At 62.0% G+C, this 48,502-nt stretch carries 46 protein-coding genes and 1 pseudogene (1 of these 47 running past the window's edge); 25 read left to right on the top strand and 22 right to left on the bottom strand.

Going from position 1 to position 48,502, the window contains the following annotated elements:
* The 12 genes from M5B98_RS15505 to M5B98_RS15450 all read left to right on the top strand — a co-directional run.
* A partial coding sequence (locus tag M5B98_RS15505) for an aromatic amino acid lyase (RefSeq protein ID WP_248743170.1) occupies window positions 1-489 on the top strand: 489 nt, incomplete at its 5' end.
* 100 nt (window positions 490-589) lie between these two features.
* Window positions 590-1,795, top strand: coding sequence for an imidazolonepropionase (gene hutI / locus M5B98_RS15500; protein ID WP_248743169.1), 1,206 nt, complete (start codon window positions 590-592; stop codon window positions 1,793-1,795).
* A 10-nt stretch (window positions 1,796-1,805) separates the two neighbouring features.
* Window positions 1,806-2,606 carry an N-formylglutamate deformylase gene (gene hutG, locus M5B98_RS15495; protein ID WP_134825198.1) on the top strand — a complete coding sequence of 267 codons (801 nt, stop codon included), beginning with the start codon at window positions 1,806-1,808 and terminating at the stop codon, window positions 2,604-2,606.
* 148 nt (window positions 2,607-2,754) lie between these two features.
* On the top strand, window positions 2,755-3,702 hold the full coding sequence (locus M5B98_RS15490; RefSeq protein WP_248743168.1) for a choline ABC transporter substrate-binding protein: 948 nt from the start codon (window positions 2,755-2,757) through the stop codon (window positions 3,700-3,702).
* Complete coding sequence (locus tag M5B98_RS15485; protein ID WP_248743167.1) at window positions 3,702-4,607, top strand: alpha/beta hydrolase; 906 nt, start codon at window positions 3,702-3,704, stop codon at window positions 4,605-4,607. The genes M5B98_RS15490 and M5B98_RS15485 overlap by 1 nt, the downstream gene beginning before the upstream one ends.
* Before the next feature lie 104 nt (window positions 4,608-4,711).
* On the top strand, window positions 4,712-5,683 hold the full coding sequence (gene pip, locus M5B98_RS15480) for a prolyl aminopeptidase (RefSeq protein ID WP_114881117.1): 972 nt from the start codon (window positions 4,712-4,714) through the stop codon (window positions 5,681-5,683).
* Complete coding sequence (dtd, locus tag M5B98_RS15475) at window positions 5,680-6,117, top strand: D-aminoacyl-tRNA deacylase (protein ID WP_248743166.1); 438 nt, start codon at window positions 5,680-5,682, stop codon at window positions 6,115-6,117. The genes pip and dtd overlap by 4 nt, the downstream gene beginning before the upstream one ends.
* A 321-nt stretch (window positions 6,118-6,438) precedes the next feature.
* Entirely contained in the window at window positions 6,439-8,253 is a 1,815-nt protein-coding gene (locus M5B98_RS15470) for a glucan biosynthesis protein G (RefSeq protein WP_085711291.1), read from the top strand.
* Entirely contained in the window at window positions 8,246-10,816 is a 2,571-nt protein-coding gene (mdoH, locus tag M5B98_RS15465) for a glucans biosynthesis glucosyltransferase MdoH (RefSeq protein WP_114881119.1), read from the top strand. Before M5B98_RS15470 ends, mdoH begins: the two co-directional genes overlap by 8 nt.
* A gap of 188 nt (window positions 10,817-11,004) precedes the next feature.
* A complete protein-coding gene (locus M5B98_RS15460) occupies window positions 11,005-11,802 on the top strand; it encodes a transporter substrate-binding domain-containing protein (protein ID WP_085711037.1) in 798 nt (265 codons plus the stop codon).
* 136 nt (window positions 11,803-11,938) lie between these two features.
* A complete protein-coding gene (locus M5B98_RS15455; protein WP_007952431.1) occupies window positions 11,939-12,898 on the top strand; it encodes an amino acid ABC transporter permease in 960 nt (319 codons plus the stop codon).
* The gene (locus tag M5B98_RS15450) at window positions 12,891-13,625 is read left to right on the top strand and encodes an amino acid ABC transporter ATP-binding protein (RefSeq protein ID WP_114881121.1); all 735 of its coding nucleotides are present in this window, start codon (window positions 12,891-12,893) and stop codon (window positions 13,623-13,625) included. Before M5B98_RS15455 ends, M5B98_RS15450 begins: the two co-directional genes overlap by 8 nt.
* Window positions 13,626-13,675: 50 nt before the next feature.
* Here M5B98_RS15450 and M5B98_RS28875 read toward each other — a convergent pair whose 3' ends face one another.
* The 11 genes and pseudogenes from M5B98_RS28875 to ubiE all read right to left on the bottom strand — a co-directional run bounded on the left by M5B98_RS28875 (window position 13,676) and on the right by ubiE (window position 21,767).
* Window positions 13,676-14,389, bottom strand: coding sequence for a methyl-accepting chemotaxis protein (locus M5B98_RS28875; RefSeq protein ID WP_371320914.1), 714 nt, complete (start codon window positions 14,387-14,389; stop codon window positions 13,676-13,678).
* A 141-nt stretch (window positions 14,390-14,530) separates the two neighbouring features.
* A pseudogene (locus tag M5B98_RS28870) lies at window positions 14,531-15,475 on the bottom strand (methyl-accepting chemotaxis protein); the annotation flags it as partial.
* A gap of 222 nt (window positions 15,476-15,697) precedes the next feature.
* Window positions 15,698-16,405, bottom strand: a complete 708-nt coding sequence (locus tag M5B98_RS15440) for a 16S rRNA (uracil(1498)-N(3))-methyltransferase (protein WP_085711040.1) — start codon at window positions 16,403-16,405, stop codon at window positions 15,698-15,700.
* Window positions 16,402-17,190: a twin-arginine translocase subunit TatC gene (gene tatC, locus M5B98_RS15435; protein ID WP_065261773.1), complete on the bottom strand. Its 789-nt coding sequence runs from the start codon at window positions 17,188-17,190 to the stop codon at window positions 16,402-16,404. Before tatC ends, M5B98_RS15440 begins: the two co-directional genes overlap by 4 nt.
* Entirely contained in the window at window positions 17,187-17,651 is a 465-nt protein-coding gene (gene tatB / locus M5B98_RS15430) for a Sec-independent protein translocase protein TatB (protein WP_248743164.1), read from the bottom strand. Before tatB ends, tatC begins: the two co-directional genes overlap by 4 nt.
* A gap of 10 nt (window positions 17,652-17,661) precedes the next feature.
* Entirely contained in the window at window positions 17,662-17,940 is a 279-nt protein-coding gene (locus tag M5B98_RS15425) for a twin-arginine translocase TatA/TatE family subunit (RefSeq protein ID WP_007952423.1), read from the bottom strand.
* A 25-nt stretch (window positions 17,941-17,965) separates the two neighbouring features.
* Window positions 17,966-18,298 carry a phosphoribosyl-ATP diphosphatase gene (locus tag M5B98_RS15420; protein WP_007952422.1) on the bottom strand — a complete coding sequence of 111 codons (333 nt, stop codon included), beginning with the start codon at window positions 18,296-18,298 and terminating at the stop codon, window positions 17,966-17,968.
* Window positions 18,291-18,692, bottom strand: a complete 402-nt coding sequence (gene hisI, locus M5B98_RS15415) for a phosphoribosyl-AMP cyclohydrolase (RefSeq protein ID WP_025110285.1) — start codon at window positions 18,690-18,692, stop codon at window positions 18,291-18,293. The genes M5B98_RS15420 and hisI overlap by 8 nt, the downstream gene beginning before the upstream one ends.
* Window positions 18,693-18,772: 80 nt before the next feature.
* A complete protein-coding gene (ubiB, locus tag M5B98_RS15410) occupies window positions 18,773-20,377 on the bottom strand; it encodes a ubiquinone biosynthesis regulatory protein kinase UbiB (RefSeq protein ID WP_085683997.1) in 1,605 nt (534 codons plus the stop codon).
* Entirely contained in the window at window positions 20,374-20,997 is a 624-nt protein-coding gene (locus M5B98_RS15405) for an SCP2 domain-containing protein (protein WP_039772453.1), read from the bottom strand. Before M5B98_RS15405 ends, ubiB begins: the two co-directional genes overlap by 4 nt.
* Entirely contained in the window at window positions 20,997-21,767 is a 771-nt protein-coding gene (gene ubiE, locus M5B98_RS15400; protein WP_007952418.1) for a bifunctional demethylmenaquinone methyltransferase/2-methoxy-6-polyprenyl-1,4-benzoquinol methylase UbiE, read from the bottom strand. The genes M5B98_RS15405 and ubiE overlap by 1 nt, the downstream gene beginning before the upstream one ends.
* A gap of 165 nt (window positions 21,768-21,932) precedes the next feature.
* On the opposite strand from ubiE, the gene M5B98_RS15395 reads away from it, so the two are divergent.
* From M5B98_RS15395 to M5B98_RS15385, 3 genes are all read left to right on the top strand, one after another.
* Window positions 21,933-22,208: a polyhydroxyalkanoic acid system family protein gene (locus tag M5B98_RS15395; protein ID WP_085711042.1), complete on the top strand. Its 276-nt coding sequence runs from the start codon at window positions 21,933-21,935 to the stop codon at window positions 22,206-22,208.
* 160 nt (window positions 22,209-22,368) lie between these two features.
* Complete coding sequence (locus tag M5B98_RS15390) at window positions 22,369-22,791, top strand: phasin family protein (RefSeq protein WP_248738603.1); 423 nt, start codon at window positions 22,369-22,371, stop codon at window positions 22,789-22,791.
* Window positions 22,792-22,801: 10 nt separating this feature from the next.
* A complete protein-coding gene (locus M5B98_RS15385; protein ID WP_248743163.1) occupies window positions 22,802-23,656 on the top strand; it encodes a phasin family protein in 855 nt (284 codons plus the stop codon).
* 58 nt (window positions 23,657-23,714) lie between these two features.
* Here M5B98_RS15385 and M5B98_RS15380 read toward each other — a convergent pair whose 3' ends face one another.
* From M5B98_RS15380 to M5B98_RS15335, 10 genes are all read right to left on the bottom strand, one after another.
* Entirely contained in the window at window positions 23,715-24,335 is a 621-nt protein-coding gene (locus M5B98_RS15380; protein ID WP_248743162.1) for a TetR/AcrR family transcriptional regulator, read from the bottom strand.
* A 30-nt stretch (window positions 24,336-24,365) separates the two neighbouring features.
* Window positions 24,366-26,048, bottom strand: coding sequence for a class II poly(R)-hydroxyalkanoic acid synthase (gene phaC / locus M5B98_RS15375; RefSeq protein WP_248743161.1), 1,683 nt, complete (start codon window positions 26,046-26,048; stop codon window positions 24,366-24,368).
* Between the two features lie 150 nt (window positions 26,049-26,198).
* On the bottom strand, window positions 26,199-27,053 hold the full coding sequence (phaZ, locus tag M5B98_RS15370; RefSeq protein ID WP_065259455.1) for a poly(3-hydroxyalkanoate) depolymerase: 855 nt from the start codon (window positions 27,051-27,053) through the stop codon (window positions 26,199-26,201).
* A gap of 68 nt (window positions 27,054-27,121) precedes the next feature.
* A complete protein-coding gene (phaC, locus tag M5B98_RS15365; protein ID WP_248743160.1) occupies window positions 27,122-28,801 on the bottom strand; it encodes a class II poly(R)-hydroxyalkanoic acid synthase in 1,680 nt (559 codons plus the stop codon).
* A 257-nt stretch (window positions 28,802-29,058) separates the two neighbouring features.
* On the bottom strand, window positions 29,059-29,436 hold the full coding sequence (locus M5B98_RS15360; RefSeq protein ID WP_085711048.1) for a gamma-butyrobetaine hydroxylase-like domain-containing protein: 378 nt from the start codon (window positions 29,434-29,436) through the stop codon (window positions 29,059-29,061).
* Window positions 29,437-29,512: 76 nt separating this feature from the next.
* Window positions 29,513-30,850: an ATP-dependent protease ATPase subunit HslU gene (hslU, locus tag M5B98_RS15355; RefSeq protein WP_065259458.1), complete on the bottom strand. Its 1,338-nt coding sequence runs from the start codon at window positions 30,848-30,850 to the stop codon at window positions 29,513-29,515.
* A gap of 54 nt (window positions 30,851-30,904) precedes the next feature.
* Entirely contained in the window at window positions 30,905-31,435 is a 531-nt protein-coding gene (gene hslV / locus M5B98_RS15350) for an ATP-dependent protease subunit HslV (RefSeq protein WP_007968352.1), read from the bottom strand.
* A 155-nt stretch (window positions 31,436-31,590) separates the two neighbouring features.
* Window positions 31,591-32,307, bottom strand: a complete 717-nt coding sequence (locus tag M5B98_RS15345) for an SPOR domain-containing protein (protein ID WP_085711050.1) — start codon at window positions 32,305-32,307, stop codon at window positions 31,591-31,593.
* Between the two features lies 1 nt (window position 32,308).
* Complete coding sequence (gene argS, locus M5B98_RS15340; RefSeq protein ID WP_248743159.1) at window positions 32,309-34,045, bottom strand: arginine--tRNA ligase; 1,737 nt, start codon at window positions 34,043-34,045, stop codon at window positions 32,309-32,311.
* Window positions 34,046-34,187: 142 nt separating this feature from the next.
* Entirely contained in the window at window positions 34,188-36,407 is a 2,220-nt protein-coding gene (locus M5B98_RS15335; RefSeq protein WP_248743158.1) for a primosomal protein N', read from the bottom strand.
* 168 nt (window positions 36,408-36,575) lie between these two features.
* On the opposite strand from M5B98_RS15335, the gene rpmE reads away from it, so the two are divergent.
* From rpmE to M5B98_RS15320, 3 genes are all read left to right on the top strand, one after another.
* Window positions 36,576-36,794 carry a 50S ribosomal protein L31 gene (gene rpmE, locus M5B98_RS15330; RefSeq protein WP_007952398.1) on the top strand — a complete coding sequence of 73 codons (219 nt, stop codon included), beginning with the start codon at window positions 36,576-36,578 and terminating at the stop codon, window positions 36,792-36,794.
* Window positions 36,795-36,835: 41 nt separating this feature from the next.
* Complete coding sequence (locus M5B98_RS15325; RefSeq protein ID WP_248743157.1) at window positions 36,836-37,618, top strand: thermonuclease family protein; 783 nt, start codon at window positions 36,836-36,838, stop codon at window positions 37,616-37,618.
* 184 nt (window positions 37,619-37,802) lie between these two features.
* On the top strand, window positions 37,803-39,071 hold the full coding sequence (locus tag M5B98_RS15320) for a malic enzyme-like NAD(P)-binding protein (RefSeq protein ID WP_085711053.1): 1,269 nt from the start codon (window positions 37,803-37,805) through the stop codon (window positions 39,069-39,071).
* A 162-nt stretch (window positions 39,072-39,233) separates the two neighbouring features.
* On the opposite strand, the gene M5B98_RS15315 is transcribed toward M5B98_RS15320, so the two are convergent.
* Entirely contained in the window at window positions 39,234-41,681 is a 2,448-nt protein-coding gene (locus M5B98_RS15315) for a penicillin-binding protein 1A (RefSeq protein ID WP_248743156.1), read from the bottom strand.
* Window positions 41,682-41,897: 216 nt separating this feature from the next.
* Here M5B98_RS15315 and M5B98_RS15310 point away from each other — a divergent pair, with 216 nt between their 5' ends.
* From M5B98_RS15310 to aroB, 7 genes are all read left to right on the top strand, one after another.
* Window positions 41,898-42,962 carry a pilus assembly protein PilM gene (locus M5B98_RS15310; protein ID WP_248743155.1) on the top strand — a complete coding sequence of 355 codons (1,065 nt, stop codon included), beginning with the start codon at window positions 41,898-41,900 and terminating at the stop codon, window positions 42,960-42,962.
* Complete coding sequence (locus M5B98_RS15305) at window positions 42,962-43,528, top strand: PilN domain-containing protein (protein WP_248743154.1); 567 nt, start codon at window positions 42,962-42,964, stop codon at window positions 43,526-43,528. The genes M5B98_RS15310 and M5B98_RS15305 overlap by 1 nt, the downstream gene beginning before the upstream one ends.
* A complete protein-coding gene (gene pilO / locus M5B98_RS15300) occupies window positions 43,525-44,148 on the top strand; it encodes a type 4a pilus biogenesis protein PilO (protein WP_248743153.1) in 624 nt (207 codons plus the stop codon). The genes M5B98_RS15305 and pilO overlap by 4 nt, the downstream gene beginning before the upstream one ends.
* Window positions 44,145-44,669, top strand: coding sequence for a pilus assembly protein PilP (locus tag M5B98_RS15295; RefSeq protein ID WP_114881131.1), 525 nt, complete (start codon window positions 44,145-44,147; stop codon window positions 44,667-44,669). The genes pilO and M5B98_RS15295 overlap by 4 nt, the downstream gene beginning before the upstream one ends.
* A gap of 13 nt (window positions 44,670-44,682) precedes the next feature.
* The gene (gene pilQ / locus M5B98_RS15290) at window positions 44,683-46,761 is read left to right on the top strand and encodes a type IV pilus secretin PilQ (RefSeq protein WP_248743152.1); all 2,079 of its coding nucleotides are present in this window, start codon (window positions 44,683-44,685) and stop codon (window positions 46,759-46,761) included.
* Window positions 46,762-46,765: 4 nt separating this feature from the next.
* A complete protein-coding gene (gene aroK, locus M5B98_RS15285) occupies window positions 46,766-47,284 on the top strand; it encodes a shikimate kinase AroK (protein ID WP_011332081.1) in 519 nt (172 codons plus the stop codon).
* Window positions 47,285-47,426: 142 nt separating this feature from the next.
* On the top strand, window positions 47,427-48,502 hold the 5' portion of the coding sequence (gene aroB, locus M5B98_RS15280; protein WP_119429530.1) for a 3-dehydroquinate synthase. 25 nt of this gene lie beyond the right edge of the window; the window shows 1,076 of its 1,101 coding nt (coding positions 1-1,076); the start codon lies at window positions 47,427-47,429; its stop codon lies beyond the right edge, outside the window.

Here is a 48,502-nt window from a genome sequence, read left to right as displayed (position 1 = left end):
GGTGGCACCCTGAGTGAGCGTCGCATCTCGCTGATGATGGACAAGCACATGTCGCAACTGCCGCCGTTCCTGGTGGCAAACGGCGGGGTGAACTCCGGTTTCATGATCGCTCAGGTAACTGCGGCGGCCCTCGCCAGCGAGAACAAGGCACTGGCCCATCCGCACTCGGTGGACAGCCTGCCGACCTCTGCCAACCAGGAAGACCACGTGTCGATGGCCCCGGCTGCCGGCAAGCGCCTGTGGGAAATGGCCGAGAACACTCGCGGCATTCTCGCGGTGGAATGGCTGGCGGCAGTGCAGGGCCTGGACCTGCGCAACGGCCTGAAGACCTCGGCCAAACTGGAAAAGGCTCGGGGAATTCTGCGTCGCGAAGTGCCGTTCTACGAGAAGGATCGCTTCTTTGCGCCGGACATCAATGCGGCGAGCGAACTGCTGGCTTCGCGCATTTTGACTGAACTGGTTCCGGCGAAGTTGCTGCCGAGCCTGTGATGCACTCATCGCCAGCAGGCTGGCTCCCACAAAAGCACCGCGCAACCTGTGGGAGCCAGCCTGCTGGCGATTCGATTTTGAATACTGTGGAGACTAAGGGATGAAAACCCTCTGGCAACACTGCCACGTCGCAACCATGGCGCAAGGCGTCTACTCGATCATCGAGGATGCGGCCATCGTGACGTCCGGTGCACACATCGAGTGGATCGGCCCGCGCACTCAATTGCCGTCGGGCGAATACCCGGCGGTCAACGATCTGCAAGGCGCGTGGGTCACCCCCGGCCTGATCGACTGCCACACCCACACCGTGTTCGGCGGCAACCGCAGCGGTGAGTTCGAGAAACGCCTGCAAGGCGTCAGCTACGCCGAGATTGCAGCGGCCGGCGGCGGCATCGCCAGCACCGTACGTGCCACTCGCGAAGCCTCGGAAGACGAACTGTTCGCCAGCGCCGCCAAACGCCTGAAAAGCCTGATGCGCGATGGCGTGACCACGGTCGAAATGAAGTCCGGCTACGGCCTCGATCTGGCCAGCGAACGCAAGATCCTGCGGGTCATCCGCCGTCTCGCCGCCGAGCTGCCGATCAGCGTGCGCAGCACCTGTCTGGCCGCCCACGCGTTGCCGCCGGAATACAAGGATCGCGCTGACGATTACATCGATCACATCTGCGCCGAGATGCTGCCCGCGCTGGCCGCCGAAGGGCTGGTGGACGCAGTGGATGCCTTCTGCGAATACCTGGCGTTCTCCCCGGAGCAGGTCGAGCGTGTGTTCATCACCGCGCAAAAACTGGGTCTGCCGGTGAAGCTGCACGCCGAGCAATTGTCGTCGCTGCACGGCTCCAGCCTCGCGGCGCGCTATCACGCGTTGTCCGCCGATCACCTGGAGTTCATGGATGAAGACGACGCCATCGCCATGGCCAGGTCCGATACCGTCGCGGTGTTGTTGCCGGGGGCGTTTTACTTCCTGCGTGAAACCCAATTGCCGCCAATGGAAGCCCTGCGCAAGCACAAGGTGAAGATCGCCATCGCCAGCGACCTCAACCCCGGCACTTCGCCGGCGCTGTCGTTGCGCCTGATGCTGAACATGGCCTGCACCTGTTTCCGCATGACCCCGGAAGAAGCCCTGGCCGGCGCCACCATTCATGCGGCGCAAGCCCTGGGTCTGGCCGAGACCCACGGTTCGCTGGAAGTCGGCAAGGTCGCGGATTTCGTCGCCTGGCAGATCGACCGGCCGGCGGATCTGGCTTACTGGCTGGGTGGTGAACTGGACAAACGCGTCGTGCGTCACGGCGTTGAATCAAGTCTGTAGGAGAGCGGTTGTGGATAAGGTTCTGAACTTCAAACAAGGTCGCGTGCCGCTGCTGATCAGCATGCCTCACGCGGGCGTGCGCCTGACCCCGGCGGTCGAGGCCGGGTTGATCCCGGACGCGAAAAGCCTGCCGGACACCGACTGGCATATTCCGCAGCTCTACGATTTCGCCGCCGAACTGGGCGCCAGCACCCTGGCGGCCGAGTATTCGCGGTTCGTCATCGACCTGAACCGGCCATCCGACGACAAGCCGTTGTATGCCGGCGCCACCACCGGGCTGTACCCGGCGACGCTGTTCGATGGCATTCCGTTGTTCAAGGAAGGCAAGGAACCGTCGAAAGAAGAACGCGCGACGTACCTGGAGCAGATCTGGACGCCGTACCACCGCACCTTGCAGGAAGAGCTGGCGCGGCTGAAGGCCGAGTTCGGCTACGCACTGTTGTTCGATGCGCACTCGATCCGTTCGATCATCCCGCACCTGTTCGACGGCAAGCTGCCGGACTTCAACCTCGGCACCTTCAACGGTGCCAGTTGCGATCCACAACTGGCCACGCAACTGGAAGCAATCTGCGCACGCCACGGCGATTACAGCCATGTGCTGAACGGGCGCTTCAAGGGCGGCCACATCACACGTCACTACGGTAACCCGGCCGAAAACATCCATGCCGTGCAACTGGAGCTGGGCCAGTGCACCTACATGGAAGAGTTCGAACCGTTCCGCTACCGCGCCGATCTGGCGGAGCCGACACGGGTGGTGTTGAAGGAGCTGCTGCAAGGGCTGCTCGCCTGGGGCGCAAAGCACTACAACTGAGTCTGTTTTGGAGAGCGCCTGTCGCCACCGTGCAAATCCCGGTCGCCACAGGTCGCTTTTCCGTCTCGCCTGCTGCGTAATGTTTCGGCCACGGTGCAAGAAGACACCGATCCGAACAATAAACCGCTGCCGCACGAGACGATCCCACATGAAAAAACTGTTCACTCGTTGTGCGTTAATCCTCACCGGCAGTGCGCTGCTCAGCGCCGGCGCCATGGCTTCCGACGATGCTTCCTGCAAAACCGTGCGCATGGGCGTGGTCAACTGGACCGACGTGATCGCCACCAGCGGCATGGCCGACGTGCTGCTCAACGGCCTCGGCTACGAAAGCAAGCAGACCAGCGCCGTGCAGCAAATCATCTTCGCCGGCATCCGCGATAAACGCCTGGATATCTTCCTCGGCTACTGGAAACCGGCGATGGACAAGAACATCGCGCCATTCCTCGCCGCCAATCAGGTCAAGGTCATGGACAAGCCAAGTCTGGCCGATGCCCAGGCAACCCTGGCAGTGCCGGACTACGTTGCGGCGGCGGGGCTGAAGACCTTCGGCGATATCGCAAAATTCAAGGATCAGCTCGGCGGCAAGATCTACGGCATCGAGCCCGGCAGCGGCGCCAACACCACGATCAAGACCATGATCGAAACCAACCATTTCGGCCTGAAGGATTTCAAGATCATCGAGTCCGGTGAGGCCGGCATGCTCGCCGCCGTGCAGCGGGCGGTGAATCGCAAGGAGTTCGTGGTGTTCGTTGGCTGGACGCCGCATCCGATGAACATCAACATGAAAATCACCTACCTGACCGGCAGCGAAGACGTCTACGGCCCGAACGAAGGCGCCGCCACCGTTTCCACGGTCACCGCGCCGGACTACGCCGAGCGTTGCCCGAATGTTAATCGACTACTGGAAAACCTGACTTTCAACGCCGCTCAGGAAAGCCAGTTGATGGTGCCGATCATGGAGCGCAAGACACCGCAGGAAGTGGCGAAGAACTGGCTGCGTGAGCACCCGGAAGATCTGCAGCGCTGGCTGGCGGGTGTCAGCAGTTTCGACGGCAAGGACGGCGTGGCCACGGTCCAGGCCAGCCTGAAAAACTGATGGGCACTTATCCACTTTCCCCGGCGATGGCGGCGTTTGTCGCCAGAACCGAAAGCTTCGCCAGCGATGACAGCAGCTTCGCCGGTTTGCGCCGTGGCTATGACGAAATGTGCCGGGCGTTCACCCCGCCGCGGCCGGCAGGGCTTGAGGTAGAGGACTTTCGGTTGGGCGCGGTGCCGGTTCGCGCCTATCGTCCCCCCGTGGTGTCACCGCCCTGTGTGGTTTACCTGCATGGCGGTGGCTGGGTGGTCGGCGGATTGGATTCTCACGACTTCATCTGCTGCGAACTGGCCATGGCGCTGGGGGCGATGGTGGTGGCGGTGGATTATCGGCTGGCGCCTGAGCATCCGTTTCCCGCCGGGTTCGACGATTGCCTGAGTGTCTGGCGTGCCCTGCGCAGCGGATCGTTCGGCTTCGACCCCAAGCGGATGCTGGTGGCCGGCGACAGCGCCGGCGGCAATCTCGCCGCCGCGTTGTGCCTGGCCTTGCGCGATGCCGGCGAAGCGCCGCCCAAAGCCCAGGTGCTGATCTATCCCGGACTGGGCGGTGACGAACAACTGCCGTCGCGCAGCGAGTGCAGTGATGCGCCGTTACTCTCCAGCAGCGACGTGGATTGTTATCACGCGTTGTACCTGCGCGGCACGCCACAACCGAATGCCCGGGCCATGCCGTTGCTCGCCGATGACTTCAGCGGATTGCCCCCGGCCTGGATCGGCGTGGCGCAGTTCGATCCGTTGCGCGACGACGGTGTGCGCTACGTCGAACGACTGTCCGCCGCCGGGGGCGAAGCCACGCTGTATTACGGCGAAGGGCTGGTGCACGGCTGCCTGCGGGCGCGACATCAGGTCGCCGAAGTCGATCGCCTCTACGAAAACCTGCTGGGGTTCATGGCTGACAAAATGTGACAGCGAACGGGCATGCTCATTGACGTAAATCGGGTTTATGATGCCGGACGGCAGAATAATAGAAGTCCCCCCAGGGATGACCTCGACCCCTTACGGAGCGCGCAATGCAGACTTTGTTTCCGCAGATCAAACCTCACGCACGGCACGATCTGGCCGTCGACGACACCCATACGCTGTACGTCGACGAAAGCGGTTCACCGGAAGGTTTGCCGGTGGTGTTCATCCATGGTGGCCCGGGCGCCGGGTGTGATGCCCAGAGCCGTCGCTACTTCGATCCGAACCTGTATCGCATCGTCACCTTCGACCAGCGCGGCTGCGGACGCTCCACCCCCCACGCCAGCCTGGAAAACAACACCACCTGGGATCTGGTCGAAGACCTCGAGCGAATCCGCAAACACCTGGGCATCGAAAAATGGGTGCTGTTCGGCGGCTCCTGGGGTTCGACCCTGGCGCTGGCTTACGCGCAGACCCACCCGGAGCGCGTACATGGTCTGATCCTGCGCGGGATCTTTCTCTGCCGCCCGCAGGAAATCGAATGGTTCTACCAGGCCGGGGCCAGCCGTCTGTTCCCCGATTATTGGCAGGACTACCTCGCGCCCATCCCGCTGGATGAGCGCGACGACCTGCTCAGCGCTTTCCACAAACGCCTGACCGGCAACGACCAGATCGCCCAGATGCACGCCGCCAAAGCCTGGTCGACCTGGGAAGGGCGCACCGCGACCCTGCGCCCGAACCCGCTGGTGGTTGACCGTTTCTCCGAGCCGCAGCGCGCCTTGTCGATTGCGCGGATCGAATGCCACTACTTCACCAATAACGCCTTCCTCGAACCGAACCAGCTGATTCGCGACATGGGCAAGATCGCTCATCTGCCGGGCGTGATCATCCACGGTCGCTACGACGTGATCTGCCCGCTCGACAATGCCTGGGAGCTGCATCAGGCCTGGCCGAACAGCGAGCTGCAGGTGATCCGCGATGCCGGTCACGCTGCGTCCGAACCGGGTATCACCGATGCACTGGTGCGCGCCGCCAGCAAAATGGCCCGGCGCCTGCTCGACCTGCCGCCCGAAGAAGCATGAAGGGGCTTTTGCAGCGCGTGAAAGGCGCGCGGGTCGAAGTGGCGGGGGAGGTGGTCGGCAGCGTCGATCAGGGTTTGCTGGTGCTGGTGGCGGTCGAACCCGACGACACGCAGGCCAGCGCCGACAAACTTCTGCATAAGCTGCTTAACTATCGAGTATTCAGTGACGCCGAGGGCAAGATGAATCTGTCCTTGGCGGATGTGGGCGGCGGGCTGCTGCTGGTCTCTCAGTTCACCCTGGCTGCCGACACCAAAAGCGGGCTGCGTCCGAGTTTTTCGACCGCCGCCCCTCCGGCGCTGGGCGAGGAATTGTTCGACTATCTATTCAGCAAAGCGAAACAGATGCATGGCACTGTGGCATCAGGTAGATTCGGCGCGGATATGCAGGTGCACCTGGTCAACGACGGCCCGGTAACCTTCCTGTTACAGACATGAAAGCGCTTGAAACAAGTTTTTAAGGGCTTTTCGACTGAAAACAGGGAATTTTCGCGATAAATACTTTGTTACCCCTGATGCGTTGTCACGCGGGCTACTAGATAATCGCGCGCTACGGGGATCAGCGTTCGTTGGTCCATTTTGACTTAGGTAGAGACTTGTCCGGATCCGATTGGGGAATCATTTTGCCCCAGCGGAGTCGGAACAATGCTCGCCAACTTGGCAAGGGTGCCCTGCAAGGCCGGTATTTTTGTACCGAAAACCTCACAGGCACTTCATCTGGCCGTTGGTTTATTGATCTGTTTTCGGCGAGGGTTGCTCGTGATTGTTAGTCCCTGTAATGCAGCAAAATTGTCTGCCAAACGCTTGCGCAGCGCTCTGGTAGCGGGCTCGGCAGTACTCTGCCTGCTCAGCGCCGGCCAGCTCTGGGCATTCAATCTTGACGATGTGTCGGCCAAGGCCAAAGAGCTGGCCGGGCAAAAATTCGAAGCCCCGCGCAGCAACCTGCCGAACGAATTCCGTGACATGAAGTTCGCGGACTATCAGAAGATTCGTTTCCGCACCGAAAAAGCCGAATGGGCCGACCAGAAGAACCCGTTCAAGCTGTCCTTCTATCATCAGGGCATGCACTTCGATACGCCGGTGAAAATCAACGAAATCACCGCGAACACCGTCGAAGAAATCAAATACGATCCGAGCCGTTTCGATTTCGGCGATCTGCAGTTCGATCCAAAGGCCACCGAACAACTGGGCTATGCCGGTTTCCGTGTGCTGTACCCGATCAACAAGGCTGACAAGCAAGACGAAATCATGACCATGCTGGGCGCGAGCTACTTCCGCGTCGTCGGCAAGGGTCACACCTACGGTCTGTCGGCCCGTGGCCTGGCCATCGATACCGCTTTGCCGTCCGGCGAAGAATTCCCGCGTTTTCGCGAGTTCTGGATTCAGCAGCCGAAGCCGGGCGACAAGCACCTGGTGATCTTCGCCCTGCTGGACTCGCCTCGCGCGACCGGCGCCTACCGCCTGATCCTGCGCCCGGGCAGCGACACCATTGTCGACGTCAAAGGCCAGATGTTCCTGCGTGACAAGGTCGGCAAACTCGGCATTGCGCCGCTGACCAGCATGTTCCTGTTCGGCGCCAACCAGCCGTCGAAAGTGCTCAACTACCGTCGCGAACTGCACGACTCCAGCGGTCTGTCGATCCATGCCGGTAATGGCGAGTGGATCTGGCGCCCTCTGAACAACCCTAAACACCTGGCCGTGAGCCAGTTCAGCGTCGAAAACCCGCGCGGTTTCGGTCTTCTGCAGCGTGGCCGTGACTTCAGCCACTACGAAGACCTCGACGACCGCTACGACAAGCGTCCAAGCGCCTGGATCGAGCCGAAGGGTGACTGGGGCAAAGGCACCGTGGATCTGGTCGAGATCCCGACCGCCGACGAAACCAACGACAACATCGTTGCGTTCTGGAACCCGGAAAAACTGCCGGAGCCAGGCCAGCCGCTGGACTTCGCCTACCGCATGCACTGGACCATGGACGAAGCGGCGATTCACGCGCCGGACAGCGCCTGGGTCAAGCAGACCCTGCGTTCCACCGGTGACGTCAAGCAATCGAACCTGATCCGTCAGCCGGATGGCAGCGTTGCCTATCTGGTCGACTTCGAAGGCCCGTCCCTGGCGGCCCTGGCCCCGGATGCGGACGTTCGCAGCCAGGTCAGCGTCGGCGACAACGCCGAACTGGTCGAGAACAGCGTGCGCTACAACCCTGAAACCAAGGGCTGGCGCCTGACCCTGCGGATGAAGATCAAGGACGCGAGCAAGTCGACCGAGATGCGTGCCGCGCTGGTGCAGAACATCGTTCCGGCCGATCTGGCCAAGACCTCGCTGCCGGCTTCCAACTCCTCGGTTGCCAAGGCCGACAAGATCGCCGCCAAGCAACAAGAGAAAGCCGACAAGGAAGCCAAGGCCGCCGAAGCCAAACAGGCCGACGCCAAGCCAGCGGCAGATGCCAAGGACAAGGCCAACAAAGACGCCAAGCAGCCAGCGGCTGCGGACGCGGCCCCAGCCACACCGGAACCGGCCTCGACTGAAGAAGTCCTGACCGAGACCTGGAGCTATCAGTTGCCTGCCGATGAGTAATTCTCAAGTACAGCCAGAGACTCTGTCCGAGTATCTGGCGCATCTGCCGATGACCGACGAGCAGCGCGCGGAACTCGCGGGCTGCCAGTCCTTCAGCGAATTGCATCAACGCCTGTCGTCCTCGACGTTCGACGCGCCCACCGAAGCCGCCCAGGCTTCGGTGGGCAAGCGCCTGACCCTGAGCACCGCCGAAGAGCTGGAAGACGCGGAAATGCTGGTGCTCGACGCCAGTGGCCGGGTCAGCCTCAAGGCTACGCCGCCGATCCGTCGGACCAAGGTCGTGCCGGAGCCGTGGCGCACCAACATTCTGGTGCGTGGCTGGCGTCGCCTGACCGGCCGGACCAATCCGCCGCAGCCACCGAAAGACCAGAACGTGCTGCCGGCCGCCCGCTGGCGCACCGTCGGTTCGATCCGTCGCTACATCCTGCTGATCCTGATGCTCGGCCAGACCATCGTCGCCGGCTGGTACATGAAAGGCATCATGCCGTACCAGGGCTGGTCGTTCGTCGATCTGGAAGAAGTCCTGCATCAACCGCTGCTGCAAACCGCCACGCAAGTGCTGCCGTATGCACTGCAGACCAGCATCCTGATCATGTTCGGGATTTTGTTCTGCTGGGTGTCGGCCGGTTTCTGGACCGCGCTGATGGGCTTCCTCGAGTTGCTCACCGGTCACGATAAATACCGGATCTCCGGTAAAAGTGCCGGCAACGAGCCGATTCCGAAAGACGCGCGCACCGCACTGGTGATGCCGATCTGCAACGAAGACGTGCCTCGGGTGTTCGCCGGTCTGCGCGCGACCTTCGAGTCCGTCGCGGCCACCGGTGACCTGGACCGTTTCGACTTCTTCGTGCTCAGCGACAGTAACGACACCGATATCTGCGTCGCCGAACAGCAGGCCTGGCTGGACGTCTGCCGTGAAGCCAAGGGCTTCGGCAAGATCTTCTATCGCCGCCGCCGTCGTCGCGTCAAACGCAAGAGCGGCAACCTCGACGACTTCTGCCGTCGCTGGGGCGGTGACTACAAGTACATGGTCGTGCTCGACGCCGACTCGGTGATGAGCGGCGAGTGCCTGACCAGTCTGGTGCGCCTGATGGAGGCGACTCCGGACGCCGGCATCATCCAGACCGCGCCGCGCGCTTCGGGCATGGACACGTTGTATGCACGCATGCAGCAGTTCGCCACTCGCGTTTACGGTCCGCTGTTCACTGCCGGCCTGCACTTCTGGCAGTTGGGTGAATCCCACTACTGGGGTCACAACGCGATCATCCGCATGAAGCCGTTCATCGACCACTGCGCCCTGGCGCCGTTGCCGGGCAAAGGTGCGTTCTCCGGTGCGATTCTCTCTCACGACTTCGTCGAAGCCGCGCTGATGCGCCGTGCCGGCTGGGGCGTGTGGATTGCCTACGACCTGCCGGGCAGCTACGAAGAACTGCCGCCGAACCTGCTCGACGAGCTCAAGCGTGACCGTCGCTGGTGCCACGGCAACCTGATGAACTTCCGCCTGTTCCTGGTAAAAGGCATGCACCCGGTGCACCGCGCGGTGTTCCTGACCGGCGTGATGTCTTACCTGTCGGCGCCGCTGTGGTTCTTCTTCCTGGTGTTGTCGACGGCGCTGCTGGCGGTGAACACGCTGATGGAACCGCAGTATTTCATGGAGCCACGCCAGCTCTATCCGCTGTGGCCGCAATGGCATCCGGATAAAGCGGTCGCGCTGTTCTCGACGACCATCGTGCTGCTGTTCCTGCCGAAGCTGTTGAGCATCATCCTGATCTGGGCCAAGGGCGCGAAAGAGTTCGGCGGCAAGTTCAAGGTGACCTTGTCGATGCTGCTGGAGATGCTGTTCTCCATGCTGCTGGCGCCGGTGCGGATGATTTTCCACACCCGTTTCGTTCTGGCCGCGTTCCTCGGCTGGGCCGCGACCTGGAACTCGCCGCAGCGTGACGACGACTCCACGCCATGGAGCGAGGCGGTCAAGCGCCACGGTCCGCAGACCCTGCTGGGCTTCCTCTGGGCGCTGCTGGTGATCTGGCTGAACCCGAGCTTCCTGTGGTGGCTGGTGCCGATCGTCGGTTCGCTGATGCTGTCGATTCCGGTGTCGGTGATTTCCAGCCGTGTGGGCCTGGGCCTCAAATCCCGTGACGAGAGCCTGTTCCTCATCCCCGAGGAATACAATCCGCCACAGGCACTGCTGGCCACCGATCAGTACACCCACGAAAACCGCTGGCACGCGCTGAACGACGGCTTTGTCCGCGCCGTGGTCGATCCGCAGCAGAACGCCCTGGCGTGCTCGCTGGCGACCTCGCGTCACGGCCAGGCCGAGCCGATCGAGTGGCTGCGTCAGGAGCGTGTACGTCACGCGATCAAGGTCGGCCCGGCCGGGCTGAACAACCATGATCGCCTGCAACTGCTGAGCGACCCGGTGGCCCTGGCCCGTCTGCACGAGCAGGTGTGGGCCGAAGGTCACGCCGAGTGGCTGGACGCGTGGCGGGCTTCGGTGAAAGCCGATCCCCATGCGCCGCTGCTGCCGCTCAAGCCTGTGAGCCTGCAGGCACAACCGGCCTGATGAAGAACCCCGCGAAAGCGGGGTTTTTTTTGCCTGCCGAATGCTGGCATCGGTCAGCCATTCATGAAAAAACCTTGTGCAAACGGACGAGTGCGTTAGCATCCGTCCCCGAATTGGCGCACCCGGACGCTTTTGTCCATCTCTGTCGGTTTTCGCGCCGCAAACGCAATGGTTTTGGGGACTTGAAGATGAAGAAGTATCTGTCGATGCTGCTGGTCGGCGTCACGGCACTGGTTGCAGTCAATGCGGCGCAGGCCGGCGCAATCGATGACGCGGTCAAGCGCGGCACCTTGAAAGTCGGCATGGACCCGACCTACATGCCGTTCGAAATGACCAACAAGCGCGGCGAGATCATCGGTTTCGAAGTCGACATCCTCAAAGCAATGTCCAAGGCCATGGGCGTCAAGCTGGAGCTGGTTTCGACCGGTTACGACGGCATCATCCCGGCGCTGATGACCGACAAGTTCGACATGATCGGCAGCGGCATGACCCTGACCCAGGAACGCAACCTGCGCCTGAACTTCAGCGAACCGTTCATCGTGGTCGGCCAGACCCTGCTGATCCGCAAGGAGCTGGAAGGCACCATCAAGTCCTACAAAGACCTGAACACCGCCGATTACCGCATCACCTCCAAGCTCGGCACTACTGGCGAAATGGTTGCCAAAAAGCTGATCGCCAAGGCCAAGTACCACGGCTACGACAACGAGCAGGAAGCCGTGCTCGACGTGGTCAACGGCAAGGCTGACGCCTTCATCTACGACGCGCCGTACAACGTGGTGGCGGTGAACAAGGTCGGCGCCGGCAAGCTGGTGTTCCTCGACAAGCCGTTCACCTACGAGCCACTGGCCTTCGGTTTGAAGAAGGGTGATTACGACAGCATCAACTTCATCAACAACTTCCTGCACCAGATCCACGAAGACGGCACCTACGATCGCATCCATGACAAGTGGTTCAAGAGCACCGAGTGGCTCAAGGACATGGAATAAGCGCTGGTCAGACTGACCGCGCCGCGCCCATCGCCAGCAGGCTGGCTCCCACATTGGAATGCGTTTCCCTGTGGGAGCGAGCCTGCTCGCGATAGCGGCCTCCCCGGCGACACAACTTTCGGATTTCGCTAAACCCATGAAACAGAAAAAAGCCCAATGGCCCTGGCACGTCCTGACCGTGCTGGTGCTGGTCGGCCTGGCTGGCGCGCTGTATTACGCCACGTCGCTGATGTCCTACGAATGGCGCTGGAACCGCGTGCCGCAGTACTTCGCCTATCAGGCCGAGGAAACCCAGCGCGCCACCGACATCTCCACCGTCAGCGAACTGGTGCGCAAGGGCGGCAGCGCGCAAGTCACCCTGCGCAACGATGCCGGTGACGAGCAGCACCTGACCGTCGACGAAAACAGCCTGCAATTCGCCCAGGGCGACGATGTGGCCGAAGGCGACGTCGTGGGCGTGACCCGGCATTGGGCGGCGGGGCCGCTGCTGTGGGGCCTGTGGACGACGCTTTGGCTGTCGGTGGTGTCCGGAGTGCTGGGCCTGCTGATCGGTCTGGCGACCGGGCTGTGCCGCTTGTCGAGCAACCCGACCCTGCGCGACCTGTCGACGATCTATGTCGAACTGGTACGCGGCACGCCGCTGCTGGTGCAGATCTTCATTTTCTACTTCTTCATCGGCACGGTGATGAACCTGTCCCGGGAGTTCGCCGGGATCGCTGCGCTGTCGCTGTTCACCGGCGCCTATGTGGCGGAAATCATCCGTTCCGGCGTGCAGTCGATTGCCCGTGGGCAGAACGAAGCGGCCCGCTCGCTGGGTTTGAGCGCCGGCCAGTCGATGCGTCATGTGGTGCTGCCGCAAGCGTTCAAACGTGTGCTGCCACCGCTGGCCGGGCAGTTCATCAGTCTGGTGAAAGACACCTCGCTGGTGTCGGTGATCGCGATTACCGAGCTGCTGAAAAGCGGTCGTGAAGTGATCACCACCTCGTTTTCGCCGTTCGAAATCCTGTTCTGCGTGGCCGGCCTGTACCTGTTGATCAACCTGCCGCTGTCGAAAATCGCCAGCCGGCTTGAGCGGAGGCTCGCGCAAAGTGATTGAAGTCCGCGATCTGGTAAAAGTCTTCGACACCCGTGGCCAGGTGGTGCGCGCCGTGGATCACGTCAGCACCAACGTGGCCAAGGGCGAGGTGCTGGTGGTGCTCGGCCCGTCCGGTTCCGGCAAGTCGACCTTCCTGCGTTGCCTCAATGGTCTGGAAGAGTTCGATTCCGGTTCGGTGAGCATCGACGGCCTGCAACTGGCCGACCCGAAAACCGACGTCAACGCCTACCGCCGCGAAGTCGGCATGGTGTTCCAGCATTTCAATCTGTTCCCGCACATGACCGTGCTGGAAAACCTGTGCCTGGCGCAGAAAGTCGTGCGCAAGCGCGGCCAAAAGGAAAGCGAGGCCAAGGCCCTGGCGTTGCTGGAGAAGGTCGGGATCGCCCAGAAGGCCCGTGAATACCCTTCGCGTCTGTCCGGCGGTCAGCAGCAGCGCGTGGCGATTGCCCGGGCGCTGGCGATGGACCCCAAAGTCATGCTGTTCGACGAGCCGACCTCGGCCCTCGACCCGGAAATGGTCGGTGAAGTGCTGGACGTGATGAAGAACCTGGCCGTGGAAGGCATGACCATGGTCTGCGTGACCCACGAAATGGGCTTTGCCCGGGAAGTGGCGGACCGGGTGCTGTTCTTCGATCACGGCAAACTGCTGGAAGATGCTTCGCCGACGGAATTCTTCGACGCGCCGAAGGATCCGCGAGCCCAGGCGTTCCTCCGGCAAGTCCTCTAAACGCAGGACAAAAAACGCAGCCATTGGCTGCGTTTTTTTGTTTGCGCGGTTTAAACCTTGAACCGCCCCACCAGCGTCTGCAGGTGAGTGCCCAGGCGCGCCAGCTCGACGCTGGATGCCGCCGTTTCTTCACTCGCTGCCGAGGTCTGGTCCGAGACATCCCGCACGTTCAGCACGCTGCGGTTGATCTCTTCGGCCACGGCGCTCTGCTGTTCGGCCGCCGCGGCGATCTGCTGGTTCATCGCCTGAATCGCCGAGACGGTGCGGGTGATGCTTTCCAGCGAACCACCGGCACGGCGGGTCAGTTCGACGCTGCTGTCGGTCAGGGTGCGGCTGTTGTCCATGATCGTCGCCACTTGCTGGGTGCCGTTCTGCAGGCCGACGATCAGCTCTTCGATCTCTTCGGTGGACTTCTGGGTGCGCTGGGCGAGGCTGCGCACTTCGTCGGCGACCACCGCAAAACCGCGACCGGCTTCACCGGCACGGGCCGCTTCGATGGCGGCGTTGAGGGCCAGCAGGTTGGTTTGCTGGGCCACGGATTTGATCACGTCGAGCACGCTGCCGATCTTGTCGCTTTCGCGCTTGAGCTCGCCCATGGCCTCGGTGGAATGGCCGACTTCAGTGGCCAGACGTTCGATCTGGGCAATGGCTTCACCAACCACCTTGTCGCCTTCACGGGCCTGCTGGTCAGCGGCGACAGCGGCTTCCGACGCTTCCTCGGCGTTGCGCGCGACTTCCTGCACGGTGGCGGCCATTTCGTTCATGGCGGTGGCGACCTGATCGGTCTCGACTTTCTGATTGTTCACGCCGGCGCTGGTCTGCTCGGTCACGGCGGACAGTTCTTCAGCGGCGCTGGCGATCTGGGTGACGCCGTCGCTGATGCCGCCGATCAGTTCGCGCAGCCCCTGGGTCATGCTCTGCATCGAACGCTGCAGCTGGCCGAGTTCGTCGCGGCGCTGGGAGATCAGGTTGTGGGTCAGGTCGCCGGAAGCTACGCGCTCGGCGACTTTCAGGGTCTGGTTCAGCGGAATGATGATCTGCCGGGTGATCGCCCAGGCGGCCAGTAGGCCGAAAGCCACGGCCAGCAGGGTGGCGATCAGCAGCTGGTTCTTGGCGCTGGCGGCGTCGGTGTCGCGAACGACGGTCTGGGATTCGGTGAGCTGCTTGCTGACATCGAGCAGGATGTCGCCCTGCACCGACATACGGGCCAGAGCCTTGGCGCTGGCCACCTGGGAGTCGCGGAACTGGCTGACGGCAGCGCGATAAGCCTTGAGCGAATCGGTGGCCTGTTGCAGGTTGGCGATGTGTTGCTCAGGCAACTTGGCCGGCAGGGTCTCGAGGTTTTTCAGGGCGTTGTCGATGGCGTCGAGGGCCGGTTGCTCGGCTTCGGTCTTGCCGCTGTAGGTGTAGCCACGGACCTGGAAGCGCGCCTGCTGGATCAGTTTGCTCAGGTCGATCACCGCGTTGAACTGAGCAACGCTGTCGCTCTGCAGCATGGATTTCTCGACTTCGGCGACCTTGGCCACGGCGTTGTCGGCGGTGGCGCCCAGCTTGCTGCGGGCATCTTCGCGATTGGCGCCGGCTTGCACCATGTCGGCGAAAGCACGTTTGTACTCGGCGACGGCCGCCAGTTGCTGATCGACTTTCGTTGCGTCCGACGGTTGTTCGATCAGGCTGCGAGCGGTTTGCAGGCCGCTGTCGAGTTTGCCGAGCAGGTCATTGACCGCGCCCGGGCCTTGTTCGCCACGGCGCATTTCGTAGTCCAGACGTGCCAGACGCAGGTCCTTGGTCAGCTCGTTGAGGCTGGAGATGAAACCGAGTTTGTCACCGCGGCTGATGATGCCGCTCATGCCGGTCCAGCCGGTGAAGGTGATCAACAGCGTCAGCAGCAGCACCAGGCCGAAACCGATGCCCAGCTTGCGTTTGACGCTGACGTTTCCAAGATTCTCGGCTAACCAACGGTACATGCGACGACTCCCCTCGGACCACTAATTGGACTTATGGAGACTGTATCGGCTGGATGATGGCAATCTGTAACGCGATTTGTCCGGCGCCGAATGGCGCCGGCAGGTTCAGAACAGGCGGGCGAGCAGGGCGGTGACGGCGGTTTCGACCCGCAGGATGCGATCGCCGAGTTGCACCGGTTGCAGGCCGGATTTGCCCAGCAGGTCGATTTCGTAGGGAATCCAGCCACCTTCGGGGCCGATGGCCAGGGTCACCGGTTCGCTCAGGGCGCGGGGGCAGGGCGGGAAGTTGCCCGGATGGCCGACCAGGCCGAGGGTGCCGTCGGTGATGGCCGGCAGGCGATCTTCAACGAACGGCTTGAAGCGCTTCTCGATGATGATTTCCGGCAGCACGGTATCGCGGGCCTGTTCGAGGCCGAGGATCAGATTCTCGCGAATCGCTTCCGGCTCCAGGAACGGCGTCTGCCAGAAGCTTTTCTCGACGCGATAGCTGTTGACCAGAATCACCTTCGACACACCCATGGTCGCCACGGTCTGGAACACCCGGCGCAGCATCTTTGGGCGAGGCAGGGCGAGTACCAGGGTCAGCGGCAGTTTGGCCGGCGGTGGCTGATCGAGGGTGACTCGCAGCTCGGCTTCGCCCGCTTCCAGACGCAGCAGCTCGGCCGAGCCCATCAACCCGTTGATACGCCCGACCCGCAGGCTGTCGCCGACTTCCGAGCGATGGACTTCCTGCATGTGGGTCAGGCGCCGGTCGCGCAGCACGACGCGGTCGGCCGCAATGAAATCGGCCTCTTCGAGCAACAGCAGGTTCATGGCTGGGTCGCTGGCGGCTGGTCGTTGTGGTCGTCGACGGTTTCGTCCGGGCGCTCGCGCTTGCTGACCAGGCTGCCGAACAGGATACCGACTTCAAACAGCATCCACATCGGTACGGCCAGCAGGGTCTGGGAGAAGATGTCCGGCGGGGTCAGGATCATGCCGACCACGAAGCAGCCGATGATCACGTACGGGCGGATCTTCTTCAGGTATTTGACGTCGACCACGCCGATCCACACCAGCAGCACCACGGCCACCGGGATTTCGAACGCCACGCCGAAGGCGAAGAACAGCGTCATGACGAAATCGAGGTAGCTGGTGATGTCGGTCATCATTTCCACGCCGGCCGGGGTGGCCGAGGCGAAGAACTTGAAGATCAGCGGGAACACGAAGAAGTAGGCGAACGCCATGCCGGTGTAGAACAGCAGGATGCTGGAAATCAGCAACGGCACCGCGACACGCTTTTCGTGCTTGTACAGGCCCGGCGCGATGAAGCCCCAGATCTGGTGAAGGATCACCGGAATCGCGAGGAACAGCGAGACCATCATCGTCAGCTTCAGCGGCGTCAGGAACGGCGACGACACGTCGGTGGCGATCATCGTCGCGCCGGCCGGCAGGTACTGGCGCAGCGGCGTCGAGACGAAGGTGTAGATCTGCTGGGTGAAGGCGAACAGCCCGGCGAAGATGATGAAGATCGCCGCGACGCAACGCAGCAGGCGGGTGCGCAACTCGGTGAGGTGCGATACCAGCGGCATGTGCTGGTCGTTTTCGGGGAGATCGCTCATGGGGCTCGCGGCGGCAATATTGGGTCGTGAGGGGCCGGCGTGGTTGGCGCGGCGGCTGGAGCAACGGGTTCGATCGGTTTCATGACCGGGGCAGTTTCAGCAGCTGCGGCAGAGACGTGTTCGACGCTCGCTGGTGCATGAATCGTTTGCTCTGCGACAGGCGGCGTTGGCGTCTGCTCTGCCGCCGGCTGCGCCGGCGTCGGCTCCTGCTGAACCGGTGGCGTGAAGATCTTCCGCGCCTCCTGCTCCAGCGACAGGATGTGTTCGTTGTGCAGTTGCCGACGGATTTCGTCGGCACCGATTTCACGTTCAACTTCCTGTTTGATCGCGTTGAAGCTGCGCTTCAGCCGCCCGACCCACAGGCCGGCGGTGCGCGCGGCACCCGGCAAACGCTCGGGGCCCAGCACCAGCAGGGCAACGAGGCCGACGAGCAGCAGTTCAGAGAAGCTGATACCAAACATTAGTCAGTGCTCACACGTCTTTGCGGATCGGCTCTTCGACTTTCTGCGCCTGCACGTCGATGGTGTGCGGCGGGTTGGCCTGAGCGGTGGCTTGCGGCTGGACCGGTGGTACCGGCTGCGCAGGCGTGACGGTCGGATCGGCCGGTTTTTCGTCGTCGTTCATGGCTTTACGGAAGCCCTTGATCGATTCGCCGACGTCGGTGCCGAGGTTTTTCAGTTTCTTGGTGCCGAACACCAGCACCACGACAACCAGAATGACGATCCAGTGTTTCCAGTCAAAAATGCCCATGTTGCTGTTCCTCTCTAAAAGTTGTTCAGGCGGACGGACGCGAGGCTTTCTCGACGTGTCCGGACAGGCCGAAGCGACGATCCAGTTCGTCGAGTACAGCCTGCGGATGCTGCCCCAGCTGGGCGAGCATGACCATGCTGTGGAACCACAGGTCGGCGGTCTCGTAGATCACGTCGCTGCAGTCACCGCTGACGGCGGCGTCCTTGGCGGCAATGATCGTTTCGACCGACTCTTCGCCGACCTTCTCCAGAATCTTGTTCAGGCCCTTGTGATACAGACTAGCTACATATGAGCTGTCGGCAGCAGCGCCCTTGCGCTCTTCAAGCACCTGAGCGAGGCGGGTCAGGGTGTCACTCATGTTTGTGTCCTGCGGAATAGATGGCGTGCGGGTCTTTCAGGACCGGGTCGACCGTTTTCCAGTCGCCGTTTTCGAAGACGCGGTAGAAGCAGCTCTGACGGCCGGTATGGCAAGCGATGTCGCCAATCTGTTCGACCATCAGGATGATCACGTCGGCGTCGCAGTCCAGACGCATTTCATGCAGGGTCTGCACATGGCCGGACTCTTCGCCCTTGCGCCACAGCTTGCCACGGGAACGTGACCAGTAGATGGCACGGTTTTCGGATGCGGTCAGCTCCAGGGCTTCGCGGTTCATCCAGGCCATCATCAGCACGCGTCCGGTCTTGTGATCCTGGGCAATCGCCGGCACCAGGCCATCGGCGTCCCACTTGATCTCGTCCAGCCAGTTTTTCATCTTCGACTCCGACAGCGAACCCACACTTCAATAGTCGGGTTCAGGCGTTGAAACAGTGTGCCAGCCGATCACGCAACTGGCTATCGGCGAACGACCAGATACAAGCCGACTGCCACCATGATCCCGGCGGGCCAATGCCCCAGTTCATTCAGCGGGCCACCGGCGGCGAGGATCGTGCCGCCCGCCAGATGGGCGCTGCCGAGCAGGCGCAGGAACCAGTCGTCCTTGCGCTTTTTCCACGGTGGTGGCGGGTCGTTGGCGTGGGGTTGGGACATGCGTTCGAGCAGGTCGCGGGCCATGTTGGCCAGGTGCGGCAGCTGTTCGAACTGGCTCTGCACGTTGCCGATCAAGGCTTTCGGGCTCACGCGCTCGCGCATCCAGCGCTCGAGGAACGGCTGCGCGGTATTCCACAGATCGAGATCCGGGTACAACTGACGGCCCAGGCCTTCGATGTTCAGCAGGGTCTTTTGCAGCAGTACCAGTTGCGGCTGCACTTCCATGTTGAAGCGGCGCGCGGTCTGGAACAGGCGCATCAGCACCTGGCCAAATGAAATATCTTTTAACGGTTTTTCGAAGATCGGTTCGCACACGGTACGGATCGCCGCTTCGAATTCGTTGAGTTTGGTTTCCGCCGGCACCCAGCCCGAATCGATGTGCAACTGCGCCACGCGCCGGTAGTCGCGCTTGAAGAAGGCGAACAGGTTGCGCGCCAGATAATCCTGGTCTTCCGGGGTCAGGCTGCCGACGATGCCGCAGTCGATCGCGATGTACTGCGGGCTCCACGGGTTGACGGTGCTGACGAAGATGTTGCCCGGGTGCATGTCGGCGTGGAAGAAACTGTCGCGGAACACCTGGGTGAAGAAGATCTCCACGCCGCGTTCGGCAAGCATTTTCATGTCGGTGCGCTGGTCGGCGAGGGTCGCCAGATCCGTCACCTGAATCCCGTAGATACGCTCCATCACCAGCACTTTCGGCCGGCACCAGTCCCAATAGACTTGCGGCACGTAGAGCAGCGGCGAGCCTTCGAAGTTACGCTTCAACTGGCTGGCGTTGGCCGCCTCGCGCAACAGGTCGAGTTCGTCGTAGATGGTTTTTTCGTAGTCGCTGACCACGTCCACCGGGTGCAGCAGACGGGCGTCGGCGGAGACTTTTTCAGCGGCGCGGGCGAGGATGAACAGCCACGCCAGATCCTGGGCGATCACCGGTTTCAGGCCCGGGCGGATCACCTTGACCACCACTTCTTCACCGGTTTTCAGCTGTGCGGCATGCACTTGCGCGACCGAGGCCGAGGCCAGCGGTTCGACGTCGAAGCGGCTGAACACTTCGCTGATCTTTTTGCCCAGCTGTTCTTCGATCAGTTTGACCGACAGCTGCGAATCGAACGGCGGCACGCGGTCCTGCAACAGCATCAGCTCATCGGCGATGTCTTCCGGCAGCAGGTCGCGGCGGGTCGAGAGGATCTGCCCGAACTTGATGAAGATCGGCCCCAGGTCCTGCAAGGCCAGGCGCAGGCGTGCGCCACGGCTCAGGTCCAGCGGCTTGCGCGGGAACCAGCGCCACGGCAGGACATAGCGCAGCGCCAGCAGGAACCACGGCAAGGGCAGATCGAACAGCAGATCATCGAGGCGGTAGCGGATCACGACGCGCTGGATGCGCAACAGACGGCGGACGGCGAGCAGCTTCATGCGTTATCGCTTGGGTCGAGGGATCGGGAAAGGCGCTCGAAGCGCGCCTCGAGACGTTCCAGATCGAGTTTGATCCGGTCCAGTTCGCTGAAGCGGGCTTCGGCTTCGCGCTGCCCGACGAGGGTGCGCGATTCTTCGGCCAGGTATTCGGCGAGGTTCTGGTTGAGGCTGGCAAATCCTTGTTGGTACCAGCGGGCGCGGCTGCGCAGGTGACCGCCGACCAGTTGCGTGGCGACCGGGCCGAGCCAGCGCGAGAGTTCGTACTCCCAGTCCAGCTCGAGGTCCTGCAGCACGCCCGCCAGTTCCAGCAGCACGCCGCTGTCGCCGTCGAGTTCGACTTCCGGTGCGTGCAGCACCGCCGTCTTGTCCTTGCTCAGGGCCAGTTTCACCAGGCTCGAAGCCGGTGCGCGCAGGGTGCAGTCGACGCCGGTTTCCCAACGGGACGCCAGCATCAGACCTTCGTCGCTCGGCAGGATGAACAGCTGCAGCGCCGGGCTGCGGCAATCCACGGCAATCACTTTGCCGGTCAGATGCGCCAGCCTCGGCAGCGCCGTGCTGTCGAGACGCAGCACGCGATTCAGGCCGAGTTCGACGCTGGCCAGCAGCCCGGTCAGCAGCATCAGGGCTTGATGCCGCGGTGCAGGGCAACGATGCCTGCGGTCATGTTGTGATAGGTCACGCGATCAAAACCGGCATCGACCATCATCGACTTCAGGGTTTCCTGATTCGGGTGCATGCGGATCGATTCGGCCAGGTAGCGATAGCTTTCGGAGTCGTTGGTGATCAGCTTGCCCATCAACGGCATGAAGGCGAACGAGTAGGCGTCGTAGGCCTTGGACATCAGCGCGTTGGTCGGCTTGGAGAATTCCAGCACCAGCAGACGGCCGCCGGGCTTGAGTACGCGCAGCATGGAGCGCAGGGCGTCTTCCTTGTGCGTCACGTTGCGCAGACCGAAGGCGATGGTCACGCAGTCGAAATGGTTGTCCGGGAACGGCAGTTTTTCCGCGTCGGCCTGGACGAACTCGACGTTGCCCGACACGCCGACATCCAGCAGGCGGTCACGGCCGACCTTGAGCATGGATTCGTTGATGTCCGCGAGAACGACCTGACCGGTCGGGCCGACCAGGTGCGAGAATTTTTTGGTCAGATCGCCGGTGCCGCCGGCGATGTCCAGCACGCGGTTGCCGGCGCGCACGCCCGACAGCTCGATCGCGAAGCGCTTCCACAGACGGTGCATGCCGCCCGACAGAAGGTCGTTCATCAGGTCGTACTTGGCGGCCACGGAGTGGAACACCTCAGCGACTTTTTCCGCTTTCTGGCTTTCCGGAACGTTTTTGAAGCCGAAGTGAGTGGTGGGTTCGGCATCGCTGCCTTTGCGCTGATCAGTCATATCGCTGTCACCAAAAGAGAATGCGCGACATTCTAATCCCCAAGCCATGCTTTGTCTTGGAATGGCTAAAGGTAAGATGGGCAACCTTCGGGACGATTTGCCGCAGTGGCGGTCAAGATTCGTTGCAGGCATTCATAGCCCCATTCAAAAAGCAGGAGTCATTCAATGGCCCATATCAGTGTTGAGCGTGCCCACAGCCTGGGCAAGGAAGTTGCCCGCGAGAAAGCCGACAAACTGGCGCAGAAACTGTCCGATCAATATGGCCTGGAGCCGCAGTGGGCGGGAGACACCCTGAACCTCAAGCGTTCGGGCGTGAAGGGCGCGGTGCATGTGGCCGAGGATTCGATCCGGGTCGACGTGGAACTGGGCCTGATGATGTCGGCCATGAGCGGCATGATCAAAGCCGAGATCGAAAAGGCGCTGGATAAAGCGCTGGTCTGAACAGGACAAACGGGGAGCTTCGGGCTCCCCTTTCTTTTCTCGTGCACCTGCCTTTTATGTCAGTTGTTAGGGTGCCGTTTCTAATTTTTCTCCCTACTTTGTGCCTGAGCCCGACACTCGTCAGGGCAGTTCCTCAAACCTTCTGCGCGTGAGGTGCACCATGGCCAAAGCTATTTTGAAGAAAAAAATCGACGCCTCGACTTCTGCCCTGAGCGACGTCAAATCCTATGCCCGCAAGATCTGGCTGGCAGGCCTGGGTGCCTACACCAAGGTCGGTCAGGAGGGCAGCGAGTACTTTCAGGAATTGATCAAGGCTGGTCAAACTGTTGAAAAGAAAGGCAAAAAAGCAGTCACCGAAAAACTCGAAGCGGCCAACGCCGAGATCGATGAAGCAAAGAGCGAAGTCAGCTCTTTCAAAGGTCGCGTCGAAGTTCAGCTCGACAAGGTCGAGAAGGCGTTCGACACGCGTGTCGCCAGTGCCTTGAATCGTATCGGCATTCCGTCTAAACATGACGTTGAGGCACTCTCTGCTAAGCTCGATGAGCTGACGGCATTGCTCGAACGCGTCGCGCGTAAATCTTAAGGAGAACGGGATGGCTGGTAAAAAGAACACCGATAAAGAAGGCAGCTCGTGGATCGGAAAAGTCGAAGACTATTCCCGCAAGATCTGGCTGGCTGGTTTAGGCGTGTACTCGAAGATCGACACTGACGGCAGCAAGCTCTTCGATACATTGGTCAAAGACGGCGAGAAAGCCGAGAAGCTCACCAAGGCTGCAGTCGGCAAGAAAGTCGATGCTGCCAAGGACACCGCGAGCTCGGCCAAATCGCGCATCAGCGGCGTGAAAGATCGCGCGCTTGGCACCTGGGATCAGCTGGAAGGGGCTTTCGACAAGCGCCTGAACAGTGCGATTTCGCGCCTGGGCGTACCGAGCCGCAACGAGGTGAAGGATCTGCACAAGAAGGTCGATACCCTGACCAAGCAGATCGAAAAACTCACCGGCCTGAAAGCTCAGCCTGTCGCGGCCAAAACCGCAGCAGCCAAACCGGCGGCAAAACCTGCTGCCAAACCGTTGACTAAAGCTGCCGCCAAACCGGCAGCCAAGCCAGCAGCCAAAACCGCTGCGGCCAAGCCTGCAGTAAAAGCCGCAGCCAAACCGGTTGCCGCCAAGGCCGCCGCCAAACCTGCTGCAAAACCAGCGGCCAAGCCAGCAGCGAAAACCGCTGCCGCCAAACCCGCTGCCAAGCCTGCCGCCAAACCGGCTGCAGCGAAAAAACCTGCAGTGAAAAAACCGGCCGCGCCGAAAGCCGCTGCGCCGAAACCAGCTGCACCAAAACCGGTGACCACACCGCAAGCACTGGCCAGCACGTCGAACTCCGCCTCGGCTCCAACCCCGGCACCTGTTTCGACTGTTGCATCGACTCCGTCGACGCCGACCAGTCAGTCCTGATTTTCAGGGCACAAGAAAACGCCCGGCCTGTGAAGGTCGGGCGTTTTTGTTTGTGCGGTCAATCGTGATCTTCGAGGTATTGCAGCGCCATCCGCTCCGTCGCCACCTTCACCGGCGGCAACAGGTGCGGCGCCACCAGCATCATGATCTGGTACACCACCAGCCTCACTTCCCCCTCGCGATCAAGAATCCGCTGATAGTCCAGCGAGAACAGCAGCGTCATGGTGATCTGCTCCACCAGTTGCCCCAACGCCTGGGTATCACTGACCAGTTGCCCCGATGCCTTCAACCGCGCCAGCAATGAGGCCAGCGTGCGCTTCAGGACATTGAGAAAACTGCGAATGCCCTTGGCCAGTTTCGGCAGGCGTCCGGCCAGGTTCGACAGGTCCTGGAACAGGAACCGGTATTGCGCCAGGCGTTCAACGATCAGGTGCAGGAACAGCCAGTAATCCTCCGGTGCCAGCTCGACATCGGCGGGCGGGTCGAGCAGGGGCGCCAACTCGCTCTGAAAGCGCTCGAACAGCCCGAGGATCAGCGGCTCCTTGCCGTGGAAATGGTAGTAGAGGTTGCCGGGGCTGATCCCCATTTCATTGGCAACCTCCATGGTGGAGACGTTCGGCTCGCCCTTTTCATTGAACAACTGCAGGGCACATTCGAGGATCCGTTCGCTTGTTTTCATCCAGTCTTCTTAAAGGGCGGTTGGGGCCGGTCAGCGCACGCGCACGTAAGTGCCGGGCGCCGCCTCCATCGGTGGATAGTTCGCGTTGCCAAGGGCCATCTGGGTTTCGCGCAGGGTGCCGGAGCGCTGCTGGACCCATTCCAGCCACTGCGGCCACCAGCTGCCGTCGACTTTTTTCGCGTCGTAGTACCAGGCGCGCGGGTCACTGCTCATCTTGCCGTTTTCGACGTAGTTGGCCTTGGGGTTGCTCGGCGGGTTGAGAATGCTCTGGACGTGGCCGCTGTTGGACAGCACGAAGCGTCGCTCGCCGCCCAGCAGCAGGGTCGAGCGATACACCGCGTCCCAGGGCGTGATGTGGTCGTTCATGCCGGCCACGCTGAAACTGTCGACCGTGACTTTCTGCAGGTCGATCGGCGTGCCGCAGACTTCCAGGCCGCCCGAATGAATCAGCGGGTTGTGCTTGAAGAAGTCCAGCAGGTCGCCATGAAACGCGGCGGGCAGGCGGGTGCTGTCGTTGTTCCAGTAGAGGATGTCGAACGCCGGCGGCTCCTTGCCCAGCAGGTAGTTGTTGACGAAGTAGCTCCAGATCAGATCGTTGGGCCGCATCCAGGCGAACACCCTGGCCATGTCGCGACCGTCCAGCACGCCTTTCTGATAGGAGCGACGCTTGGCCGCTTCGAGGGTCTGTTCGTCGGCGAACAGCGTCGCCGGGGAGTCGATCTGACTGTCGAGCAGGCTCACCAGATAGGTCGCGCTGGAGACCCGCCGCAACTGTCGCTTGGCCTGCAAGTGCCCCTGCAGCGCAGCGATGGTCAGCCCGCCGGCGCAGGCACCCATCAGGTTGACCTCGCGGGCGCCAGTGATCGCCCGGCAGATGTTCATCGCTTCTTCCACGGCCTCGACGTAGGTCGACAGGCCCCATTCGCGATGACGCACGTCCGGATTGCGCCAACTGATCATGAAGGTCTGCAGGCTGTTCTTCAGGGCGTACTGGACGAAACTGTTGCTCGGGCTCAGGTCGAAAATGTAGTACTTGTTGATTTGCGGCGGCACCACCAGCAGCGGTTTCGAAAATTGTTTTTCGCTCATCGGCTTGTACTGGATCAGCTCGAGCAGCTCGTTGCGAAACACCACCGAACCGGTGGTGGTGGCGACAGTCTTGCCGACTTCGAAAGCCTGTTTGGTCACCTGACGCGGCAGTCCGTCGTTGTGCAGCAGGTCATCGAAAAGATGACTCAAACCGCGCACCAGACTGTGGCCGCCGGAGTTGAACAGCTCCTTGATCGCCAGTGGATTGAGCAGCGTGTTGGAGGGCGCCACGGCGTCGTTGATCAGGGAAAAAGCGAAGTGCGCACGGGCGCGATCGTCGTCGCTCATGCTGCTGTCGTCGATCCAGCTCTTCACCTGTTTCTGCCAACTCAGATAGGCCTGCAGGCTTCGGCGGTAGAAAGGGTTGAGGCTCCAGGCCGGATCCGTGAAGCGGCTGTCATTGGGGTTGGTCGGATGCAGGGTTTCACCGAGCAGCACGCGTCCGAGCGCGCCCCCCAGTTTCAATGCGTGTTTCGCACTGTGGATCGGGTTGCGCAGGCCATGGGCGGCGACGCTGCGCAACGTCGAAATCAGGTCGCGGCCTCGCAGGCCGGTCATTGCACTTTGTGCATTGATGAAAACGGCGGGACTGGGCACTACGCCCGTCGCTGGTTTGTCGCGCATGACTCAACACTCCTTCGTCTTCAGGTCAAAAACAAACACACCGAACCAGAACACCATAGACGCTGTTGCGGCTTGTTGCCTGCGCGGCGTCCTGCCACGCACGTTGAAAAAGCTCTGCAAGGAGCTGTCCAGAAAGCCGGACCGGGCCGGTTATCCGCCCAGCGGTGTCGGGTGGGGGTGCATCACTGCGCGAAGACGTTCCTCCTGGAGAAATTTCATGATGATCGGCGCCACGGCTTCGGCCCGGGTGATGAGGAACAGATGCCCGTCATCGATGATGTGCAATTGTGCGTTGGGGATGCGCCAGGCGAGCAGGCGCATGTTGATCAGCGGAATCAGTGGATCGTCATCACCGGCCAGCACCAGGGTCGGCTGGTGGATCTTGTGCAGCCAGTGAATGCTGGTCCAGCCAAGGCCCGCGAACAGTTGCCAGTAGTAGCCGAGCTTGCCCGCCGAACGCACCTTGGCCGCGTGACTGGCGGCGAGGGTCGGGTCGCGACGGAACGAGCCGCCGTAGATCATCGGGGCGATGCGGATCACATGGGACGGCTGGATGTAGCGGCGCGGGCTGGCCATCATCCACAGCACCTTCGGCTTGCCCGGCACCATCACCGCGCCTGCCGCCGTGGCGGCCAGTACCAGCTTCTTGCAGCGCTCGGGATAGTCATGGGCGAACTGCTGCGCCAGCGCGCCACCCCAGGACACACCGATCACATTGACCTGACCGTAGTCGAGGTAATCGAGCATCCGTGCCGTGAGTTTGGCCAGGCCCGGAAAGCGATACGGCCGGCTCGGCGTCGAAGAACCACCGACACCGGGCACGTCGAAGGCGATCACTTCCAGGTCCGGATCCAGCGCCGCGACAAAAGGAAACACCAGCTCCAGGTTGGCGCCGATGCCGTTGAAAATCAGCAAGGGCGTCAAGTGAGGCTTGCCGGGGCGTACGGCGGTCCGGAGGGTCTGGCCATCCAGCTCGACGGTACGGAAGATGAACGGTTGCGGCATGCTTCAGGGCCCTGTGGGTCGCAATCTCAGTGTTCACCTCACTCCCCGCAGGGAGTGAGGTGTATCGGTTACCGCTCGTGTACGTAAGTGCCCGGCGAGGCTTCGCCTGCCGGATATGCCTTGTTGCCCAGCTTCGTCGGTGCCTTTTTCAGTTCGCCCGAACGCGCCGCCTGCCAGGCCTGCCAGTGCAGCCACCAGGAGTCGGCGTGCTTGGTCGAGTTTTCCTGCCAGTCATCGGCATTGGCGGTCATTTCGTCGCTGGTCATGTAGCGCGATTTCGGGTTGCCCGGCGGGTTCAGAATGCTCTGGATATGCCCGCTGCTGGACAGCACGAATTCCACCTTGCCGCCAAACAGCTGCGCCGACTTGTAGCAGGACTTCCACGGAGTGATGTGGTCGTTGGTGCCGGCCAGCGAGAAGATGTCGGCCGTGACCTTCTTGAGGTCGATCGGCGTGCCGCACACTTCCAGTGCATTGGGGCGGATCAGTGGGTTGTTTTTGAACATCTCGATCAGGTCGCCGTGGAACGCCGCCGGCAACCGGGTGGTGTCGTTGTTCCAGAACAAGATGTCGAACACCGGCGGCTCGTTGCCCAGCAGGTAGTTGTTGACCCAGTAGTTCCAGATCAGGTCGTTGGGGCGCATCCAGGCGAAGACCTTGGCCATGTCTTTGCCTTCGAGCACGCCGGCCTGATACGAATGACGCTTGGCCATCTCCAGGGTCTGCTCGTCGACGAACAGGGCGACGTCACTGTCCAGGGTGGTGTCCAGCACGCTGACCAGCAGGGTCAGGGCATTGACCTTGTTTTCGCCGGTGGCGGCGTAGTGGCCGAGCAGGGCGGTGCAGGTGATGCCGCCGGAGCAGGCGCCCAGCATGTTGACGTCCTTGCTGCCGGTGATCGCGGTGACCACGTCGACCGCTTCCTTCAGGGCTTCGATGTAGGTCGAGAGGCCCCACTCGCGCTGTTCCTTGGTCGGGTTGCGCCAGCTGACGATAAAGGTCTGCACATTGTTGCGCAGGCAGAAGCGCGCCAGGCTCTTGTCCGGGCTCAGGTCGAATACGTAGAACTTGTTGATCTGCGGCGGCACTACCAGCAGCGGACGCTCGTGGACTTGCTCGGTGATCGGTTTGTACTGGATCAGCTCCAGCACGTCGTTGCGAAACACCACCGCGCCTTCGCTCACGCCCAGGGTCTTGCCGACCTCGAAGGCGCCCATGTTGACCTGGCTCGGCATGCCGCCGTTGTGCACCAGATCCTTGGCCAGATGCGAGAGGCCGTCGAGCAGACTCTTGCCACCGGTCTCGAAGAAACGTTTGACCGCCGCCGGGTTGGCCGCCGTGTTGGTCGGCGCCATGGCTTCGGTCATCAGATTGATCACGAAGTGGCCGCGCGCGATGTCCTTGGGCGAGAGGCTGCTGTCGTCGATCCAGGCATGGAGTTCCTTGCGCCACGCCAGGTAGGTTTGCAGGTAACGTTTGTACAGCGGGTTCTGACTCCACGCCGGGTCGACAAAGCGACGGTCATCGCCTGCCGGTTGCAGTTCTGATTTGCCGAACAGCACGTTCTTCAGTTCGATGCCGAAATGAGTGACGTGTTTGACGCTATGGATCGGTTGTTTGATGGCCTGGGTCAGCACCATTCGAGCAGAGGCCAGCAGATCCTTTCCGCGAAGCCCAACGACAGGATTCAGCCCCAGGGTGTTTTCCGAGGCTTGGTACTTCAAATCATCGTTATTCTTGTTACTCATCTACGACGCTCCATTGTCCTGAGACGAGTACCCGGTTTCTGCTGTGCAGTTCCACAGCCAATGCCAGGTACTACTGCTCGGGTGACCGTTGATTCTGCATAGCTGCTTTACAGTCGTAGAGCACTGCAGGGAACTTGCCAGCTCCATTGGTTACCCGAGTTTAATTTTTTTCGCAAGCAGCCGATCCCGGGCCGCTTTAGCGGAGCATTCAAACAGATGAATTTAGAAAATGCCCTCTAAACAGTCCGAGGCGCGGACTAGAGCATCAGCTTGACGACGGACTCGTCCGGGTCGCGGGTTTTGCCGGCGGCTTTGAGCTCGGCCAGATAATCCGCCCAGAGTGCGTCATAACGTCGCCCCAGTTCGTAGAGGTAATCCCAGGTGAACAGGCCGCTGTCATGACCGTCGTCGAAGGTCAGTTTCAGTGCGTACTGACCGGCCGGTTCTACCTTGGTCAGGCCGACGTGCAGCTTGCCGAATTGCAGGATCGGTTTGCCGTGGCCCTGGACCTCGGCGGAGGGGGAATGCACGCGCAGGAATTCGGCGGGCAGGGTGTATTCCTCGCCGGACGCGTATTTGAGCGACAGGGTTTTCGAGGCTTTGTGCAGTTTGATGTCGGTGGGGAGTTGGGTCATCGCGGGTGTTCCGTCAGGTGGAAAAAATTGTGGGAGCCGATGGCTCCCACAGTTTCACGACCACTGTAAGTATGGCTTACAGGATATAACGGGACAGATCTTCGTTCTGCGCCAATTCGCCCAGGTGGCTGTTGACGTACTCGGCATCGATCAGGATCGCCTTGTCGTCGTGGGCGCTGGCCAGGTCGCCGGCACTGAACGACACCTCTTCCAGCAGACGCTCGAGCAGCGTGTGCAGGCGACGGGCACCGATGTTCTCGGTCTTTTCGTTGACCTGCCAGGCGATCTCCGCCAGACGCTTGATGCCTTCAGGCTGGAACTGGATGTTCAGGCCTTCGGTCTTCAACAGTGCGCAGTACTGCTCGGTGAGCGAGGCGTGCGGTTCGCTGAGGATGCGCTCGAAGTCTTCCGGGCTCAGGGCCTTGAGTTCGACGCGGATCGGCAGACGGCCTTGCAGCTCCGGCACCAGATCGCTCGGCTTGCTCAGGTGGAACGCACCGGAGGCAATGAACAGGATGTGGTCGGTCTTGACCATGCCCAGCTTGGTGTTGACGGTGCAGCCTTCGATCAGCGGCAGCAGGTCGCGCTGTACGCCTTCACGGGACACATCGGCGCCGCCGACATTGCCGCGCTTGGCGACCTTGTCGATTTCGTCGATGAACACGATACCGTGCTGCTCGACCGCTTCCAGGGCCTTGGCCTTCAACTCTTCTTCGTTGACCAGGCGACCGGCTTCTTCATCGCGCACCAGCTTCAGCGCTTCCTTGACCTTGAGCTTGCGGGACTTCTTCTTGCCCTTGCCCATGTTGGCGAACAGGGACTGCAGCTGGTTGGTCATTTCTTCCATGCCCGGAGGCGTGGCGATCTCGATGCCGGCCATTTCGGCGACTTCGATCTCGATTTCCTTGTCGTCCAGCTGACCTTCGCGCAGGCGCTTGCGGAACAGCTGGCGAGTGTTGGAATCCTGGGTCGGCGCGTCTTCGTTGCCGAAGCCCATGCGTGCCGGCGGCAGCAGGGCGTCGAGGATGCGGTCCTCGGCGGCGTCTTCGGCGCGGTGGCGCACGCGGGTCATTTCCTGCTCGCGCAGCATCTTGATCGCGGCATCGGCCAGATCACGGATGATCGATTCGACGTCACGGCCGACGTAGCCGACTTCAGTGAACTTGGTCGCTTCGACCTTGATGAACGGCGCGTTGGCCAGCTTGGCCAGGCGACGGGCGATCTCGGTTTTACCGACACCGGTCGGGCCGATCATCAGGATGTTCTTCGGGGTCACTTCAACACGCAGCTCTTCAGGCAGCTGCATGCGGCGCCAGCGGTTGCGCAGGGCAATCGCGACGGCGCGCTTGGCATCGTCCTGGCCGATGATATGGCGGTTGAGTTCGTGGACGATTTCGCGGGGAGTCATGGACATAATAATTGACGGTCCTCAAGCAGAAACAAGCCGTGGCACAGGGCCGCGTCAGGCTTATTCAGCGAGATCCTGCTCCTCAATGGTCTGGGTGTGGTTGGTGAATACACAGATGTCGCCGGCGATGCCGAGAGCGGTCTCGACGATTTCGCGGGCCGACAGGTCGGTCTTCTTCAGCAGGGCGCTGGCGGCGGCTTGCGCATAGGCGCCACCGGAACCCATGGCGATCAGGCCGTCTTCGGGTTCGACCACGTCACCGTTGCCGGTAATGATCAGGGAGGCGTCCTTGTTGGCGACCGCGAGCATCGCTTCGAGGCGGCTCAGGGAGCGGTCGGTGCGCCATTCTTTGGCGAGTTCGACGGCGGCACGGATCAGGTGGCCCTGATGTTTCTCGAGCTGGCCTTCGAAACGCTCGAACAGGGTAAAGGCGTCGGCGGTGGCACCGGCGAAACCGGCGATGACCTGGCCGTGGTACAGGCGACGAACTTTCTTCGCGTTGCCTTTCATCACGGTGTTGCCGAGAGAAACCTGGCCGTCGCCGCCCATGACGACTTTGCCGTGGCGGCGGACTGAAACGATGGTGGTCAAGGGAAGAGTCTCCACACTGCGGGGCGAAAATGCCTTATGCCCATTCATATGGGGGTGGTGGAGAGGATTTCAACTGCGGGGAGGGAGAGGGGACGAGCGGTGGTGTTGCGCTGATCCTCCCCACGCAGAGCGGGGGAAGGATCATTCGCGGGGAATCAGCGGCTCTGGCGTTGTTGTAACAACAGGTTGCTGAAGCCGGCGCCCGCCAGTTGTTTCTGGGCGGTGGTCAGCTGTTCGCGGTTGCTGAACGGACCGACCAGTACGCGGTACCAGGTTTCATCCTTCACCGTCCCGGACTCTACCGCGACCGCCTGGCCGAGCAGAATGATCTGCGCGCGGACCTTGTCGGCATCTGTCTGCTTGCGGAACGAGCCGGCCTGCAGGAAGAACTTGGTCACCGGTGCAGCCTTGGTCACCGGTGGCGCTGGCGGCGGGGTGATCCCGGCCAGCGCAGCCTGGGCGCGTGCGGTGTCGATCTTCGCCGCTTCCGCCGGGGTCACCGGCGTGGTCGGGATCGCCGGCACCTGTGGCGTCGGCAGGGTTTTCTCCGGCACGGCGTCAGGCGGCACGATTACTTCCGATTCCGGCAGCAGGGTGTAGAAGTCGTACTTCGGCTTCACCGGTTGCGTCGGGCTCGGCGGGGTCTTGTTGGCCTCGGCGATCTTGGTGGCTTTCTGTTGTTGCTGTTGCTCGACCTTCTCGCGCTTGACCGTGTCGCTGCCCTTGCCCGGCTCCAGTTTCATCAGGAACACGATGAACGCACCGACCGTCAGGCCGATGGCCATCCACAGCCAACCCGGGATCGGTTGCTTCGCAGGAGCTTGGTAACGGCTGGCGCCACGCTTGGGTGCAGGTTTTTTCTTGGCAGCCAACTTACATACGCTCCAGGGTTTCCAGGCCGAGCAGTTCCAGGCCTTGCTTGAGGGTACGGCCGGTCAGCGCGGCAAGGCGCAGACGGCTTTGCATTTGTGCCGTGGTCTCGGCGGCGAGGATCGGGCAGTTCTCGTAGAAGCTGGAGAACAGGCCGGCCACGTCGTACAGGTAGGTGCACAGGGTGTGCGGCGTGCCCTTTTCCGCGACGTTGTTCAGCACTTCACCGAACTGCGCCAGTTTGGCCGCCAGTTCCTGTTCGTGCGCGGCTTCGAGGACGATCTGGCCGTCGACTTGGCTGAAATCCTTGCCCAGTTTGCGGAATACGCCGGCCACGCGAGTGTAGGCGTACAGCAGGTATGGCGCGGTGTTGCCTTCGAAGTTGAGCATCAGGTCGAAGTTGAAGCTGTAGTCGCTGGTGCGGTGCTTCGACAGGTCGGCGTACTTCACCGCGCCGATGCCCACGACTTTGGCGATGGCGCGCAGTTCGTCTTCGGCAAGCTCAGGGTTCTTTTCCTTCACCAGGCTGTAGGCACGTTCCTGCGCTTCGGTCAGCAGATCGATCAGCTTCACGGTGCCGCCGTCACGGGTCTTGAACGGACGGCCATCGGCGCCGTTCATGGTGCCGAAGCCCATGTGTTCCATTTCCATCGGATGGGTCACGAAACCGGCCTTGCGCGCCACGGCGAACACTTGCTGGAAGTGCAGGGCCTGACGCTGGTCGACGAAGTACAGCGCACGGTCCGCCTTCAGTTTGCCGCTGCGGTAACGCACGGCGGCCAGGTCTGTAGTCGCGTACAGGTAGCCGCCGTCCGCCTTGACGATGATCACCGGCAAAGGCTCGCCTTCGGCGTTCTTGAATTCGTCGAGGAACACGCACTGGGCGCCGTTGCTTTCAACCAGCATGCCGGCAGCTTTCAGGTCGTTGACCACGTTGATCAGGTCGTCGTTGTAGGCGCTTTCGCCCATCACGTCGGCCATGGTCAGTTTGACGTTGAGCAGTTCGTAGATCTTCTGGCAGTGCGACAGCGAGATGTCCTTGAACTTGGTCCACAGCGCCAGGCATTCGGCATCGCCGGCCTGCAGCTTGACCACCAGGCCACGGGCGCGGTCGGCGAACTCCGGGGACTCGTCGAAGCGCTGCTTGGCGGCGCGGTAGAAGTTTTCCAGGTCCGACAGTTCGTCGCTGGTGATCGGGTTTTCCTGCAGGTACGCCATCAGCATGCCGAACTGGGTACCCCAGTCGCCGACGTGGTTCTGACGGATGACGGTATCGCCGAGGAACTCGAGCACACGGGCCACGCCGTCGCCGATGATGGTCGAGCGCAAGTGGCCGACGTGCATCTCTTTGGCCAGGTTCGGCGCCGACAGGTCGACCACGGTGCGTTGCGCCGGGCCGGCCTTGCGCACACCAACGTGAGCGTCGGCCAGGGCCGCGTCGAGGCGCGAGGCCAGCGCCTGGGTGTTCTGGAAGAAATTAATGAAGCCTGGGCCGGCGATTTCGGCCTTGGTGACGTTCTCGTCAGCCGGCAGGGCGGCGATGATTTTTTCTGCCAGGTCGCGCGGTTTCATGCCTGCAGGTTTGGCCAGCATCATGGCGATGTTGCTGGCGAAATCGCCGTGGGTCTTGTCCCGGGCGTTTTCCACCTGGATCGCCGGCGTCAGGCCTTCAGGCAACACACCTTCGTTGACGAGTTGGGTGAGGGCTTGTTGGATCAGCTGGCGAATGGTGTCTTTCATGGTCTTCTCTTTCGACCGCAAGCGCGGCGGCGCATCGATGCGCGGGTGGAAAAACTGGGCATTATCCGTTGCGAAGACGGGCTTGCCAACCTTAGCAGGCAGGATGTGGATGTGTGGTGACAATTCGAGCGGTTTTGCCCGGTCAGTACAGATCCACCGGATCGACATCCAGCGACCAGCGCACCGCCCGGCCGCTCGGCATCTGCTCCAGCACCAGCAGCCAGCTCGCCAGCAAGCGGTGCAGCGGCGCCCGGGCCGTGGCCTGCAACAGCAGTTGCGCGCGGAAGCGTCCGGCCCGGCGTTCCATCGGTGCCGGCACCGGCCCCAGCAGTTCGATGCCGCTCAGGTTCTGCTCGGCCAGCAAACGCTCGGCCTCGCTGCAGGCTTCATCGAGAAAACCTTCGGCCTGCCCTGGCTTGTGCGCTTCGGCGCGCAGCAGGGCGAGGTGGGCGAACGGCGGCAGGCCGGCAGCGCGGCGCTCGCTCAGGGCCTGTTCGGCGAAGGCGAAGTAACCTTGTTCGGTCAGTTGCACCAATAAAGGATGGTCGGCCAGGTGGGTCTGGATGATTACCTTGCCCGGCTCCTCTGCCCGCCCGGCGCGACCGGCGACCTGCACGATCAGCTGCGCCATGCGCTCGCTGGCGCGGAAGTCGCCAGAGAACAGTCCGCCGTCGGCGTCGAGGATCGACACCAGAGTGACCCGGGGGAAATGGTGACCCTTGGCCAACATCTGGGTGCCGACCAGAATGCACGGCTGGCCTTTCTGAATGGTGGCGAACAACTGGTTCATCGCATCCTTGCGCGAGGTGCTGTCGCGGTCGACGCGCAGTACCGGATAGTCCGGGAACAGAATCGCCAGCCGTTCTTCGGCCCGCTCGGTGCCGGCGCCCACCGGCCGCAGGTCGACCTTGTTGCACTTCGGGCACTGGCGCGGCACGCGCTCGACGTAACCGCAGTGATGGCAGCGCAGTTCGCCATAGCGCTGGTGCACGGTCATCCGCGCATCGCAGCGCTGGCACTCGGACATCCAGCCGCAGTCGTGGCACAGCAGGGTCGGGGCAAACCCCCGGCGGTTGAGGAACACCAGTACCTGCTGGCCGGCGGCGAGGGTCTGGCCGATGGCTTGCTGCATCGGTCCGGAAATGCCGCTGTCCAGTGGACGACTTTTCACATCAAGGCGCAGGAACCGTGGCTGTTTGGCGCCGCCGGCCCGTTCGTTCAGGCGCAGGAGTCCGTACCGGCCGGTGTAGGCGTTGTGCAGGCTTTCCAGCGATGGCGTCGCGGAGCCGAGCACGATCGGGATGTTTTCCTGCCGTGCCCGCACCAGCGCCAGATCCCGTGCGTGGTAGCGCAGGCCTTCCTGCTGTTTATAGGAGCCGTCGTGTTCTTCGTCGATGATGATCAGCCCCGGATTTTTCATCGGGGTGAACAGCGCCGAGCGGGTGCCGATAATAATGTCGGCCTCGCCATCACGGGCAGCGAGCCAGGCATCGAGGCGATCGCGGTCGTTGACCGCCGAGTGCAGCAGGGCGATGCGCGCGTTGAAACGTTGTTCGAAGCGGGCCAGGGTCTGCGGGCCGAGGTTGATTTCCGGGATCAGCACCAGTGCCTGCTTGCCGGCCTCGAGGGTTTCGCGGATCAGCTGCAAATAGACTTCGGTCTTGCCGCTGCCGGTGACCCCGGCCAGCAGGAACGCGTGATAACTGTCGAACCCGGCGCGAATCGCCTCGTACGCGGCGCGTTGCTCGCTGTTGAGCGGCAGCTCGGGCTGGGCCAGCCAGTGTTCGTGGCGCGCGCCGGGAGCGTGACGGCGCACTTCGACCTGCACCAGATTCTTGGCCAGCAGCAGATCGAGGCTGTCCTTGCTCAACATCAGTTTGCTCAGCAACTGATGGGCGACGCCGTGAGGGTGCTGGGCCAGCGTTGCCAGGGCTTCACGCTGGCGCGGGGCGCGGGCGATGCGCGGGTCATCGAGGCTGGCGCCGGGGGCGGCGGACCAGAAGCGTTCCTGGCGGGCTTCGGCCAGTTCGCCTTGGCGCAGCAGCACCGGCAGTGCCCAGCTCAAGGTGTCGCCGAGGCTGTGCTGATAATACTGGGCGGTCCACAGGCACAGCTTGAATAGTGCGGGTGGCAGGGGCGCGGTGGCGTCGAGCAGGGCCAGCGCCGGTTTGAGCTTCTCCACCGGTACTTCGCTGGTGTCAGTGACTTCCACCAGAATCCCGATCATCTCCCGCCGACCGAACGGCACCCGCAGGCGCATGCCCGGTTGCAACTGCGCACGCAGCACGCCGGCCGGGGCCCGATAGTCGAACAGGCGGCGCAGGGGCGAAGGCAGGGCGAGGCGCAGAATGGCGTCGGGCACGCGGGGGGATCTCATGGGCGGGTGGGTAAAGAAGGGCCGGAGCCTAGCAGACGGTCGGTCTCAGTGACAGCTTGCGTGATCGGGATTGTCTGGTAGAATCCGCGGCCTAATTACGTGCGGTATTCAACAATCGTGTTGGATGGCGGCACGCCAGCTGAGGAAAACACCATGAAAGCCGATATCCACCCGAATTACCCAGAAGTTGCAGTAACTTGCAGCTGCGGCAACAAGTTCGAAACCCGTTCGACCTTCGGCAAAGCCCTGGCGATCGACGTTTGCAACGAGTGCCACCCGTTCTACACCGGTAAGCAGAAGACTCTGGACACCGGTGGTCGCGTTCAGAAGTTCGCCGACCGTTTCGGTGCTTTCGGCGCGAAAAAGGCCTAAGGCCCCTCATTCTGGAAAACCTCAGCGGCTTTTCCGGTCTGATGAAAAAGGCGTCCCTTGTGGGCGCCTTTTTTGTGCCCGCGATTTGGCTGTCCGCCGCCCAGGCTTTTTGCCCGACCCCGTCGGGGCTGTCGAGCGTGGTGGTGCAGCGGGTTGTCGATGGCGACACGGTGCGCCTGAGTGACGGCCGCAGCGTACGCCTGATCGGCCTCAACACGCCTGAGCTGGGCAAGCAGGGGCGCAGCGACGAACCGTTTGCCGTGGCGGCGCGCAAACGCCTGGAAGCCTTGGTGGCTGACAGTGGCGGTCGAGTCGGTTTGCGCCTCGGCGCGCAAGCAAAAGACCACTACGGGCGTACGCTCGCCCATCTCTACAGCGTCAGCGGCGCCAGTCTCGAAGCGCAAATGCTCGCCGATGGCCTTGGATTCCAGGTCGCGGTGGCACCGAATGTCGATCTTGTCGATTGTCAGCGAGCTGCCGAACGCAGCGCACGGCAGGCCGGGCTTGGCCTGTGGAAGCGCTCGCCTGTACTGAAAGCGGAGCAGATCGAACGCTCGGGTTTCGCCATCGTCAGCGGGCGTGTGAGCAAGGTTCAGCGCAATCGTGGCGGAATCTGGATCGAGTTGCAGGACAAGCTTGTACTGCGCGTTGCACCCAATCTGCTGGAGCGCTTCGCCGGCAGTTCCCTGCAAGCGCTGAAGGGCAAGCAGATCGAGGCCCGGGGCTGGGTGGTCGACCGTTCACGACGGGGCGGATTGAAACCCGGTCAGGCTCGCTGGCTGTTGCCGCTGACCGACCCGACGATGTTGCAATCGTCCCGCTGAAGAAAAAGTTGTAGACATTTTTTCTGTCGATTGTGAACAGTCTAGCCCTTGTGCGACGTGGCTCTTGGCCCAAAGTCGTAGGGCAGGGCGCTTGACAGGGGTGACCGGGCAGTCTTGTGGGGACTTTGCGAGGCGCGTATCCTCGCTGACCAGTCTGTCCAACAGTAAAAAGCGGAATGCCAAAATGTCTGATCTGAAAACTGCCGCTCTCGAATATCACGCCAATCCTCGTCCAGGAAAGCTGAGTGTCGAGCTCACCAAGGCCACTGCTACCGCCCGCGACCTGTCGCTGGCCTACAGCCCCGGCGTAGCTGAACCAGTGCGCGAGATCGCCCGCGATCCTGAACTGGCCTACAAGTACACCGGCAAGGGCAACCTGGTTGCAGTCATTTCCGATGGCACCGCGATTCTGGGCCTGGGTAACCTCGGCCCACTGGCTTCCAAGCCAGTGATGGAAGGTAAAGGCGTGCTGTTCAAGCGCTTCGCCGGCATCGACGTCTTCGACATCGAAGTCGACTCCGAAAGCCCGCAAGCCTTCATCGACACCGTAAAACGCATTTCCATCACCTTCGGTGGCATCAACCTGGAAGACATCAAGGCACCTGAGTGCTTTGAGATCGAACGCGCTCTGATCGAGCAGTGCGACATTCCGGTATTCCACGATGACCAGCACGGCACCGCGATCGTGACCGCTGCGGGCATGATCAACGCCCTGGAAATCGCTGGCAAAACCCTCGGCGAAGCCAAGATCGTCTGCCTGGGCGCCGGCGCTGCCGCCATCTCCTGCATGAAACTGCTGGTGAGCATGGGCGCCAAGGTCGAGAACATCTTCATGATCGACCGTACCGGTGTGATCCACGCTGGCCGTGACGACCTGAACCAGTACAAGGCTGTGTTCGCTCACGCTACCGAGAAACGCACCCTGGACGACGCCATCGAAGGCGCTGACGTATTCGTCGGCCTGTCGGGCCCGAACCTGCTGAGCGCCGAGCAACTGAAGCGCATGGCGGCCAACCCGATCGTCTTCGCCTGCTCCAACCCGGATCCGGAAATCTCCCCGGAACTGGCTCACGCCACCCGCAACGACGTGATCATGGCCACCGGCCGTTCGGACTACCCGAACCAGGTCAACAACGTACTGGGCTTCCCGTTCATCTTCCGCGGTGCCCTGGACGTTCGCGCCAAGCGCATCAACGAAGAAATGAAGATCGCTGCCGCCAACGCCCTGCGCGAACTGGCCAAGCTGCCGGTTCCTCAGGAAGTCTGCGACGCCTACGGCGGTATCTCCCTGGAATTCGGTCGTGAGTACATCATTCCGAAGCCAATGGACAAGCGCCTGATCACCGTGATCTCCGACGCCGTGGCCAAGGCTGCGATCGAGACCGGCGTAGCGACCCTGCCGTATCCGAAGAACTACCCGCTGAAAAGCGTGGATGACGTGTTCAACGGCTAAGTCGTTGTAGCGCTTCAAGCGAAAGCCCCGGCTTGTGAGAGTCGGGGCTTTTTTGTGCCTGAGGGTTTTGTATCGAGTCTGGCCGGTTCATCCACCACAATCCTGAAGGCAATAAAAAGCCCCGCACTTCTCACGAAGGCGGGGCTTTTTGGCAGGCCAGGATCAGAACAAATCGATCGGCGCCTGTTCGTCCGCCGGCAGCGGGCTGCCCGGCGCGGTGCCGTTGCCGATCTCGTTGACCGACGGCGGCGTGTCTTCGGCCTTGAACAGCTCGAAGTAGGCGCCTGGCGTGCTCGGCGAGGCCGCGCGGCCGCTGACCGGGTCTACCCGCAGGCTGAGGATGCCTTCCGGCTCCGGCTGGACATGCGGCGGCTTGTCCTTGAGCGCGGCGCTCATGTAGTTCATCCAGATCGGCAGCGCCACGGTGCCGCCGAACTCCCGGCGACCGAGGCTTTCCGGCTGGTCGAAACCGGTCCAGACCGTGGTCACGTAATCGGCGTTGTAACCGGAGAACCACGCATCCTTGGATTCGTTGGTAGTACCGGTTTTGCCCGCGATGTCGCTGCGGCCCATGGCCAGTGCGCGACGACCGGTGCCGAGCTTGATCACGTCCTGCAACATGCTGTTGAGGATGTAGGTGGTGCGGCCATCGACGATGCGTTCGGCGACTGCCGGAGCTTGTGGCATTGCGGCGCTGCCCGGTGCTTCACCCGGAACCGGTGCTGCGTCGACGGTGATCGGTTGGGTCGCCGGTGCCGCGATGCCGTCGGTGGCCGCGCCGCCCTGTGGCACGGTCGGCGGGTTGGCGACGAACAGCGTGTCGCCATTGCGGCTTTCGATCTTGTCGATGATGTACGGGGTGATCTTGTAACCACCGTTGGCGAAAGTGCTCCAGCCAGTGGCGATTTCCATCGGGGTCAGGGTCGCGGTGCCCAGCGCCAGGGACAGGTTTGGCGGCAGATCCTGCTTGTTGAAACCGAAGCGGGTGATGTAGTCGATGGTCTTGCCTACGCCCATCGCCTGCAGCAGGCGGATCGAAACCAGGTTGCGCGACTTGTACAGCGCTTCGCGCAGGCGGATCGGGCCGAGGAAGGTGTTGGTGTCGTTCTTCGGACGCCAGACCTTGTCCAGGTACTCGTCGACGAACACGATCGGCGCGTCGTTGACCAGCGTGGCGGCGGTGTAACCGTTATCCAGCGCGGCACTGTAGACGAATGGCTTGAAGCTCGAGCCCGGCTGACGCTTGGCCTGCATGGCACGGTTGTAGTTGCTCTGCTCGAAGGCGAAACCGCCGACCAGCGAGCGGATTGCGCCGTTCTGCGGATCCAGCGACACCAGCGCGCCCTGGGCCTGCGGAATCTGGCTGAACTTCAGCGAATTGTTCGGCTGGCGCTGTACGCGCACCAGGTCGCCGACCTGCGCGACATCCGATGGCTGACGCGGCGCGGCGCCCATGCTGTTGGTGTTGAGGAACGGACGGGCCCATTTCATGGTGTCCCACGCCACATGCTCTTCACCGGTACGGGTCAGCACTTGCAGGCCGTTCTTGTCGACCTGGGTGACGATGGCCGGTTCGAGGCTGCTGATGGTGCGTTGCTTGGTCAGCTCGACGGCCCAGGCTTCGCGGGTCTTGCCCGGCAGGCGCGATTCAGGACCACGGTAGCCGTGACGCTGGTCGTAGGTCATCAGGCCTTCGTGCAGCGCGGTATTGGCCATTTCCTGCAGGTTGCTAGGCACCGTGGTAGTGACGCGGAAACCTTCGGTATAGGCGTCGCTGCCGTAACGGCCGACCATTTCGGCACGGGCCATCTCGGCGATGTACGGCGCGTTCACTTCCGGGGTCGGCACGTGGTAGCTGGCGTTCAGCGGCTCGTTGATGGCGGCGGTGTAGTCGGCTTCGGTGATCTTGCCGAGCTTGTACATGCGCCCGAGGATCCAGTCGCGACGCTCCTTGCTGCGCGCCGGGTTGGCCAGCGGGTTGAAGCGCGACGGGGCCTTCGGCAGGCCGGCAATCATCGCCATCTGCGCCAGGCTGACCTCGCGGATCGACTTGCCGTAATACACCTGCGCCGCGGCCTCGATGCCGTAGGCGCGGTTGCCCAGATAAATCTTGTTCACGTACAGCTCAAGGATCTCGTCCTTGGTCAGCTGGCGTTCGATCTGCAGGGCCAGGAGGATTTCCGTGGTCTTGCGCGAGAAGCTGCGTTCGCTGGTCAGGAAGAAGTTCTTCGCCACCTGCATGGTGATGGTGCTGCCGCCGGACTGGATGTGCCCGCTCTTGACCAGTTGGGTCGCGGCACGCATCAGGCTGCTCGGATCGACGCCATAGTGGTTGGCGAAGTTGTCGTCTTCAGCACTTAGTAACGCATTGATGAAATTGGGGGGAATGTCGGCGAAACGGATCGGAGTACGGCGCATTTCGCCAAATTCTGCGATCAACTTGTTGTCGCTGCTGTACACCCGGAGCGGAATCTGCAACTGAATGCTTCTCAGCGCCTCCACAGATGGCAAACCCGGACTAAGGTAAAGAAACGCGCCGCTGAGAACTAAAAGCAGTCCGCAGAAAACGGCGACGATGGACCAACCGAAGAATTTCAGCAGACGAATCAAGGCTTTTGGACATCCAGGGCAAAGAATGAATTGGGCGACAGGGTTCCGGGAACACACAGAACGGCCCGCGCCGGCAGTAAAAAGCGGAAAAAATCGCTGGGCATTATAAGCACTTTTCCGCTGGGGGCGTCATTTGCGCTTCTGTCAAGACGGGGCGAGGGAACGCAATGCGCATTACAGAGTCCGTAACTCACGGAAAGTCATAGGGAATTGGTAGTGCTAGGACTCTTCAATAAAAAGACCAATACGTTGCTGGGGATCGATATCAGCTCCACTTCGGTGAAGCTGCTGGAGCTGAGCCGTCAGGGCGAGCGCTACCGGGTCGAGGCGTACGCGGTGGAGCCGTTGCCGGCCAACGCCGTGGTCGAGAAGAACATCGCCGAGCTTGAAGGCGTCGGGCATGCCCTGTCCCGGGTGCTGGCCAAGGCGCGCACCGGGCTCAAGAGCGTGGCGGTGGCGGTGGCCGGTTCGGCAGTGATCACCAAGGTCATCGAAATGGACGCCGGGCTGTCCGACGACGAACTGGAAAACCAGCTCAAGATCGAAGCCGATCAATACATTCCCTATCCGCTTGACGAGGTCGCCATCGACTTTGAAGTCCAGGGCGTCTCACCGCGCAGCCCCGAGCGAGTCAACGTGCTGCTGGCCGCCTGTCGCAAGGAAAACGTCGAAGTCCGTGAGGCGGCGCTGGCCCTCGCCGGGCTGACGGCGCGGGTGGTGGATGTCGAGGCGTATGCGCTGGAGCGCTCGTTCGGCCTGCTGGCCACGCAACTGGCGGCCTCCCAGGAGCGTCTGACCGTCGCGGTGGTCGATATCGGCGCCACCATGACGACCCTCAGCGTCTTGCACAACGGCCGGATCATCTACACCCGCGAGCAACTGTTCGGCGGGCGCCAACTGACCGAGGAAATCCAGCGCCGCTATGGCCTGACCATTGAGCAGGCCGGGCTGGCCAAGAAGCAGGGCGGTCTGCCGGACGATTATGTCAGCGAGGTCCTGCAGCCGTTTCGCGAGGCGCTGGTGCAACAGGTCTCGCGTTCCCTGCAGTTCTTTTTCGCTTCCGGCCAGTACAACGCGGTCGATCACATTCTGCTGGCCGGTGGCACCGCGTCAGTGCCCGGGCTGGACCGGCTGATCGAAGAGCGCCTGGGCACCCCGACCCAGGTCGCCAATCCGTTTTCCGACATGGCCTTGAGCAGCAAGGTCAACGCCGGAGCCCTGGCCAGTGATGCGCCGGCCCTGATGATTGCCTGCGGGCTCGCGCTCAGGAGTTTCGACTGATGGCGCGGATCAACCTTCTCCCCTGGCGCGAGGAGCGCCGCGAAGAACGGCGCAAACGCTTTCTGCTGACCCTGACCGGCGTGGTGGTCGGTTCGGTCGGCGCGGTGTTCATTGCCGCTCAGGTATTCAGCACGGCCATCGAGCATCAGCAGGCGCGCAACGATTACATCGGCAAGCAGATTGCCGTGGTCGATGAGCGGATCAAGCAGATCAGCGAACTCAAGGCGCGTCGCCAGCAACTGGTGGAGCGCATGCGCATCATCCAGGACCTGCAAGGCAACCGGCAGGTCAGCGGGCGGATCTTCGATCAACTGGCACGCACGCTGCCCGACGGCGTTTATTTCACCAGCGTGAAGATGGTCGGCAAGACCCTGTCGATCAGCGGTGCGGCGGAGTCGAACAACCGGGTGTCCGACCTGATGCGCAATCTGGAGGCGTCCGACTGGTTCGATGCGCCGACCTTGAACGAGGTCAAGGCAACCACGGCGGGGCAGCTGGATCAGGCCAATGTGTTTCAGTTGACCGTCCATCAGACCCGGCCGAAAAACCTGGAGGACGACCAATGAAACCGTCCGAATGGCTGGCCAGCCTGCGCAGTATCGACTTCAACGACCTGGATACCAGCAACATCGGCTCCTGGCCGCCGGCCGTGAAAGGCCTGGCCGGGGCGCTGTTGATGATTCTGGTGCTGGCCCTGGGCTACAACTTTTTCGTCAGTGACATGGAGAGCGAGCTCGAAACCAAGCGCACGGAAGAAGCCACGCTCAAGGAACAGTTCTCCAGCAAGGCGCACATGGCTGCCAATCTGGAGCTGTACACCCAGCAGATGAAGGAGATGGAGAATTCGTTCGGCGTGCTGTTGCGGCAATTACCCAGTGACACCGAAGTGCCGGGATTGCTGGAGGACATCACGCGCACCGGTCTGGGCAGTGGTCTTGAGTTCGAGGAAATCAAGCTGTTGCCGGAGGTGACGCAGCAGTTCTACATCGAACTGCCGATCCAGATCACCGTCACGGGCGCCTATCACGACCTCGCCACCTTCGTCAGTGGCGTGGCCGGGTTGCCGCGGATCGTCACGCTGCACGACTTCGAGCTGGCGCCGGCCAACCCGGAAGGCGGGACCAAGTTGCGCATGAGCATCCTCGCCAAGACGTACCGCTACAACGACAAGGGGCTGCAAAAATGAGCCCGATCCGTTTTCTTCTGTTGTCGGCATTGATGCTGGGGCTGAGCGGTTGCGGCGGCAACGACTTCGGCGATCTCGACGCCTACATGAATGAAGTGCGTCTGCGACCGCCGGGCAAGATCGAGCCGACGCCGACCTTTCGCTCCTACCCGACGTTCACCTACAGCGCGTCCAACCTGCGCAGTCCGTTCTCGCGTCAGGTGCGGGTCGATCTGGCCGGGCAGCAGCACGGCTCGCGCAACGTCAAGCCGGACCCGAACCGGGTCAAGCAATACCTCGAAGGTTTCAACATCGAGCAGTTCGAGATGGTCGGCACGATTTCCAATGCCTCCGGCTCCTTTGCGCTGCTGCGCGGGGCGGGCGGGGTGCATCGGCTGAAAGTCGGCGATTACCTGGGGCGCAACGACGGACGCATCGTCGCGATCAGCGCCTCCCAGGTCGATGTGGTCGAAATCGTTCCCGATGGCGAAGGCGCCTGGCTGGAGCGGCCGCGCACCATTCCTTTGAAAGAGCACTCATAGTGGAAGTCGAACAATGAACAGGATTTTCTCCACCCTCGGTTTTTCGCTATGGATAGCGCTGCTTTCACCGATGGTTCACGCGGCCAACCTGAAGACGCTGGACGTTGCCGCGCTGCCGGGTGATCGCGTCGAGCTGAAACTGTCGTTCGACGGCCCGCCGCCGCAGCCCAAGGGCTACACCACCGATTCGCCGGCGCGGATCGCCCTCGACCTGCCGGGAGTGGCCAGCCAGCTCGCAACCAAGACCCGCGACCTCGGTAGCGGCAATGCGCGCTCAGCCACGGTGGTCGAGGCCAATGACCGTACCCGGTTGATCATCAACCTGACGCAACTGGCGCCGTATGACACCCGGGTCGAGGGCAGCACGCTGTTCGTGGTGGTCGGGCAGGGCACCAGGGCCAGCGCGCCGCGACCTGCCGCGAAGACACCACGTGCCACGCCGGTGGCAGCCCCGTCTCGGACTTACGCACCCGTCGCCAGGGCCATCCGTGGCGTGGACTTCCAGCGCGGCACGGCGGGTGAGGGCAATGTCGTGATCGACCTGTCCGACCCGACCATCGCGCCGGACATTCAGGAGCACGACGGCAAGATCATCCTCAATTTTGCCCGCACCCAGTTGCCCGAGCCGTTGCGGGTGCGTCTCGACGTCAAGGATTTCGCCACCCCGGTGCAGTTCGTCAATGCCGGCGTGAGCGGGGATCGGGCGACCATCACCGTAGAGCCCGGCGGCACGTTCGACTATTCCACCTACCAGACCGACAACAAGCTGACGGTGAGTATCCGTCCGCTGACCATCGACGACCTGCAAAAGCGCAACGCCGACCGCAACAGCTACAGCGGTGAAAAGCTTTCGTTGAATTTCCAGGACATCGACGTGCGTTCGGTGCTGCAACTGATCGCGGACTTCACCAATCTTAACCTGGTGGCCAGCGACACGGTTCAGGGCGGGATCACCTTGCGCCTGCAAAACGTGCCGTGGGATCAGGCACTGGATCTGGTGCTCAAGACCAAAGGCCTGGATAAGCGCAAGGTCGGCAACGTGTTGCTGGTGGCGCCGGCGGATGAGATCGCCGCCCGCGAACGACAGGAGCTGGAGTCGCAGAAGCAGATCGCTGAACTGGCGCCGCTGCGCCGTGAACTGCTCCAAGTGAACTACGCCAAGGCTGCGGACATCGCCAAGCTGTTCCAGTCGGTCACCAGCGCCGAGGCCAAGGTCGATGAGCGGGGTTCGATCACCGTCGATGAGCGCACCAACAACATCATCGCCTACCAGACCCAGGATCGCCTCGACGAACTGAGGCGCATTGTGGCGCAGCTGGATATCCCGGTGCGTCAGGTGATGATCGAGGCGCGGATCGTCGAGGCCAACGTCGATTACGACAAGAGCCTGGGTGTGCGCTGGGGCGGGTCGATCCAGAACAAGGGCAACTGGAACACTTCCGGGGTCAGCAATGGCTCGTCGACCACCATCGGCACGCCGGGCAGCACCAGCACCAACTCGCCGTTCGTCGACATGGGCACGGTCAACAACACCTCCGGGATCGGCATTGCGTTCATCACCGACAACGTCTTGCTGGACCTTGAGCTGACGGCGATGGAAAAGACCGGCAACGGCGAAATCGTCTCGCAACCCAAGGTGGTCACCTCCGACAAGGAGACCGCGAAAATCCTCAAGGGCACCGAGATTCCGTATCAGGAAGCCAGCTCCAGCGGCGCTACGTCGGTATCGTTCAAGGAGGCTTCGCTGTCGTTGGAGGTCACGCCGCAGATCACTCCGGACAACCGCATCATCATGGAGGTGAAGGTCACCAAGGACGAACCGGACTACCTGAACAAAGTGCAGGATGTACCGCCGATCAAGAAAAACGAGGTCAACGCCAAGGTGCTGGTGAACGACGGCGAAACCATCGTGATTGGCGGGGTTTTCTCAAATACTCAAAGCAAGGTCGTAGATAAGGTGCCATTTCTTGGCGATGTGCCGTATCTTGGCCGCCTTTTCCGGCGTGATGTGGTTTCGGAGAAAAAATCCGAGCTGTTGGTATTCCTCACTCCGCGTATCATGAATAACCAGGCGATTGCTGTGAGTCGTTGATTCTGTGCGAAATTTGATTCTTGTAGGACCGATGGGGGCTGGAAAAAGCACCATCGGCCGATTACTGGCCAAAGAGCTGCGCCTGCCGTTCAAGGATTCCGACAAGGAAATTGAACTGCGTACGGGCGCCAATATCCCGTGGATCTTCGACAAGGAAGGCGAGCCCGGCTTTCGTGATCGTGAGCAGGCGATGATCGCCGAGCTGTGCGCATTCGACGGCGTAGTGCTGGCGACGGGCGGCGGCGCGGTGATGCGCGATGCCAACCGCAAGGCCCTGCACGAGGGCGGGCGGGTGGTGTATCTGCACGCCTCCGTCGAACAGCAGGTCGGCCGCACCTCCCGCGACCGCAATCGCCCGCTGCTGCGCACGGCCAATCCCGAGAAAACCCTGCGCGACCTGCTGGCGATCCGCGATCCGCTTTATCGGGAAATCGCCGATCTGGTGGTGGAAACCGACGAGCGGCCGCCACGCATGGTGGTACTCGACATTCTTGACCGTCTGGCGCAACTTCCACCCCGTTAAAGCGCCGCCCGAAATGCGCTATCCTCGGCGTCCTGTCGAGGGTTGTGGCGGATCGCACGCAAGCGGCGTCACACCTCTCAAGACCGGGGACATCCGATAATTCAAGGCAGGACGCCTGCTTCCATCTTCACTGTGGGGACACATGCAGACACTCAAGGTCGATCTAGGCGAGCGCAGCTACCCGATTCATATTGGCGAAGGACTGTTGGATCAGCCTGAATTGCTCGCTCCGCACATCCACGGGCGGCAAGTGGCAATCATCTCCAACGAGACCGTTGCGCCGCTCTATCTCGAGCGTCTGACCCGCAGTCTGTCGCAGTTCTCGGTGGTTTCCGTGGTGCTGCCGGACGGCGAAGCCTTCAAGAACTGGGAAACCCTGCAACTGATCTTCGACGGTCTGCTGACCGCCCGTCATGACCGTCGTACCACGGTGATTGCCCTCGGTGGCGGTGTGATCGGCGACATGGCCGGTTTTGCAGCCGCCTGCTATCAGCGCGGCGTCGATTTCATCCAGATTCCTACCACGCTGCTGTCCCAGGTCGATTCGTCGGTGGGCGGCAAGACCGGCATCAACCATCCGCTGGGCAAGAACATGGTCGGCGCCTTCTACCAGCCGAACGTGGTGCTGATCGATACGGCGTCCCTGAAAACCCTGCCAGCGCGCGAGCTGTCCGCAGGCCTGGCGGAAGTCATTAAGTACGGCCTGATCTGCGACGAGCCGTTCCTGACCTGGCTCGAAGACAACGTCGATGCCCTGCGTGCGCTGGACCAGAAAGCCCTGACCTATGCCATCGAACGCTCCTGCGCCGCCAAGGCGGCGGTGGTCGGCGCCGATGAGAAGGAAACCGGTGTACGCGCCACGCTCAATCTCGGCCACACCTTCGGCCACGCCATCGAAACCCACATGGGCTATGGTGTCTGGTTGCACGGGGAAGCGGTCGCTGCTGGCACGGTAATGGCGATGGAGATGTCCGCGCGCCTCGGCTGGATCAGCGAGCAGGAGCGTGATCGCGGCATTCGTCTGTTCCAGCGTGCCGGCCTGCCGGTGGTTCCGCCGGAAGAGATGACCGAAGCCGATTTTCTCGAACATATGGCAATTGACAAAAAAGTGATCGACGGTCGTCTGCGCCTGGTGCTGCTGCGCCGGATGGGCGAAGCGGTGGTGACCGACGATTATCCGAAAGAGGTTCTACAGGCCACGCTGGGAGCGGATTACCG

The sequence above is a fragment of the Pseudomonas sp. MWU12-3088 genome (assembly GCF_023242405.1).
Lineage (GTDB): Bacteria > Pseudomonadota > Gammaproteobacteria > Pseudomonadales > Pseudomonadaceae > Aquipseudomonas > Aquipseudomonas kribbensis.
The sequence above is the reverse complement of the archived record's forward strand: the minus strand, read 5'-3'. Positions and strand labels throughout refer to the sequence as shown.

Excerpts from the sequence above, each read along its gene's own strand:
- hutI (WP_248743169.1), top strand. The coding sequence starts at position 590 with ATGAAAACCCTCTGGCAACACTGCCACGTCGCAACCATGGCGCAAGGC.
- M5B98_RS15490 (WP_248743168.1), top strand. The coding sequence starts at position 2,755 with ATGAAAAAACTGTTCACTCGTTGTGCGTTAATCCTCACCGGCAGTGCG.
- M5B98_RS15485 (WP_248743167.1), top strand. The coding sequence starts at position 3,702 with ATGGGCACTTATCCACTTTCCCCGGCGATGGCGGCGTTTGTCGCCAGA.
- pip (WP_114881117.1), top strand. The coding sequence starts at position 4,712 with ATGCAGACTTTGTTTCCGCAGATCAAACCTCACGCACGGCACGATCTG.
- dtd (WP_248743166.1), top strand. The coding sequence starts at position 5,680 with ATGAAGGGGCTTTTGCAGCGCGTGAAAGGCGCGCGGGTCGAAGTGGCG.
- mdoH (WP_114881119.1), top strand. The coding sequence starts at position 8,246 with ATGAGTAATTCTCAAGTACAGCCAGAGACTCTGTCCGAGTATCTGGCG.
- M5B98_RS15460 (WP_085711037.1), top strand. The coding sequence starts at position 11,005 with ATGAAGAAGTATCTGTCGATGCTGCTGGTCGGCGTCACGGCACTGGTT.
- M5B98_RS15455 (WP_007952431.1), top strand. The coding sequence starts at position 11,939 with ATGAAACAGAAAAAAGCCCAATGGCCCTGGCACGTCCTGACCGTGCTG.
- M5B98_RS28875 (WP_371320914.1), bottom strand. The coding sequence starts at position 14,389 with ATGAACGAAATGGCCGCCACCGTGCAGGAAGTCGCGCGCAACGCCGAG.
- M5B98_RS15440 (WP_085711040.1), bottom strand. The coding sequence starts at position 16,405 with ATGAACCTGCTGTTGCTCGAAGAGGCCGATTTCATTGCGGCCGACCGC.
- tatC (WP_065261773.1), bottom strand. The coding sequence starts at position 17,190 with ATGAGCGATCTCCCCGAAAACGACCAGCACATGCCGCTGGTATCGCAC.
- tatB (WP_248743164.1), bottom strand. The coding sequence starts at position 17,651 with ATGTTTGGTATCAGCTTCTCTGAACTGCTGCTCGTCGGCCTCGTTGCC.
- M5B98_RS15425 (WP_007952423.1), bottom strand. The coding sequence starts at position 17,940 with ATGGGCATTTTTGACTGGAAACACTGGATCGTCATTCTGGTTGTCGTG.
- M5B98_RS15420 (WP_007952422.1), bottom strand. The coding sequence starts at position 18,298 with ATGAGTGACACCCTGACCCGCCTCGCTCAGGTGCTTGAAGAGCGCAAG.
- hisI (WP_025110285.1), bottom strand. The coding sequence starts at position 18,692 with ATGAAAAACTGGCTGGACGAGATCAAGTGGGACGCCGATGGCCTGGTG.
- ubiB (WP_085683997.1), bottom strand. The coding sequence starts at position 20,377 with ATGAAGCTGCTCGCCGTCCGCCGTCTGTTGCGCATCCAGCGCGTCGTG.
- M5B98_RS15405 (WP_039772453.1), bottom strand. The coding sequence starts at position 20,997 with ATGCTGCTGACCGGGCTGCTGGCCAGCGTCGAACTCGGCCTGAATCGC.
- ubiE (WP_007952418.1), bottom strand. The coding sequence starts at position 21,767 with ATGACTGATCAGCGCAAAGGCAGCGATGCCGAACCCACCACTCACTTC.
- M5B98_RS15395 (WP_085711042.1), top strand. The coding sequence starts at position 21,933 with ATGGCCCATATCAGTGTTGAGCGTGCCCACAGCCTGGGCAAGGAAGTT.
- M5B98_RS15390 (WP_248738603.1), top strand. The coding sequence starts at position 22,369 with ATGGCCAAAGCTATTTTGAAGAAAAAAATCGACGCCTCGACTTCTGCC.
- M5B98_RS15385 (WP_248743163.1), top strand. The coding sequence starts at position 22,802 with ATGGCTGGTAAAAAGAACACCGATAAAGAAGGCAGCTCGTGGATCGGA.
- M5B98_RS15380 (WP_248743162.1), bottom strand. The coding sequence starts at position 24,335 with ATGAAAACAAGCGAACGGATCCTCGAATGTGCCCTGCAGTTGTTCAAT.
- phaC (WP_248743161.1), bottom strand. The coding sequence starts at position 26,048 with ATGCGCGACAAACCAGCGACGGGCGTAGTGCCCAGTCCCGCCGTTTTC.
- phaZ (WP_065259455.1), bottom strand. The coding sequence starts at position 27,053 with ATGCCGCAACCGTTCATCTTCCGTACCGTCGAGCTGGATGGCCAGACC.
- phaC (WP_248743160.1), bottom strand. The coding sequence starts at position 28,801 with ATGAGTAACAAGAATAACGATGATTTGAAGTACCAAGCCTCGGAAAAC.
- M5B98_RS15360 (WP_085711048.1), bottom strand. The coding sequence starts at position 29,436 with ATGACCCAACTCCCCACCGACATCAAACTGCACAAAGCCTCGAAAACC.
- hslU (WP_065259458.1), bottom strand. The coding sequence starts at position 30,850 with ATGTCCATGACTCCCCGCGAAATCGTCCACGAACTCAACCGCCATATC.
- argS (WP_248743159.1), bottom strand. The coding sequence starts at position 34,045 with ATGAAAGACACCATTCGCCAGCTGATCCAACAAGCCCTCACCCAACTC.
- rpmE (WP_007952398.1), top strand. The coding sequence starts at position 36,576 with ATGAAAGCCGATATCCACCCGAATTACCCAGAAGTTGCAGTAACTTGC.
- M5B98_RS15325 (WP_248743157.1), top strand. The coding sequence starts at position 36,836 with ATGAAAAAGGCGTCCCTTGTGGGCGCCTTTTTTGTGCCCGCGATTTGG.
- M5B98_RS15320 (WP_085711053.1), top strand. The coding sequence starts at position 37,803 with ATGTCTGATCTGAAAACTGCCGCTCTCGAATATCACGCCAATCCTCGT.
- M5B98_RS15305 (WP_248743154.1), top strand. The coding sequence starts at position 42,962 with ATGGCGCGGATCAACCTTCTCCCCTGGCGCGAGGAGCGCCGCGAAGAA.
- pilO (WP_248743153.1), top strand. The coding sequence starts at position 43,525 with ATGAAACCGTCCGAATGGCTGGCCAGCCTGCGCAGTATCGACTTCAAC.
- M5B98_RS15295 (WP_114881131.1), top strand. The coding sequence starts at position 44,145 with ATGAGCCCGATCCGTTTTCTTCTGTTGTCGGCATTGATGCTGGGGCTG.
- pilQ (WP_248743152.1), top strand. The coding sequence starts at position 44,683 with ATGAACAGGATTTTCTCCACCCTCGGTTTTTCGCTATGGATAGCGCTG.